The following is a 56,745-nucleotide window of genomic DNA, read 5'->3' on the forward strand; positions in this document are numbered from 1 at the left end:
ACCACGCTCGTGCCTGAACCACGAGCAGTGACCAGCAAAGCCCAGTTCGACGCGACGATGCTGGAGCAGGACCGGAACCGGCCACACGGCAGCTGCGGCAAGCGCCGCAAACCGCGGAAAGCGTAGGCACCAGCAGCCCAAAGAGCGATCTACAGCTGGAGTACTAGCCCTGAAGCGGCGCCGGCAGCAGGGCGACGAGTCGGAGTGGCATGACCCGTGGGCGAAAAGCATCACCGGTACCGAATTGAATGATTCTCTTGCAGGGCCCGCAGATCCTGACGAGGAGACGCGTCGGCTGACGGTCCGGGCTGTGGAATCGCTGGACTGTGCACGTCCCGTCGAGCGGTATCCGATGCTGACCGCGATCTCGTCGAGGCCGGCGGTCCGGAGGAACCGGCGTCGGTCGGCCGCCCCGTCGTCGTCACGACCCGCCAGCGCCTGGTGCAGTGGAATTCGGCGGTCATATGTCGCATCGCAGTCTCGCGAGGTGCGCTCGGGTGTCCGGCGAAGGTCTCCTGAACTCCCAGGCCGGCATCGGGTCCGCCCGCGCGTCGGCATCGGTGGTGGTCGGGCGAATCGTCCGTGGCCGAGCGGAACATGACGAGCGTTGAGACGCCCACCCGTTGTGCGAAGTGGCATTTCGTGGCCTGTTCCAGCGGTCGGTACGGTCGGATTCATGGAGCGAAACTTTCAGACGGCCGAAGAACTCGCGGCCGCCCTGCGTGCCGGTGCCGTGACCTCCGCGGAACTGACCGACGAGGCGATCGCCCGTATCGAACGGGACGACGGTGCGATCAACGCGATCTGTGTGCCGGACTTCGACCGTGCACGGGCCGCCGCGCGCGCTGCCGACCAGGCGCGCGCCCGCGGTGAGGACCGGCCGTTGCTGGGCATTCCGGTGACGGTCAAGGAGTCGTACGACATCGCGGGGCTGCCCACGAGCTGGGGTATGCCGCCGCACCGGAACTTCGTGCCGGCCGAGGACGCGGTGCAGGTGTCGCGGCTCAAGGCCGCGGGCGCGGTGGTGCTCGGCAAGACCAATGTGCCCCTGGGGCTGCAGGACGTGCAGACCTTCAACGAGATCTACGGCACCACCAACAACCCGTGGGACCACCGTCGTACCTCGGGCGGATCCTCCGGCGGATCGGCGGCGGCCCTGGCGTCCGGATTCGGCGCGCTGTCCATCGGCTCCGACCTCGCCGGTTCGCTGCGCACCCCCGCACATTTCTGCGGTGTCTACGCGCACAAGCCGACACTCGGGCTGGCGGCGGGCCGCGGCATGGTCCCGCCGCCCGGGCCGGTCCTGCCGGTCGAGCACGACCTCGCCGTCGTCGGTCCGATGGCGCGCACCGCCCGCGACCTCACGCTCCTGCTCGACGTCATGGCCGGACCGGACCCGCTGACGCACGGGGTGGCGTACCACCTGACGCTGCCGCCCGCGCGCCACGAACGGCTCCGCGACTTCCGGGTCCTGGTCCTCGACGAGCATCCGCTCATTCCGACCGGGTCCGCCGTGCGGGCGGGCGTGAACCGGGTGGCCGACGCGCTCGTCGAGGGCGGCGCCCGCGTCGAACGGCACAGTCCGCTGCTGCCCGACCTGACCGAAGCCGCGGTGCTCTACACGCAGTTCCTGTTTTCGGGCTCCGTCGCACGTTTTCCCGTCGAAGCGCACGAGCAGTTGCAGGCCCGCGCCGCCGGACTGAGCGCGGACGACCGGAGCCTCGATGCGGCGCGGCTGCGCGGCATGGTGCTCAGCCACCGCGACTGGATCGAGGCGAACAGCCGTCGCGAGCTCCACCGCCATGGCTGGCGGCAGTTCTTCGCCGCGTTCGACGTCGTGGTGTGTCCCATCACGCCCACTCCCGCGTTCCCGCACGACCACAACCCCGACCTGATGAAGCGTCGGATCGACATCGACGGCGTCGAGTACCCGTACTTCGACCAGCTCGTCTGGGCCGGTCTGGCCACCATGCCCGGTCTGCCTGCCACCGCCATACCAGCGGGCCGGTCGCCCGAGGGCCTGCCGGTGGGAGTGCAGCTCATCGGTCCGATGTTCGAGGACCGCACTCCGCTGCGGCTGGCCGAGCTGCTGGAGCAGAAGATCGGCGGTTTCCAGGCGCCGAAGTAGGGGGCGTACCGCGGGGGAGCCTCCGCATGTGCGGAGGCGCTGCCCGCTCGCCGGACCCGAACCCTCCGAGCCGCGGTGCCTTCGCCGGTCTGTCGTGGATCCACGACGGACCGGCGAAGGCCCGGGGGCTCAGCCGAACCAGCGGGCGAGGGCGGTGTCGAGCGGGGTGCCGTCGGTGTCGGTCCAGGCGAGGTAGCCGTCGGGGCGGATCAGGAGGGCGCCGGCGCCGTCGACGTCCTCGTCGGTCTTCGCCATGACGTGCTCGACCCGGTCGGACCGGTGGCCGACCGACCGTCGCCTGCCGTCGAGGGAGAGCAGCAGGCCCCGGCCGGTGTGCAGCAGTCGGCTCGCCCGGGTCGGACCGTCCTCGGTGGTCAGGTCCACGTCGATCAGCCGGGGGCCGACGCCGGGGTACCGGAGGTCCAGGCCGGACATCAGGCCCGAGACGTACCGGTTGGTGTCGGGCAGGCGCAGCAGCTCGGTCACCAGCTCGCGGACCGTGCCGAGCTCCTCGTCCCGGCCGGGATTCATGATCACGGCCTGGGCGCGGGTGTGGCGCAGCACGCGCGCGGCGACCGGGTGCCGCTCCTCGTGGTAGCTGTCGAGCAGGCCGGCGGGTGCCCAGCCGTGGATCGTGCCGGCGAGCTTCCAACCCAGGTTGACCGCGTCCTGGACGCCCAGATTGACGCCCTGGCCGCCGATCGGCATGTGGATGTGCGCCGCGTCCCCGGCGAAGAGCACCCGGCCCTCGCGGTAGCGCTCGACCTGGCGCACGGCGTCGCCGAACCGGGAGGCGGCGCGCAGTTCGCCCAGTTCCGTGTCGGGGCCGTACACGGCGCGCAGCGCCTCGCGGACCTCGTCGGGGGAGACCGGTGTCTCGCGGTCCGGGCCCTCCCCGGAGAGCTTGCCGAACAGCAGCCGGTACAGGTCCGGGCCGATGGGGTGCAGGATCGCGTGGAAGCCCCCGGCCGACCGGGTGTACTGGCTGAAGTGCTTGCGCTCGGTGGGGACCGTCTCGGACCGGGAGGCGAGGGTGAGGTCGGCCGCCACGGCGGACATCCGGCGTTCCCGGCCGGGGAAGGGGACGCCCAGCAGCCGGCGGACGGTGCTGTGCCCGCCGTCGCACGCGACGAGGTAGCGGCCCCGGACCTCACCGCCGTCGGAGGCGCCGTCCGCGTGCCACTGGGCCGTGACCCCCTCCGCGTCCTGCGCGACCGCCGTCACCTCGTGGCCGCGGAGCACGGGCACGCCCTGCTCGCCGAGGAGCCGTTCGAGGTGGGCCTCCAGCCGGACCTGCGCAACGTTGACCGGGTGGGGGTACCGGGTGCGCCAGGGCCGGCAGTCCAGCTCGACCGGCAGGGTGGCGAAGTGCCCGCCGGTGGTGTTCTCGGACGGTTCCTGCGCGAGCAGCGGCTCCAGCAGCCCGCGTAGGTCGAGCACTTCGGCGGTGCGCGGCTGGAGTCCGCCCGCCCTGGACTGGGTGCTGTGGGTGAGCTGCTTCTCCATGACGACGACCGGTATCCCGGCCAGCGTCAGCTCGTACGCCAGCATCAGCCCGGTCGGGCCCGCCCCCACCACGATGACCTCGGTCCGCACGATGACCTCCCGAAAGAAGAAACTGAGTGCAATTCTGCACTCAGTCTACCACGAGGTAGACTGAGTGCATGAATCAGCGGATGGGCCTGCGGGAACGCAAGAAGGAACGCACCCGGGAGACGATCGCGGCGACGGCGATCCGCCTCTTCCTCGACAGGGGCTTCGACCAGGTCTCGATCACCGAGATCGCGGAGGCGGCGGAGGTCTCCCGGCGGACCCTCTTCGCGTACTTCCCGACGAAGGAGGACCTCGTGCTGCAGCGGTTCGCCGACCACGAGAACGAGGCGGCCCGGATCGTGCGCGCCCGACCCGCCGGACAGCCGCCGCTGGAGGCGCTGCGGGCGGCCCTGCTCGACGCCCTGGCACACCGCGATCCGAACACCGGCCTGTGCGACGACCCCGAGGTCATGGCCTTCCTCCGCATGATCGTCGGCACCGAGAGCCTGGCGGCGCGGATAACCCGCTACACGGAGCGCGGAAGCGACGCGCTGGCCGAGGCGCTGCTGGAGGCGGGCGTCGACCCGCTCGCCGCGCGCCTCGTGGCCGCCCAGGTGATCGTGGTGCAGCGGGAACTGGCGGTCATGAACCAGGAGTGCCTGGCGGACGGCGCGTCCGCCGACGACCGGCACCCGGAGGCCGTCCGCGCCGTCGAGCGGGCGTTCGACCTGCTGCGCGACGGGCTGGGGCAGCACGGCTAGGCATGTTGGTCGGGGGTCGGTGGTCGGCGAACCGTCGGTCGGCGCCGTCCGGCCGTTCCCGCTGTTCCCTCCGTTCCTGCCGTTCGCGCCGCTCGTGCCGCGACCTCGGCCCCTGCCGTAGACACCAGAACGGAGCGATGAGCGGAGCTCCGCAAAAAAGTCTCGGGCCGATGTCGATGTGGCCGCGTCCGCTCCGACGTCATGATGTGCGGCGCCTCGCCGCACGGTGACGCGACGAGACCTGGTGAGGGAACACGTGGATCAACTGCTCAGAGTCATGAACTTCAACGTCTCGAGTGACGGCATCGGTGCCGGTGAGCACCAGAGCCTTGAGAGGCCGTTCGGCTGTGACCGTCCCGAGAGGCTGTTCGCCTGGGCCGGGGCCACGGCGAGCTGGCCGATGCGTACGGATCCCGGGGGGAGCCGGGGCCTCGACGACTACTTCACGCGGGACTTCGCCCGTGACATCGGTGCCGAGATCATGGGCCGCAACAAGTTCGGGCCGCAGCGCGGGCCCTGGCAGGACCACGAGTGGCGCGGCTGGTGGGGTGACGAGCCCCCGTTCCGTACCCCGGTGTTCGTGATGACTCACCACGAGCGCCCGTCGTTCACGCTCTCCGACACCACGTTCCACTTCGTCGACGGTGACCCGGCCACGGTCCTCGCACGGGCACGGGAAGCGGCGGAGGGCAAGGACGTCCGGCTCGGTGGCGGGGTCACCACCATCCGGCAGTTCCTTGCCGCCGACCTCGTCGACACCATGCACGTGGCGGTCTCGCCGGTGAAGCTCGGGTCCGGACTTCGACTCTGGGAGTCCCCCGACGAGCTGCTCGACCGGTTCCACCTGGAGGTCGTGCCCAGCCCGAGCGGTGTTTCGCACCACCTGTTCTGGCGAAGGTGACGCGAGGGAGAGGGAGGGGGCGAGGGAGAGGAAGGGGTGACGCGAGGGAGAGGGAGGGGGCGAGGGAGAGGAAGGGGTGACGCGAGGGGGAGGGCGGGGGCGAGGGAGAGGACTGAAGGAGGCGCCTACGGGTGGTGGAGGGCGCGGGCGCGCGTCAGGTCGGCGGGCCCGTTCCGGCCGAGGTGGAAGAAGTGGTTCACCTGCCAGGCCTGTGTGCTGCGGGCTTGCCGGCTGGTCGTGGTCACCCACGGCGGGTAGACGCGGAACCCTCGTTTCCCGCCGGAGCCGTTGCGGGAGACGATGTCGCGCTCGCACAGCACCTCGCGCGGGAAGACGAACTGCCCGAAGCCGTCGTCGTCGTGGCAGCTGATGACGAAGAGGTCCACCCCGTCGCCGGCGTCGAAGGGCCGGATCGGCCCTTCCTCGGACCGCAGCCACACGGTGACGAACTGGCCCACCTTCGTCGGGGTGGTTTTGGCCACGCGGAACCGGACCGAGCGGCCGTCGATCGTGAACCCGCAAGCCGCGTACTCGGCGCTCTCCGGTTCGGCCACCGGCGGCGAACAGGCGAAACCGCTCGGGTCGTACACCTGTGCCTTCGCCGCCAGCAGGTCGCCGTGGAGCCCCGTCCAGGGCTGATCCGTCACCATCCCGTCATCCTGCCATCGCGATCACCGCACCCTGCACCGGAGGTGCCCCCTGTGCGGTGTCGGCGTGCGGGCCTTCGGGGCCCGGCCCGTACCCCCCGCCGTCCGAGGGGCGGCAGGGGGTACGGGCCGGGCGCGCGGCCGTCCGGGGCGGAGGTCAGCTCGGGAAGGGCCAGGTCGGGCACCAGGGCCAGGTGACCTGGCCCGGGTAGGGCGGGCCCCACGGCGGGCACTTGGGCAGGGGCGTCGTGGACTGGGCGGTGCTCCACAGGATCGTGCCGTTCAGCTGGACCGCGATGGCGCCCTCGTTGTAGACGGCCAGTTCGGCGCCGGGGTGGCCGCCGGTGTTGCTGGCCCACAGCGGGGTGTTGTCGGCGGCGTACACGACGAGGTTGCCGTCGCCCTGCATGACCAGGATGTTGCCGTTGGGGACGGCGCCCTTGGCGACCCAGATCGGGGTGGTGTCGCGGTACAGGACGACGTTGCCGTCGCCCTGCATGGCCAGCATGATGTGGCCGTTCGGCGAGTACCAGGCCTGGTTGCGGTTCAGCAGGCTGTTCATCGGGATGTGGGTCGGTTCGGACACCGCGGCGGCCACGGCTGCCGGAGCCACGGTGGGAGCGGCGGCCCGGACGGCCGGTGCGGCGTCGGCGGTGCCCGTGGCGAGGGCGCCGAACCCTATCGTGGCGAGGGCCGCCAGGGCGGTGACGCGGGAGCGGAGTCTGGACATGGGTGGGTGTGAAGTCCTTCCGGACGAAGCGGAGTTGACGGTGTGGCGGGGTTTCCTGCGGCGCCCGGCCCGGTGCGTCCGGCGCCGCGCCTCACGCTAGGGCCGCGGCGCGGCGCCGAGCGGCAGGTCCACCGGCAGCTTCCCGCCCGCCGGGCGTGACTCGGCAGGGTGCCGCCGCTCAGCAGCAGCCCCACTGCGGGGTGGGCGCGGTGGCCGGGGTCGCGGAGGAGCGGCCGGCGGGTGCGGGCGGGTGGATGGTGGTTCCTGCCTTGATCGTCTCGACGACCTCGATGTCGCGGATCGCCTCCGGGTCGACCGTCAGCGGATTGGCGCTGAGGATCACCAGGTCCGCGAGCTTGCCGACCTCGATGCTGCCCTTGCGGTCCTGCTCGCCGTACTGGTGGGCGGCGTTGAGGGTGATCGCGCGGACCGCCTCCAGGGCCGACACCCGCTGCTCCGGCCCGAGGACGACCTCGTCGGTGCGGGTGCGCCGGGTCACCTGGCTGGACAGCACGGCGATCGAGTCGGGCAGTGCCACCGGTGCGTCGTGGTGCGAGGTGTAGCGCAGGCCGCGGTCGAGCGCCCAGCGGGCGGGGGAGATGACGGCCGCCCGCTGCTCGCCGAGGACGGTCCCGCGGTACCAGTCGCCCCAGTAGTAGGTGTGCATGGAGAAGAAGGACGGCACGATCCCCAGCCGGGCGAACGCCTCGACCTGGTCCTCGCGGGCGGTCTGCGCGTGGATCGCCACGGTCGGCCGCCGGCCCGGCCCGGCCGCCTCGACCGCCCGGAGGAACTGGTCGATCGCCGCGTCGCCGTTGACGTGCGCCAGGACCTGCCAGCCCCGCTCGACCGCCGTGCTGACCTGCTTGGCCACCACCGCGTCGTCCGGCTCCGCCGGGTACCCGCAGTAGTCCTCGGGCTGCCCGGCCGGCGGCGTCAGGTACGGCTCGGTGAGCCACGCCGTGCGCCCCTGCGGCGAGCCGTCCAGCACCAGCTTCACCCCGGCCGCGCGGACGCCGCCCACGTACTCGTCGCTCACCCCGATCGGGTCGTCCAGTGCGGAGGAGGTCGCCTCGCCGGCCTTCACGTACGCGACCACGTCGACGCCGAACGGCACGGCGGCGGCGGTGTCCCGCAGCGCCTTGAGGTTGGCGAGGGTGGTGCCGCCCTCCTGGACGGTGGTGAAGCCGAAGCTCGCCGCCGTGGCGGCGCCGGTGATGAACAGCATCAGCTGTTCCCGTTCCGGCAGCCCCGCGAGCGCAAGGTCCGAGGCCGGGGTGAACGCCTTCTCCTCCAGGACCCCGTCGGGCTCGCCGTACGCGGGCGGGACGGCGAGTTCGCGCCGCCGGATCACCCCGCCCTCGGGGTCGGGCGTGGCGGCCGAGTAGCCGAGCCGCTTCAGGCCGAGACTGTTCACCGCGCCGAGGTGGAAGGACTGGTGGACGGCGAGTACCGGGCGGTCCGTGGACACCTCGTCGAGGTCATCGCGGGTGGGGTGGCGGCCCTCGGTGAGCATCGCGTCGTCGTACCCGAACCCGACGATCCACTCGGAGTCCGCGCCCACCGGGCTCTCGGCCCAGGCGCGCAGTTTGTCCTTCAGCGAGCCGAGGTCGGTGACATCGCCGTCCGGCGCGGCCAGCAGGTTGGCGATGGTGGCCTGGAGGCCGATGCCGCCGAGGTGCCCGTGCGCGTCGACGAACCCGGGCAGGAGGGCGCGGCCCTCAAGGTCCCGGACGACGGTGTCCGGGCCGCTCCACTGGTTCAGCGCCTCCTGCCGGGGGCCGACGAAGACGATCGTGCCGTCCTTGACGGCCACGGCCTCGGGCCGGGCGTCGCCGTTGGCGCTCCCGGTGCTCCCGGTGCTCCCGGTGCCCCCGGCGCCGTCGGCGCCGTCGGTGCGCTCGGCGTTCTCGGTGCGCTCGGTGTTCTCGGCGACGGTGACGATCTCGCCGCCGTGGAGGATGAGGTCGGCCTGCTGGGCCATGCGGGCTCCCGTTGGTAGGGGGGTGGCGCCCCGCTCCTACCCACTGTGATCGCGGTATCACCTTCTGCGGCCGGCTCGTCGGCGTGGCGCTCCCGCCGGGTGCCGGGCGCCGGGCGCTCCGAACCGGGGTTGACCGGCCGGCGCGGGCCGCCCCCCCCCGGGCCGCCGCCCGGGCCTGCGTGAGATCGGTGAAAGGCCGTTGCCCGCAAGGTGGTTGCGGGTGTCTCAGCGCTGTTCCTCCGGGCGGCCCTCCAGCTCCCAGCGGGTGTGGAAGGTCCCGTCCCGGTCGACCCGGTGGTAGGTGTGCGCGCCGAAGAAGTCCCGCTGGCCCTGCACCAGTGCGGCCGGAAGGCGCTCCGCCCGGAGGCCGTCGTAGTAGGCGAGCGCGGTCGCGAAGCCGGGGGCGGGCACCCCGAGTTGGGCCGCCGTCGAGACGACCCGCCGCCACGCCGACTGCGCGGAGCCGAGCGCCTCCCGGAAGTGCGCGTCGGTCAGCAGCGTGGGGAGCTCCCGGTCCGCCTCGTACGCGGCCCTGATCCGGTCCAGGAACCGGGCCCTGATGATGCAGCCGCCGCGCCAGATCGCGGCCATCTCACCAGGGTCGATCTGCCAGGAGTACTCCGCGCTGCCGGCCTGGATCTGGTTGAAGCCCTGGGCGTAGGCCACCATCTTGGAGGCGTACAGCGCCTGCTCGACATCGTCCGCGAACCGGTCCGCCGCCGCGCTGTCGAGCCAGGTCTCGGTGGGGCCGGGCAGCCCCTGCCCGGCCTGCCGGAGCGGCACGCTGCCGGACAGCGCCCGGGCGAAGACGGCCTCGGCGATCCCGCTCACGGGCACGCCGAGCTCCAGCGCGCTCTGGACCGTCCAGCGGCCGGTGCCCTTCTGCTCGGCCTGGTCCAGCACGACGTCGACGAAGGGCTTCCCGGTCGCCGCGTCGGTGTGGGCGAGGATCTCGGCGGTGATCTCGATCAGGTAGGACTCCAGACGCCCGCCGTTCCAGGCCCGGAAGACCTCGGCGATCGCGTCGGGCTGCAGTCCGGCTCCGTGCCGCAGCAGGTCGTACGCCTCGGCGATGAGCTGCATGTCGGCGTACTCGATCCCGTTGTGGACCATCTTGACGAAGTGGCCGGCGCCGTCCGGTCCGACATGGGTGCAGCAGGGCTTGCCGTCGACCTTGGCCGCGATGTCCTCCAGTAGCGGTCCCAGGGCCCGGTAGGCCTCAGGGGTGCCGCCGGGCATGATGCTCGGCCCCTCCAGTGCGCCCTGCTCACCACCGGAGATCCCGCTGCCCACGAAGTGCAGTCCGCGTTCGCGCAGGGCCGCCTCCCGCCTCCTGGTGTCGAGGAAGTGCGCGTTCCCGCCGTCCACCACCACGTCGCCCTCGTCGAGCAGCGGCACCAGCTCGTCGATGACCGCGTCGGTCGGGGCCCCGGCCTTGACCATGATCACGATCAGGCGGGGGCGTTCCAGGGCCGCGACGAACTTCTCCGTGGTCTCGGCGGCCACGAAATCGCCCTCGTGCCCGAACTCCTCCAGCAGTGCCGTGGTCCGCGCCTGCGTGCGGTTGTGCACGGCCACCCGATAGCCGTGGCGGGCGAAGTTCCTGGCCAGGTTGCGGCCCATCACGGCCAATCCGGTGACGCCGATCCGGGCCGGTGACTGCTCGGTCATGGCGGGAGTCTCCAAGGGGTCTCAGGGGTCTCAGGGGTCGGGGGGCTCGGGGCTCGGGGCTATCGGGATCGAGGGACTGTCGGGATCGCGGAGGTCGGTGACGCGCGTCGGTGAGGCGCGTCGGTGAGGCCGCGGGAGGCGGGCGGCGGCCGAGCCGCCCTCGGCCCTGCGCCCGTTGTCCTCCGTCCTCCGCCCTCCGTCCTCCGCCCTGTTCCTACTCCGCGGAGAGCGCGAGGATCTCGTCCTCGGGAAGCTCGACGTACTCCTCCCCCTCCACCTGGATCTCCGATCCGGAGAGCCTGTTGAAGAGGACCTTCTCGCCGACCTTGACGTCCACCGGGTGCGGCTTGCCGCTCTCCAGTTGCCGGCCGGGTCCTACCGCTACCACCTCGCCCTTCCACCTCTCCGGGTCCTGCGGGGTCGACTCCCTGATCGGCTTGACGATCAGATGATCGTGCTTCGGGTGGAAGTCGGGCATGGCATGGTCCTCTCACGTAGGCGCGCCTGCGGCGCAGCCGGGGCCACCCCCACACATTGATTCTGCCGAGGTTCGCGGTTCCCGCACCCGAACGGAAACGGGGCGCGGGAGAACGGGACCCGCCCATGAGCCGCGGGCCGGGGCGAGCGGGTCCGGCGTGTCGATGCCGATCCGCGTCCTCGTCCGCTCGAAGTCCACGTACCCACGCGGCGGCTTCCCGCTGCCCGCCCGCCATCGGCCCCGCGCTCCCCGGTCGGCCACTGCCGGTGGCGGCGGCCGAGTTGCCGGGCCAGGCATGCTCCGTTCGGGTTGCGGGGCGGCTGGCGGCTCTCAGCCGCCGGGCGTTCAGGGCCGCGCTCGGTGTGTTCCAGCCGGAGCGCGGTGGCTCCGGTCGGCTACTGCATCCGTGCGGCGTGCGGGTGTTCCGGCGCCACCGGGCAGGCGAAGACCTGCTGGTTGTACCCGTCGCCGATGGTGATCATGGTCGGTGTCGCCGGGCCGGGGTGGACGGTGTCCCCGGACAAGGCGGCCCGGTCCTCGTACGGGGTCCAGCTGTGGATGTCCGCGCGCCGCTCCTTCGTGGCGACGGTCAGCATCGGTTCCATCCGGCTGCCGCAGACGCGGCAGTACTGGGGAGCGGGATCGGTGAAGCTCCAGGGCGCCCAGCCACCCCCTCTCTGTCAGCCTTTGGGTCAGACCCCGCCCGGAAGGCGCTCGTGAACATCATCACTGTCAGCCCTCGTGGACCGGCTGCCCGGCGGCGGGCAGGGCTTCGCCCGTCTCCAGCAGTGTCTTGAGGCTGGAGAGGATGGCCGGCCGGCCCTGGCTGCACATCGAGTGCAGGGTCCCGGAAGGGGCGAAAGCAGCGCCGGTCCCTGGGGTCGGTGGCACGTTGCTTGCCGTTCGACGGTCGACCGGCTGACGGGGACAGTCAGCCAGGTCTTCTCGTCCGGATCACGCCGCGCGCCCGGCGTGATCCGAAGGAGCACGCCGGGCCTCGGCCCGGCGTGCTCATCCTCGGCTGGAGGTTGGTGAGCACCCGGCGGCCGGTGGGCGGTGGGCGGCGTCCTGCGGAATGCTGTCCTGTCGCGCCCGAAGGCGGGCGGCAGGAGCAGGGGCTGCCGGTGGGTGGCGTGTTGAGCGTCGTCGGCGCGCGTGCGGGCGCGGCGCAGGTCCCGCAGGCTGCGGTTGCCCGCGATGTCGATGATGGTGTCGTAGCGTCGAGGGCCGGTGAGGAAGCCTCGCGGGTGTAGTCGATGACGTGGTCGGTGCCCAGTGCTCGTACGGCGTCGAGTTCGGGAGCTGACGAGCCGCCGGCGACCACGTCCTGCGCGCCCTCGCCGCCCGCGTCGTCGGCCGCATCACCGAACTGCGCACCAGCCGAAGTCAGCGCGGGTTGGCGGTGAGCAGCCCGGTCCCGAGGGAGGTGAGGGAGTGGACGACGCGTTGTCCGTCGCGGATTGATGTGATCATCCCGGCCGCGCGCAGGGTGGAGGCGTGCTGGGAGGCGGCCGGGGCGCTCACCCCGAGGCGGACGGCGAGTTCGGTGGTGGTGCATCCCGTGCCGATCGCCCGCAACGCGGCGGCCTTCCCTTTGCCGATGAGCGAGGTCAGGCCGTCGACGTCGGCGGGCGGCCTCAGGACGGTGTCGGAAGCGGTGTAGGCGAACAGGGGCTGCTGCCATGGGCTCGCGATCGCCAGGGAGAGCATGCCGCCGAGGAACAGGTTGGGGGACAGGACCAGCCCGGGGGCGGCGGTGCGTTCCAGCTGCTCCGGAACGGCCGGGGCGAGGCCGAAGAGGGTGAATTCGAAGCAGGTGGGGTCACTGAAGGCCGTGTGGATGCCGGCCAGCATCCTGCCCGTCCCCTGGTCCCCGATGATGCCTCGGCGCATGCCGATGTCGGCGTTGAGCAGCTTGGCCATGTCGGGCCAGTCGTCGGCCAGGCAGGTGCTGTAGAGGGCGTGGGCCGCGCGCAACAGGCGGTTCAGCTGCGAGGTGCCGCCGTCGAGCAGTTGTGCCACGGGCCTCGGCATGGGGCCCAGTTCGGCGTACCGGGCCAGTTCTCCGTGCACCTGCTCGGCGCTGACCGCGCTGATGACGTCGAGTTCGTCGGCGATCGACACGCCGCCCGGGACCAGCGGTATCGGGGGAGTGAGGAAGTCCGGGATGTAGAGCTGGTTGGCCGTGACCAGTTCGATCAGGGGCAGGGCACGGGCCGGTACGCGGGAGCGGACCGCGCGCCACCACCGGCGGGCCGGCAGTGGAGCTCCGCTGTTCTGCTGGAGTCCGATCAGCCACCGGCGGGCCGGCAGCGGAGCCCCGCCGTCCCGCTGGAGTCCGACCAGCAGGTGCTGTATCGGCGAGATCGCGAACCGTACGTTGGCCAAGTCCCGTGCCCCGAACGCCACAGCCACTCGCATGCTTCCCGTTCCCCCTCGGTCCGCTTAAGGCCAGAACTTCATAGCTGTCCGTCCACGCAAGCGTCAAGCAGCATCTCTCACAGACGCCACCGCGGGGGACGCCCGCAGGCCTCGCGGGCGAGCGGTGGTGCTCGCACGTTCGCACCGGCCCGAACTCCGGTGGCGCGGGCGCCGCTGCACGGACAGGCACGGGAGCCCATGCGCCCGGCCCGGAGAGGGAGAAGAAATGCGGAAGACGAATGCCAGGTCGAAGGCGGCCGCCGCCGTGCTCGCGATCGGATTCACGGTCGGAGGCGTCGCGATGGCCGCGCCGGCGAACGCGGTCACCAGCGGCACCTACTGCGGGGCCACGCAGCAGTACGCCGGGGACGTCTACGCCCAGGCGTGCCTCGTCGTGAGCGGGTACTCCGTGTACCCGTCGATCCATGTCACCAACCACGGCAACCACACGGTCACCGGGACGACCTGGATCAACCACCTCGGTGCCTACGAGGACTACGCCACCTGTAGTGGCATGACGGCGAGCGACCCCGGAGCCTGGTGCAACGCGGGCTGGGACTGGATCGGCAGCAACGGCTACGCCCAGGCCCAGGGCTCGCTCGTCATCGACGGCGTCTCGTACGGCAAGGTCTTCTCGCCGTCCGAGTACATCAACTAGTCCGAGGGGTGAGTGGGGCCGACGGCAGTGTCCTCGGCCCCACTCTCTGGCCTCGGCCGATCCGGTGGCGGCGCCCGGTGTACGCCCGTCACGTGCCACCTGTCACCCGCCACCCGTCGGCCTGACCGCCTGACCGCCTGACCGTCGGACCGTCGGACCGTCGGACCGACACGTCCAGGCCTCGACCGCGCTCCGACCGCGCTCCGACCGCAAGCGCGTCCGAGCCGGTGCCGTCAGCGTGATGGGTGGTCAATGGCCGGTTCTTAAGGACTTCTTAGGAGTACTCCGTATCACTGTGTCATGCACACCGGTACTCATACGTCATCCCTTGCGGGCCCCGCGCGCCGGTACGTTCCGCGCGCCGTTCTCGTCCTCGCCGTCGCCACCGCGCTGGTGTCCGGAACCGTGGCGAGCGCCACCGGCAGCTCCGCCGCCTCGCAGGTGCGGGTCCATGGCGGGCGCGTCGACGTGCCCGTACGCGGCGGCACCGCCAGCATCAATGCGGCCACGCTGCGGGCCGAGGTCCGGACCGAGGACGGGCGGGTGGTCCTGCTCTCCGCTCCGGCCGCCCAGGGGCTGGGCAGGGCGAGCGACCCGGTCAGGACGGCGGACGGCGCCGGCTGGTCGTATCCGGAGAAGGGCCTGCGGGCCGAAGTCCGCGCCGATCACGGCCGGTTGCTGGTCACCCTCACCGGCACCGGCGGCGACACTTCGGTGCGGTGGCCGGTGACCGCCACCGATCCGGCCGCCGCCGAGGTCCAGCTTCCGCGCGGCGAGGGGCTGTCCGTCCCCGTCGACGACCCGTTCTGGAACTCCGCCGACGGCGCGCTGGTCGGCGAGGAGCAGGAGCTGAGCTCGCAGCTGTCCATGCCGATGTGGGGCTACACGCTCCGCGCGGGCCGGGCCGGCGTCAGCTACATCGTCCCCACCGACATCGGCACGTCGCTGACGTTCGCCTCCCAGGACGGGCGGCTGCGGGCCACGGCCGAGCACGGGTTCGCCGCCGGGAACGGCACCGGCGCGTACACCGTGGCCTTCTCCCTCACCGACGGCTCCCCGGTGGCCCCGGCCGTGGACTACCGCAACTGGCTCGCGGAGCACGGGCAGCTCGGCAGCCTGAGCGAGAAGATCAAGCAGAACCCGCAGACCGCGAAGCTGCTCGGGGCCTTCCACGCCTACGCCTGGGGCGGCGCGCGCCGGGCCGCCTACCTCGACCGGCTCAAGGAGCTGGGCGTCTCCCGGCTCTGGCTCGGCTACGACTCGGACGACTCCCCGATGACGAGCGGGGACGTCAAGGCCGCCGAGGCCGCCGGCTATCTGGTCGGGCCGTACGACTCCTTCGCCAACGGCCAGGAGAAGACGGAGGATTCGTCCCCCAACACCGTCTGGCCGGACGACGTCTACCCCCGGTTCTGCGTCCTCAGGGCCGACGGAACGCCGCAACCCGGCTTCCGCGGGAAGGGCTGCTACCTCAGCTCGCAGGCCTTCGAGCAGGCCGAGCCGCAGCAGCACTACCTGGCGGACCGCACCCGCTCACTGGTCGCCAACGGTGCCGACAGCTACTTCCTCGACGTGGACGCGGCGGGCGAACTCTTCCGGGACTTCGACCCCGGCCACGCGATGACCACGGACGAGGACCGCACCAACCGGCTCGCCCGGATGCGGCGCCTGACGGACGGCTCGTACGACGCGTCTACGGGCCGGCAGGCCCCGCTGGTCCTGGGCTCGGAGTCCGCCGGCTCCTGGGCCAACGAGGTGCTGGCCTTCGACCACGGCTCGGGCACCCCGGTGGACGGGCGGCTGTGGGCGATGGAGACCGGACACTTCGACAACCGGCCGCAGGACCCCAAGGACGACGGCGCCTGGGGCGGCTACGCCCCGGACCAGGCCGCCGCCACCTTCTTCAAGCCGGTGCGGACCACCGACTTCAAGCCCGAGCACCAGGCCCGGGTGGCCGCCGCCCTGAAGGCGATGTACGACCCGCGGTACCGGGTGCCGCTGTACGAGACGGCGCTGCACGGTTCGCTGGTCAACGTCGAACGCTGGGAACTGCCCTTCGGCAAACTGCCGGAGCAGAAGACCACGCGTGCGCTGCTGGCGATGCTCTACAACACCCCGCTCAACTTCGTGCTCAGCGACAAGGACCCGCGCGACGGGCAGAACCTGCGGGAACTGGCCTCCCTGCAGCAGTACTTCGCGCCGCTGCACCAGGCGGCCGGCACCCGGCAACTGACCTCCTTCCGTTGGCTGACCGGCGACCACCTGGTGCAGCGGACCGTCTTCGGCGACGGCACGCTGACCGTCACCGCCAACTTCGGCACCACGGCCCACGACGGCCTCCCGGGCGGCTGCGTGGACGCCACCCTGCGCGGGCGCCCGGGCACGCAGCGGCTCTGCCCGGGTGACGTGGTCTCCTGAACCGTGCCTGACGGGTGCTCGGGCCGCTGGTCGCCGCCCGCACCGACCAGCGGCCCGCGAAAGCCGGTCCTCACCGGCCGTGTCTCGCCGGTCGGAGGGGAACGGACCGACTGTACGAGGCCTGAGATCAGGTCGTGACGGAGGCGCCATGACGACCGGGAGCCGCGAGTACCCGGTCGAGTGTCACAGTCCGGTCCTCGTCATGTCCTGACGATTGTGACGCTGTGGGTGCCACCGGATGGGGCTGGTGGATCGTCATGTGGTGTGTCCAGTAGGGCAGTACGTCAGTACGCATCGTCATCGGGGAGTCATCATGTCCGTTCGTCGCCGTCGTCCGCTGTTCGTCTGTGCTGTCCTCGTCGTGGGGGCGGGGCTCGCGTTGACCGCTTGCGGGCCTGACAATGCCGACTCGGCCGGTGCGTCGAAGGTCTCCTCGCCCGCCGCGGTGGCCGTCTCGTCGCCGCCGGCGGGTGCCCCGGTCACGGGTGCGCCGAGTGCGGGTGCGTCGAGTGCGGCGGGTGCCCCGGCTACGGGGGCGGCATCGCATGCCGCCACGGGTGCGGCGCGCACGCCGTCCGGTTCGGGTGCGTCAGGCAGCGCCCGGCCCGGTGGCGATGGCGCGGCCGCCTCCTCCGCGAGTCCGTGTGACATCCAGAACCTCTCGATCCATGTGACGGCGCGTGCCGGGGCGCCGAGCCAGCGGGTGATCGAGGTCCGTAACACCGGTGCGAGCGCGTGCAGTCTGAGTTCCTCCCCGAGTGTCGACCTGGGCAACTCCACCGCCCGTGACCGGAGCGGCAACATCAGGCCGGTGCTGGCCAGCGGCACGCTGCGGTTCCCGGTTCCGGCGGGTCGGAGCGCCTACGCCGTGATCGACCTCGACCCGAGCGGCGCCACCACCGGTACCGCTTCCGGCATCAACGAGCTCAACGTGCTGGCCGACGGCGACGACACCAACATGCCCCTCGCCAACACCCAGAACTTCCCGCTCACCGAGGGTGTGCGGGTCTTGAACCCCCACATGGGCATCTACCGCGCCACCGAGGCGGAAGCCGCCACCTCCATGACCAACGCCGGCAAGTAACCCCCACCACACTCCCAGCGGCCACTGGCCGGGCTGGGTGCACGGCTCCTACCAGCGCGGGCTGAATGAGCCGTTCACCCAGCTGACCGGCCCGTACCGGGCACGAGGATCAGCGCAGGGTCGCCACCGCCCCGCCTCCGGCGAGGGTTTTGCGCATGCCGTCGTCCGGATGATGAGGTGGTGCGGTGACCAACGGTGACCAACCATCATGATGCGGCTGCTGTGCGGCCGTTGACACTGGCTTGGGTGAGCCGACACCTGGAGGTCGGTGAACGGATCGTCGGAGCCGAGGCGCTGCACGGCGGCATCACCGCCGAAATGCGGAGGCTGACCATCGCCACGCGGGGCGGAGGCACCCGTGACCTGGTGCTGCGGACCTTCGTCGACCCGTTCTACGCGGGGCACGCCGAGGACTGGCTGACCAGGGAGGCCGGCGCCCTGGCGCTGCTCACGGGGAGCGGTGTGCCGGCTCCCGGACTGGTCGCGGTCGATCCGAGCGCCGCGCACTGCGAGTATCCGTCGCTCCTCATGACACATCTGGCGGGCCGGACGGTCCTCGACGACGAGGGAGTGGAGACGCGCGTTCCTCTCCTGGCCCGTCAACTCGTGGCGATCCACGCGGTGCGACCCGCCGAGCGGCCCCGGGAGTACGTGGCGTTGACGACCGCCGACAGCGTCGTGACGCCGAAGGGCGCCGACGCGGCGGCGTGGGCCGCGGCGATCGACGTGATCCGCAGGCCCGCGCCGCCCTACGAAGGACGCTTCCTGCACCGGGACTTCCAACCCGGCAACGTGCTGTTCGACGTGCCGCCCCCGAGCCCGGAAGATCCCCGGATCACGGGCGTCGTCGACTGGGCACAGACCTCCTGGGGCCCGGCGGACCTCGATGTCGCGCACTGCTCCACCAATCTCGCGCTGCTGCACGGCCCGGCGTGGGGTCTGCGGTTCGCCGAGGCGTACGAGGAGGCCGGCGGGGTGCTGGCCGCGGCCGCGAGCGAGCGGCTGTACTGGCGGGTGCGGGACGGGCTGGCGTGCTCGGAGGAAGTGCGGTCGGTGGCGCAGCCATGGCGGGAGGCGGGGAGGGCGGAGCTGACGAGGCGAGTCGTGGCGCAGCGCCTGGACGCCTACGTCACCGCCCTGATGGACGCGCTGGGCTGAGCGGAGGCGGTCCGGGGCGCGGGCACGGCGGCGAACCGCCGCCGCCGGCGCCCTACCTCGATGCGAACAGCGGCGTCGCCCGCCGTCACCACCACTCACCAGAACGACGCCCGCGCCAACGCCGGGAACCGGGGGAGCGGTTCGCCGACAGCCCCGGGGCGGACCGCTCCGACGCGGGGGCCTCGGGCGGTTCGCTCGTCCTCGATGAGTACATCGCAAACAGATCTCTAGACACAATTGGTTTGTCATGCAAACCTTGCCGATATGACGACTCCTCATCCTGTGCCGTCCCCAGGCGACCCCCGCCACCTCCTGGCCATGAAGCGGGCCCTGGTCCACCGCGTCCGTCGTGAGCAGCGCGGCGCCTGGTTCCCCCTCCTCGTCTTCGCCGCCGTGCGGTTCGGCGCGGCGCCGGTGGTCCGCTACGGCCAGGGCGACCACCCCGGCGACCTGCCGCCGGCGATGTGGTACTGGCCGGTGGCGCTGGTGCTCGCCTATGCCGCGATCAGCTGGTTCTACCTGCGTCGTTCCGACCGGCTCGGCCTGGGTACCCGGGTCGGACCGTACCTGGCGCTGGGAATCGTCCTGGTCGTGCTCATCACCGTCTACGTGGCGTGGAGGGCCACGCACCCGGGGTTCCTCGCCGATCTCCACGGACCGTCGCCCGTCGTCCTGTTCCTCGACAAGGTGGTGAGCCCGGCCGGCACCATCGGCCTGGCGCTGCTGCTGCTCGCCCGGATCGAGCGCAGCTGGCCGCTCCTCGCCGTCACCTGCGGGTACCTGGGCATCATGCTCGGTTCCGGCAGCCTTCCCGACCCGTCGCCGTGGGGCTTCCTCCCGGGCCTCCTGCTCGAGGGAGGTGTGCTGCTGCTCGGCGGAGTCGGCCTCGCCCTGCTGCAACGGGTCCAGGGGCGGTCGGCGGCATGACCGAACACCCCACCAGCAGCCTCGACGATGTCGTGCACCAACGCGTCCGCCTGGGCATCCTCTCGGTGTCCAAGGAGGCCCGGCGGGTGGAGTTCACGTTCCTCCGCAGCACGCTCGGTCTCACCGCCGGCAACCTCTCCCAGCACCTCGGGGTCCTGGAGAAGGCAGGTCTGGTCACGATCGACAAGGGTTACGAGGGCAAACGCGCCCGCACCTGGATCCAGCTCACCAAGGCCGGCAAGAAGGCCCTGCACGACGAGATCGCGACGCTCAAGACCCTGATCCACCAGCTCGAAGGACCCGGCGCGCCCGCAGGACCCGGGGCGTACGAAGGACCCGGGGCGTACGAAGGACGCGACGGGGAAGCCGACCCCGGTTCCGCAGCTGCTCCCGTACCGGGCTGAGCCCTTGGTCCAACCTCGCAGGTCACTCGCCCTGCGCGGTCTGCGGTTCCTTCCGGGACAGCGGAGGCGGCCGTTCTCCCCGCTTCGAGATGCCGAGCCACGAAGCGCCGGAGAATGGCCGTTGCGGGTGTGCGGCCCCTCGGCCCGGGGGTCGTTTCTGCGCGCGTCCCCCCCCACGGAAACGTCAGGCAAGCCGCAGTACGAGCCGACCGGTGGCGCGGTCAGCCGGCGGCGCGCTCCGGACAGGCGGCGGGGGCCGGGTCGTGGGGTAGGTCGCGGTTGCGGGGCTCGGGGAGGCAGGTGGCGGCGATGGCTGCCAGTGCGTAGGCGAGCCCTGCGAAGAGGGCGATGCTCGCCGCGAGTCCGAGGCGTCCGGAGAGGTGGCCGACGAGGGCGGGGAAAGCGGCGCTGACGATGCGGCCCAGGTTGTAGCAGAAGCCCTGCCCGGTGCCCCGGACGCGGGTGGGGTACAACTCCGCGAACAGTGCGCCCAGTCCGCCGGGGATGCCGGCCGAGAAGAAGCCGAGCGGCGCGCCCGCGATGAGGGTGCCGAGATCGTCAAGTGGCAGCAGCAGATAGGGAATGAGGGTCACGAGACAGCACAGGGCGAAGAAGACGACGTTCCGGCGGCGGCCGATCCGGTCGGAGAGCCACCCGGATGCGAGGTAGCCGAGGAACGAGCCGGCGATGAAGACCGCGAGGTGCCCGCCGCTGCTCATCACCGACAGGTGCCGGGTGGTGTGGAGGTAGGTGGGCAGGAAGGTGGTGAGGGCGTAGTAGCCGCCGTGGCTGCCGAGTCCCAGCAGGGCGCCGAACACGGTGACCCTCAGCAGGCCGGGGCGGAAGATCTCCGTCGGCGACGCCGCTTCCCGCCGCCGTTGGTCGCCCGTGGGGTCGGCGATCCCGCGGCGGAGGGCGAGCACCAGCAGGGCGGGCAGCACGCCGAGCCAGAACATCGCCCGCCACGCCCAGTCCTGCGGGAGGACGGCGACCAGCACCGAGTAGGCGGCGAGGGTGAAGGCCCAGCCGACGGCCCAACCGCTCTGCACCGCCCCGAGGGCCCTGCCCCGGTACCGCGTGGTCACGTACTCGCTGATCAGCACCGCGCCCGCGGCCCACTCACCGCCGAAGCCGATGCCTTGCAGGCAGCGGAAGGCCAGCAGGGACTCGAAGCCGTTGGCGAAGCCGACGAGCGCGGTCGCCACCGCGTACCAGGCGATGGTGAAGCGCAGGACGGTCACCCGGTCCCACCGGTCGGAGGCCATTCCGGCCAGCCAGCCACCGAGCGCGGTACTGATCAGGGTGACCGAGGAGGCCAACCCGCCCTGGCCGTTGGTGAGATGCCACAGCGCGGTGAGGGTCGGCAGCACCAGGCCGTAGATCTGCGCGTCGGCCCCTTCCAGCGCCCAGCCGCCGAAGGTGGCCCAGAACGCCCGCCGGCCCGCGGGCGACGTCGAGCGGTACCACTGACGCATGCTCGCTCCTTACCTGTTGCCGTTGCCGATGCGGTAGCGGTAGCGGTAGCGGTAGCGGAAGCCGGCGGCCGGCGCGGCACGGCAGCAGTGCCTGTGCGGCACCGGCCGTTCTGGCCGTGAGCACGTCAGTACGTCGTCGAACATGCAGGCCAATATGACAGTCAGTCAGGTGAAGGTCCAGAGGCCCCTGGACCTACCATCGGCGAGTGATCTGCGAACCGGCCGAGTCGGTGGACACCCACGCCTTCCCGCATCGTGGAAGTGCTCGGCTGACGTCTCCGCAGGCCGGGCCCCGTGTTGCACCCGGTCGAATGTCACAGTCCGGTCCTCGTCATGTCCTGACGATTGTGACGCTGCGGGTGCCACCGGATGGGGCTGGTGGATCGTCATGTGGTGTGTCCAGTAGGGCAGTACGTCAGTACGCATCGTCATCGGGGAGTCATCATGTCCGTTCGTCGCCGTCGTCCGCTGTTCGTCTGTGCTGTCCTCGTCGCGGGGGCGGGGCTCGCGTTGACCGCTTGCGGGCCTGACAATGCCGACTCGGCCGGTGCCTCGAAGGTCTCCTCGCCCGCCGCGGTGGCCGTCTCGTCGCCGCCGGCGGGTGCCCCGGTCACGGGTGCGCCGAGTGCGGGTGCGTCGAGTGCGGCGGGTGCCCCGGCCACGAGGGCGGCATCGCATGCCGCCACGGGTGCGGCGCGCACGCCGTCCGGTTCGGGTGCGTCAGGCAGCGCCCGGCCCGGTGGCGATGGCGCGGTCGCCTCCTCCGCGAGTCCGTGTGACATCCAGAACCTCTCGATCCATGTGACGGCGCGTGCCGGGGCGCTGAGCCAGCGGGTGATCGAGGTCCGTAACACAGGTGCGAGCGCGTGCAGTCTGAGTTCCTCCCCGAGTGTCGACCTGGGCAACTCCACCGCCCGTGACCGGAGCGGCAACATCAGGCCGGTGCTGGCCAGCGGCACGCTGCGGTTCCCGGTCCCGGCGGGCCGGAGCGCCTACGCCGTGATCGACCTCGACCCGAGCGGCGCCACCACCGGTACCGCTTCCGGCATCAACGAGCTCAACGTGCTGGCCGACGGCGACGACACCAACATGCCCCTCGCCAACACCCAGAACTTCCCGCTCAACGAGGGTGTGCGGGTCCTGAACCCCCACATGGGCATCTACCGCGCCACCGAGGCGGAAGCCGCCACCTCCATGACCAACGCCGGCAAGTAACCCCCACCACACTCCCAGCCCCCACACACCACCGGAACCCGCTGCGCCGCGCTCGATCCGGCGACAGCGCGGGGCGGGGCACCGGTAGCGCAACCACGGACTCGTCGAGAGGCACGCCATCCCCGCGTGCGAGGGGCCGGCCTGCCCGAGCGTTCAGCGGGCGTCGGCTTCCTCGATCAGGTACTGGAGCTCGTCGAAGACCTGGAGCACGACGACGACCAGGACGTGGTCGGCGACCATGAACTCCACCACGACACCGGGTGCGGCGTAGGCCTTGCGCAGGTGCTCGTCGGGCCCGATCGGTGCGGTCGCCGTCTTGTGGTACGGGTCACGGGCCAGGACGCCCAGTGCACGTTCCAGGAGTTCACGACGCTCGGCGGGCAGGGTGTCGATCGTCGCCTTCGCCTCGACGGTGTACTGCACGCGGTACGTCATGTCCGACACGATAGCCGGGACAGCGTCCGAACGGGGGACTCCGGTCCGCTACCGGGGAGGAGCAGGTGACCGCCCAGCCGCACCGGAGGTCGGCCACGGGGATCCGCGCAGGAGAGCAGCACGTGGGCACGGCGCAGGCCGGCCGTCGACGCGCTGCTCACCTGCGGTGCTCACCTGGTGATGTCGCCGTCCGGCACGTCCCGGACGGTGACCTCCTGGCCCTGTCGGCCCAGGAGCTCGGCCACCACGTCACCGATCCCCTTCGCGTCGCCCGTCGGTTCGGGGGCGGACCCGTCGGTGTACTGCTCGATGGCCTTCTCGAAGTACGAGGGGTTCCAGGCCCCGACGGCCCCGCTGACGTCGACGGCCTTCACCCGCCGGCCGCCGACGGCACGCCTGATGGCCGGAAGGATCTCGTCCGAGCGGTACTTCCCCGGGACCTGGAACAGGCTCGCATGGCCGCCGACCTTGCCGCCGTCCCGCAGGTAGACGGTGACGACCAGGCAACTGGTCACCGACGGGTAGGTGATCGTCCCGCGTGGACCCACCTCGCGGACCTCGCCCTCGGTGATCGAGGCGCTGGTCGCGGCCGACGCCCGCCGCACGGCCGCGGGCGCACCGGCCTGCCGCACCCCGGCCACCGGGCCGGACGCCCGGGCCTCCAGGTCCAACGCATGGCCGAACCCGGTGAGGTCCTCGGCCTCGGGGGCCCTGCCGAGCCCGGCCCCGACGGAGTTCACCGCCTCGGTGGAGGCCGGGCCGTGCGCCGCCTCGCCGGACCTCGGCCAACCGGTCGACGCCCCGTCGCCCCCGCCTGCCGCACAGGCCGCCAACACCAGCGCCGCGCCGACGGCCAGACCGGCCCTTCCCACGCACCGCTCGGACACCGCGAACTTCATGACCCCACACCCCAGCAAACCGGTCTGCGCACACCCGCGCACGCGCGCGGCGACACATCGTCCCGAGCACGAACGATCTCGTCAACTCGTACCTGGTGTTCACTCTCGGCAGGGTCGCCTCCGGTCGCGCGGCAGTGACCAGCCGAGTTGCCTCCGGAACGCCCGGGCAGACGCCCTCGGGACGTGGTCACGGAGTCCCGGGCCCGCCTTCCCGGTGGAGGTCGGCCTCGCCGACCAGGGCGAGGCCGCGTTCCTTTGACGCGCGCTCCGTCCGCCGGCAGTCGGCGGACAGGCTGCTGGCCGCCGCGGTGTCGCCCTCGATAGCCGCGTTGCGCGCGGCGAGCGCGGCATGTGGGTCGGGGCGAGACTCTTCGAGTGAAAAACCGGAGCAAGGCCGCCTGACTGGCGCTTCGCCAGCTACTGAAATGTCTTCAGACCATATGTTTAATTCTGGCGCTCACAGCGTCGGTGCTCGTGCCCGGAGCGCATTCACACGTGCCACAGACCGCGAAGCCAAGAGGAACAGTCATGCGCTTCACCCGCTGCGCTCTCGCCGCTTCAATCGTGGCGGCTTCCGCCTCAGCCTTCGGCCTGCCCCTCTTCCTCATGGGCGGGATGTCCCAGAGTTCCGATGCCATGCAGGTCCGCACGGTCAGCGCCCTCGGCACCTCGCGGAGCGACGCCGAATCACCCGGGTCACCCTCCACGGATCCGGACTCGGAGGACTCGGTCGCCCCTTGCTTCAGCTACGGCGGCCCCTACTGCGGCTGGGTGAGAACCTACTGGGGCGGCTGCGACAGGGGCTGGGGCCTGAGCTACGGATTCAAAGACCCTGACGTGCTCTGCCCCCACGACCCCCGCCCGAGCTCCTCGGCCACGTCCAGTCCCTCGGCCGCACCCAGCCCCTCGGCCACGTCCGGTTCTTCAGCCACGTCCAGTCCCTCGGCCGCACCCAGTCCCTCGAACCGGCCCAGCCCCTCCGCCGCACCCAGCGGCGCTCGGCCACAGCCGGCCCCTCGGCCATACCCGAGCCGCTCGGACGAGCCCAGCGCCTCCGCCACGCCCAGCCGCTCGGCCGAGCTCAGCCCCTTGGCCGCGCCCAGCTTCTCGGGTGCGCCCGGTTCGTCGGCCGTACCCAGCACTCCGGGCGAACTCAGCCCCTCGGCCATGCCCAGTCTCTCGGCCGCGCCCGGTTCGTCGGCCGCGCCCAGCGCTCCGGGCGAGCTCAGTTCCCCGGGGGATCCCGGCTTCTTCACTGCACCCAGCCACCCGGGCGAGCTCAGTCCCTCGGAGGAGCCCAGCCCCTTCGCCGGAAGCAGCAGCTCCTTCTGACCAGCTCTGCTGGGAGGGCTCAGCCGCTGCTGAGAGAAGAGAGCTCGTCTCGGCTCTGGCCTTCACGCCGGGGTCGGCCGGTCGTGCCCGACCGTGATCGCCGCATGGATGCGGCACCGCCCCGGCGTGGCCGGCCGGCCGCTTCCCGAAGGCGCTGCCGGCTCCTCTTCCGGCCGACTATCACGTGTCAGAACGACGTCGGAGCCACGCTGTGGCCAGCATTCCTAGAACCATCAGCAATCCGCCGACCGCGATCCCGATGTGCTTCGTGCTCAGAAGACGGTTGTTCCTGCCTTCGGCCGCAGCACCGGGCGGAAGAGGGAGGACGCTGCCCCCGGAGCTGGGCGTCTCCGGCCCAGGCCGGCCGTCTTGAGGATGGTCCCCTGCTTGGGGCGACGGGGAGCCGGACGCGCCACTTCCGTCGGCAGCTCCACCCCCGTACGGAAGAGCGCCGTCACCGCGGTCACCGTCGTCGTGCTTGTCGATGCAGTGGGCGGCCGGGAAGGGGAACGTCCGTTCGTGGCGGTCGAATGCCTTCACCACGAAGAGCGGGTGCTCCCTGAAGAAGTCACGAATCTTCCACTCGTACTGGTTGCTGGTCTGGGTGGGATAGTTCACGTCCAAATACGTTGAAACATTAAAGCTGTCCCATGGTGCTGCCGGCGACGAGGGTGAGGATGAGGTGTCCCCCTGGAGAACGAGAGCCTCCGGCCCATTCCGGCCGTTCTTCAGGATGACCCTGAAGTTTTGGTCGATGAGTACGACACGGCGGGAACTGCGGCAGTCACGCAGGGGATTGCGGTCATGGTGTCGCCCCTCCCCCTCCCCGTCCCCCTCCCCGTCCTGGATCCACAGGGAGCCGAACGCATGCCGTGCGGACGCCTGCGCGGCGATGTCTGCCGACGGAGCCGCAAGGGCGATGACCGCACCCGCCAGCGACACTGCGACCCGGGGGCGACGATTCATCCAACGACCTCCATGGGGGGGGGCGAACACGCGGGACCGCCTGCTGGGCGACGCATCCGAGTCTCGGAAGAAGTTAAGAGGAGATGACTCGTCACATCGTGAACCTTCCTGGGGAGCCCTCCTTTTGTCACTCAGCCGCAGCAGTTTCGGGAGAAAGAGGTCGTAGGTCGTGGGCGGCCGTCCCCACCGAGGTCACCGTGGGCCGTTGGGGCGAGCTCAACGTCTTCACCTGCCCCACCGATCCCGAGCGTCCGTACCGCTGGAGCATCCAGTAGCGTGCCGGGCCCCGGCATCTGCCCGGGTCCCTTGCTTCCGCCCCTGGCCGGCAGGGCCGGGCCGGGCCGCAGCGGACGGGCCCGCGCGGGACCTCGTCGATGGGGCAGCTCAACTCCACGTTCGGCCCCGCCCCTTGCCGCGGGTCAGGGTAGGCCTGCCCGACGGCGGCCGGTGGCGCTGCGGGCGGTGGGGTTCAGCTCTGCCGGCCGTTGCGGGGTGCGGGGACGCGGGGCAGGACGTCCCACAGGGGCTGGCCGTCGGCGGCCCAGCGGGCGAGGACGGCCCGGTCGACGAGGAGGACGCCCTGTTCGGCGCCCCACCGCAGGGCGTCGCGGGAGAAGCGGCCGTTGGTGACGACGACGGCGATGTGGGCGGCGTGGACGCGCTGGTAGGTGCCGGCGAGGGCGTACAGGACGCCGACGCCTACCGGCTTGCCGCCGGCGGGGTCCTGCTTGTGCTTGCACTGCACGGCCCAGCGCCGGCCCGTCGGGTCCTCGGCGAGCACGTCGACGCTCTGGTCGTTGGAGCGTCCGACCTTGCGCGCGCGGCAGCCGTCGCGCTGCAGCAGGTCGCGGACCGCGTACTCGAACGCGTCCGGCTTCATGTGGTCGATCCCGCCCGGGCCGCTCAAGGCCAGCCGCAGTTGGGCGGCGCGCAGCCGCTGCCGGCGGGCCGTGGCCGTCCGGGCGCGCACCAGGGCCGCGGCGGCGGTGCAGGCCGCGAGGGCGGCGGCCACGAGCACCCACCAGTTCGCGGCCAGCCACCGCACCGCGGCGGCCGCCGCGCTGAGCGCCACCAGGGCGGCGAGCCCGTGGACGAGCCAGGTGGCGTCATCGCGTTGCACGGGCCCGCGGCCGCGGCGGCGCCGTGCCGGAGGCCTGCGCCTAGCCACGTCGGGCTCCGTCCGCGTCCGCGTCCGCGTCCGTGTCCGCGTCCGTGTCCGTCCTGGTCAAACCGGTGTCCTTCCTCGGGGTGCTGCTGTGCAGGGCGACGGATTGACCGGTGGTGCGCCCGGGAGGCGTCCGGGTGCTCGCCGCCGCCCGGGGGTGTCAGTGGGTGGCTTGGACGGCGATGCCGACGAGTTGGAGGATGGCGTGGCCCCAGGCGGTGGCGGCGATCAGGACGCCGAACACGACAGCGGTGAAGACGGTGAACGCCTCGTCGGTGCGGCTGCGGGACTGGGTCCGGCGTCGGAGCCGGATGACGATGAGGATCGCGAGGAACGCCGTCGCGCTGATCGTGTACTGCACTGTTCACCCCGGCCCGGTAGTTGACCCTGCGTGAGGCTCCGGCTACCCGGAGTCTGCTGCCATTCGGGTGAGCATGCCAGAGTGGCTGGTGGCCTGGGGCCGGTTTGCGGGAAGTCGGCCGGACCCGAACCATCGCGCCGGCCCTGTCGTCCGGCACCTGGAGGTGCGCGGAGTCCTGCCGGAGCCTGGACGTCTGTGGACCCGCCGCCCGTTCCGCGATGTCGCGCGTACCCCGGCCCAGCCTGTTTGCCCAGGTCGCGACGTTCCGCAGCTGTCCGCAGCCGTCCGCAGCTGGACCTGGGACAGGGGTGGGACAGCCGGGGCTGCTCGCGCCCCCGGAGTGGATCGGTGCCAGCCGGATCGTCCTGCCGACACCGGTGACGGCTGTGCCTGCCACACTGTCGATCATGACCGCCGACCGGCGCCCGATGTGGCAGCCCTTCTCCGAACCCTCCGCAGACCAGCCCCCGAGCGAGGAGCGCGAGCGGCTGCTCCCGGTGGAACGCTCGCTGTTCCAGGAGCCGCCGACCCCGGACCCTGACCTTCCCCGACAGCCCGCCGCCGACGCACGCAGGCTGCTCGGGCCCGGAGGTCTCACCTTCACCGAGGCCGGTTAGCCCGGCGCCGGCGGGCCGGTTGGTTCCGCCCGCCGAACCCTTCCACCGCAGGTCACAGCAGTGGCCCGCCGTCCCCGGAAAGGAGCGGCGGGCCACCGGGCCGCCCGGCTACGCCTGGAACTCCTTGCTCTGCACCCCGAAGGACTCGGCGAAGCCGTGCGACCCCAAGGACCCGGGCCAGCACTGGGTGATCTTCAACGACCAGATCAGCCTCGCCAACGCCTGATCCCCCGCCCCGCCGCCGTGCCGGGACAAGGCCTCAACGGCCCCGGGCGCGGCGGCCCGCACGAGAACCCCTGCCGAGGCGCGCCTCGGAGTTCGGTGGCAGCGGTTCCTGAGCGGACGGCCCGGCGGGTGTCATACGCTCGCCACGGCCAGGGGCGGAGCCGGTGCGAGCCGGCGGCCGCCGCTGGCGCGGAGCCGGGATGGGCGCGCAGGGGAGGACGCTGATGTTGACCGATACTTCGACCAGTGCCGGCAGGGCGGTACTGCTTCATGACCGCTACCCCACACTGGAAGAGCTCTCCGACACGGCGTACCTGCTGGCCGCCAGGAATCCGGGACTCTGCCGCGTGCGCACCGTCGGGACCTCCCGCGCCGGCCGGCCGCTGGTGCTCCTGTCGATCGGCCGTGCCGCCGACAACGTGCTGATCGTGACGGGTGCGCACGCCGACGAGTTCTCCGGCCGCGCCGGCATCGTGGAACTGGCCCACCGGGTCCTGGCGCAGCCTTCTCTGCACGAGGCGGTGACCTGGAACTTCCTGCTCTGCCTCGATCCCGACGGGGCGCGCCTGGCAGAGGTCAGCGGCAGCACCCGAAGCCTGCCCGAGTACTTCGAGCACTACTTCCGCCCCGCCGCCGAGGAACAGCCCGAATGGGCCCCGGTGATCGGCGGGCACCTCCCCGAGAGCCGGGCCCTTCTCGACCTGATCGACGAACTCCGGCCGTCTCTCCAGTTCTCCCTCCACAGCGCCGACGTGGGCGGAACCTTCATCCAGGCGACCTGCGATCTGGCCGGCCTCGCCGAGCCGTTCGGAACGTCCGCCGCCGCACTCGGGATCCCGGTCGAGACCGGCCCCTACGACACCTTCTGGCTGGGCGAATCGGGCCCGGGCGTCTTCATGATGGCGCCGCACCACATAGACCAGCAGGAAAGCAGCACGGGAATGCTGGCACCACAGCACACGGACCAGCAGGAGGTGGGAGGTGTCCGCGCCACCACCTGGTTCGCCCCCCAGCGCTACGGCGGCGCGACGGTCATCGTCGAGACACCGGCCTGGGTCAGCGACCACCTCGGGGACACCCGCCCGGCCGCCGACCCCTGCGAGCGCCTGACCGCCTGTGCCGATCAGGTCCGGGACCGCGGTCGGCTGGTCACCGAACTGATGGACGCGGCCCTGCCCCACCTGGACGACACCGCCCTGCTCCGGGCCGCGCGCACACCGCTGACCGCGTCGCGGCAACTGGCTGACGAATGGGACCCGCAGGCCGGCGGACAGCGCCTCCTCCGGCCGACGCCCATGACCGAGGCGAGACTGGCGGGCATCGAACTGTGGGCCCACCGAATCCCGGTCCGCGCGGCCGCACTGCTCCGCCGCGCCATCGACCCGGCCGAGGCCCCCACCGCACCGGCCGTCGCCCGGCTCGACCACCTCCTGCGGGACTGGTGCGCCCAGTACCAGCAGCGCTTCCAGCCGGCCTGGCTGCCCGTCGCGCGCCAGGCGGAGCACCAGGCGAACACCGTCCAGGCCGCCGTGGAGCTCAGCCATGCGACGACGGCCGACGCCTGACGCTCGGCGTGACCGGTAGGGGGACGCCTTCTCTCGCCGATCGCGGGTGCGCCGAGACGGCCCGTCTCGGCGCACCCGTTCCCGTTCCCGTTCCCGTTCCCGTTTCCGGCGCCCGTTCCCGCACCCGTTCCCGCGCCCGTTCCCGGCGTCCGTCAGTTCAGCCGGTGGCCGGCCGTGTTGGCGGCGATGCCGATCCTGCGGGTAGGGAACTGAGCAGTGCCGCGGTGCACTCCTCGGCGAGGTCCTCGGCATGGGCGGGGAGGGGGTCGTCGGCCCGCAGGTGGCGGCGGACCAGGGAGAGGGGCAGGTCGACCACGGCGAGTGCGACGCGTTCGGTGGCCTGCGGGCCTTCGGCGCCCAGGGCGGTGGCGAGGGCGGCGAGGGCGGCGCGCACCTGCCGGTCGCCGTGCTCCGCGCGCTGGAGGTGTGCCTCGGACCAGTCGGCGCGCCCGAAGTCCTCGGCGCCGTAGAGGAGGAGGGCGGCCTCCAGCGGGTGCGCGCGGCTCCAGGCGACGACGTGGCGCGCCGCCGCACACCCGGCCCGCCGCGCGTCGGCGCCTGCTTCGACGGCCTCGAAGTAGCCCTCCTGGAAGCCCTCCACCGTCCGTAGCCACACCTCGGCGAGCAGCGCGGTCCGTCCGGGGAAGCGGTGGTAGACCGAACCGCTCGGGGCGCCCACCTCCGCGGCTACCGCGGACATCGTCACCGCGGCCGGGCCCGCCGCGGCGGCCAGTCGCACGGCGGCGTCGAGGAACTGCTGCGCATCGAAGCGAGGTGGTCTTGCCATGGATTGGAGAGTACTCTCCAGAATATTAGAGACTTTCCTCTAGAACGAGTCCGAGGAGGACGCATGGGCGTCTACAACGTGCACGAGCGCCTGCTGGCCGCGCAGCGAAGCGAGGTGGGAGCGCTGATAGACACCCTGGCGAGCAGCGACGACAGGCTGTGGCCGCAGGGCGGTTGGCCGCCGATGGAGTTCGACCGCCCCCTGGGGGTCGGGGCGAGCGGCGGACACGGCCCGGTCCGCTACACCGTCGCCGCGTACGTCCCCTCGCAATGGGTGCGCTTCGCCTTCAGCGGCCCGCGCGGCTTCCACGGGTTCCACGAATTCGCCGCCCTAGCCGTCGACCAGGACCGCACCCTGCTGCGCCACACCCTCGCCATGGCCGCCCGCGGCCCGGCCCGCCTCACGTGGCCGCTCGTCTTCCGCCCCCTCCATGACGCCTGCCTGGAGGACGGCCTGGACCGCGCCGAACTGGCCTGCACGGGCACGGTGGTCCGACCGGCGAACTGGAGCCCCTACGTACGGATGCTGCGCGGGCTCGCGCGCTGATCACCCGGCAGGCGGGTCCCGTCCGGGGCCGCACCAAGGGGGCCGACCCGCGTGTCGGCCCCCGGCTCCCACCTCAACTCGGTGAGCTCGTACGTGAAGACGAAGCAGACGCTCATCGAGATGATGGCCGACCACATCGTCGGCTCCGTCGACGTCACCCACCTGCCCGACGAACCGGTCGAACGGGCCCGCACGGTCGCCACCCGCTACCGGGACGCCCTGCTCGCCCACCGCGACGGCGGCCGCCTGGTCGCCGGGACCTTCACCGGAACGGGCAAGACCCTGCGCGTCGCCGACACCATCGCCGGCGCCCTGCTGGACGCCGGACACCCCGAACCGGACGCGGCCCGCCTGTGCTGGTCGATCGTCTACTTCACGCTCGGCCTGACCCAGGAGCAGCAGACCCCGTCCGACAACCCCCGCGGCTCGTTCCACGAACTCGTCGCCACCGGCAGCTACCCCTCCCTCGCCCGGATCGGCCAGGGTGTCGGCGGGTCGGCGTAGAGTCGGTCTCGCATTTCAAGTTAGATGAAGAGGCGTGGAGCTTGTGGGCGTGTTCGTGACGACCGGTCAAGCCGGGTCGGCACTGGAGTGCTCGATCCCGACGGTGCGGAAGCTGATGGCCACCGGCGTGGTCCCCGGCGTGCGCGCGGAGGGGCGGCAGGTGTTCCCGCTGGCCGCACTCCAGCAGCTCCAGGCCCGGCCCGGCGCAGATCTGCCCGCGCTCGGAACGGCCGAGGTCGCGGTGCTGCGCTCGGACGTCCCCGCGCGGGTCGAGGAGGCGGACCGGGAGTGGATCGGCTTCGGCACGGCGCTCGACGAGGCGCAGCTGCTGGCCGCGCTGTCCGGCTGGTGGCGCTGTGACCCGGCCCGTGTCGCGGCGGGCGGGGTGCTGCCGGTGACGGTGGCCGGCTACATCGTCGCGGTGCTGACGGGCCTCACCGAGTGGGAGGCCGACGGCACCGTCGGCACCGGGGCCCGCTACCGGTTCACCGAGGCCCGTCTGGCCGGCTACCTGACCGACCTCACGGCCCCCGCGAACGCCGCCGACCCGGCCGACCCGCAGGACGCCCGCCTGGCGGGCCTGCTGCTCGGCACCCGCCTGCCGTCGGTCTCCGGCGGCCCGATCGCCTATGTCACCGCCGCCACGACCGCCGCCACGACCGCCGCCACGACCGCCGCCACGGTCGCCGCCACGGTCGCCGCCGACCAGCCCGCCGCCGAGGGGGAGTAAGCCTGATGGACCGCAAGACGTACACCGCGAAGCTCGCCGAGCTGCGCCCGCTGCGCGCCGAGATCCAGACCGCCGAGAAGGCCGTCGCGGCCGCGCAGGCCGCGCTCGACAAGCTCAACGGCCAGCGTGCCCGCCGGGTCGCCGAACTCGCGGGGTACGAGGGCGCGCAGGCGGCGCCGATCGCCAAGGCCGCCGGCCTGTCCGTGGCGGCCGTGGTGCGGATCTCGCCGCTGCTGGACCCGACCCCGGTGGCCGTCCGTGCCGCCAAGGCGGAGGACCGGGCCGTCACCGCCGCGCCCGTCCAGGCGCCGCCGCCCGTGGCCGAGCCCGCGCCGCAGCCGGAGCCCGCAGGTGCGGCCGCTCCGGCGCTGACCCGCCCCGTCGTGGCCGGGCAGCCGGTTTCGCCCGCCGAGGTCTTGCAGGTGGCTCCGGAGGTGGCCGAGGGCGAGGCCGACGGCGAGGACCAGACCGACGGGGAGGACCAAGCCGAGGGCGAGGACCAGGCCGTGGTCGAGCAGCCCGCCGCCGCTCCCGAGACCGCAGCCGACGCGGAGGACCCGGGCCCGACTGGTCCGTTCGTGGAACCCGCAGCGTCGGTCGCTCCGGTCGCTCCGGTCGCTCCGGTCGCTGCCATGCCGGCGGGGATGGCAGCGGGGGTGGCAGCGGGGATGGCGGCCGGGCCGCGCGAGCTCCCCGGGCTCCCGGAGGGCCCGGCCGGTGCGCGGTTCGAGGCGGTGACCACCGGTCTGGTGTCCAAGCGCCCGAACTTCACCCAGCAGGCCCGCTCCACGGTGTTCCTGGACGCGGCGACCGGCGTTCTCGCGGTTCGCGACCAGACGGTGCGGCTCGACCTCGGCGCCCGGACCCCCGGGGAGATCCTGGACGCCGTCCTGGCCACCGCGCCCGGCACCGAGCGGGTCTACATCACCGCAGGTGCCCCGTGGCACGACGGCGCCGAACGGTACTCCACGCTCAAGGACGCGGTGGCGGCCTGGCTGAACACGCCGTCGGAGCGGTGGACGACCGCCGTCGGCTCGGGCCGGGACAAGCTGGCCGGGCACTTCGTCCACCAGCGTCAGCCGGTCGGCCGCTACGCCCCCGCGAGCGCGCCGGACAGCGGCAGCACCGAGATCCGCTCCATGGGGGAGTGGTTCGACCCGGACGGCGCCGACGTCCTCACCTGCCGGGACGCCTTCCGGCTGCTGTGGCAGGCGCTGCGCCGCCACTGGGACGACGCGGTCCTGATGGGCTCGCCGTCGCAGACGGGCCGGGACCTGTGGTCGCGGACCATCCCGACGACGGGCAAGTGGGCCGGGGGCTACCCGGTGCTGTCCGAGGAACTGCGGGGCCTGCTGCACGCCACGGGCGGGCAGGGCCGCACCGAGCTGATCCTGCCCCCGCGCGTCCCGGAGCAGCTCCCGGCGCTGGTGGAGTACGACCGCACCTTCGCCTACGCGAAGCACCTGTGGAAGTCCCCGGTCGGCACCCCGGTCCGGGTCACCGCGGCCCGCTTCGCCGCCATGTCGGAGCAGGAGCAGGCGAAGGCCTTGATGTCCTGCTCGCACTGGAACATCCGGGTGACCGTCCCGGCCGGCTGGAACCACGTCGGTCTGCTGCCCGCGCCCGTCACCGGTGACCGGGCCTGGGTCTACCCCTCGGAGCCCGGTGCCACCTTCACCACCTGGGCGGGCGGGGCCGAGGTCCACCTGGCGCTCTCGAACCACCTGATGCCGTGGCGGATCGAGATCCTGGGCGGCCTGCTGTGGGAGGACGGCAAGCCCCTGGACGAGTGGGGCAAGCGCCTCAAGGCCGCCTGGGCGGACCTGACCAATCTCTCCCGCCTGCACGCCGACGGGCGGCAGCGCACCGCCGCCTACCTCGCCAGCCGCGCGGTCCGCAGCGTCCTGCTGTTCGGCCTGGGCGGCTTCGCGCAGCGCCCGCGCCTGGTGTCGGGCACCACGCCGGTCGGTGAGGCGCTCCCGGCCGGGGTGGAGATCCTCGGCCAGGCGGGCGAGGTGGTGACGTGGCAGCGGCAGGCCGGCTTCTCCCGCGACCCGTACGCGCACCCGGAGTGGGCGGCGTACGTGTGGTCGGGGGCGCGGGCGGCGCTGCTGGACATGAAGTACCGGCAGGGCAAGGAGGTCATCGGGTACGCCGGGGCGCTGCACGCGAAGCCCGGCAGCGTCGTGTACTTCGGCACGGACGGCATCGCGCTGACCGAGCGCCAGCCGTGGCCGTACCGGGGCGAACCCGGCGACTACCTCCTCAAGGGCCACCTGAGCGGCCCCGTCGAGCACCCGGCCAGCCAGGAGCAGTACCTCAAGCTGCGCGCCCAGGGCCGCGCCGAACTCGCCGAGAAGGGGACTGACCAGTGAGCCCGGCCGACCCGAACCAGCCGAACGAGGCCGCGAGGCTGACCCAGCAGCTGATCGACCAGGGCTACACCAAGCGCCAGGTCGCCAGGATGCTCGGCCGCGACGCCAGTCTGGTCTCGCAGTTCTTCACCAAGGGCAAGGGCGCGAGCATGGTCAACGCGCTGCGTCAGATGGTCCGCGCGGTGCGCGGCGGCGAACGCGACGAAGAGGCGCTGTCAGGCATCGCCGAGGCGAACACCACCCGCCGCCGCACGAAGACGGGGCAGAAGGCGCGGGTGCGGGGCAAGGACACCGTCGGCGAGGCGGGCGGGTCGATGGCCGGCCGCGCGGGCAAGCAGGCCATCAGGTCCGGCGCCTCACACCTCGCCCCGGTGGTGCACGAGACCGGCCAGGCCGGCGGTCGCCTCGCGTTCACCGTGCGGATGAAGGCCGACCAGTACGTGTACTCGGCCGGGTCGGAGCAGGACTCCGGCGGCATCCGGCGCGGCTTCATCCCCCGCGTGGACGGCACCGAGGAGCGCACCTACGGCTCCGCCTCCACCGGCGGGTTCGACGCCGCCGAGTGGTCCCAGCGCGTCGCCGACCACCACGGCGACGTCACCGAGGCCATGAAGGCCTGGCTCGTGGAGACCGGTCGCGCCGTCGAGGACGCCGACATCGCCTACCTGGAAGTCCGCGGCTGGATCCCCGAGGAGTAGGCCCCGGTTGGCCTCTTGTGACTGAGCGCGACATTGTGACTCAGTGTGACGAGCGTCGTTAGCTGGCCCATCTGATCCACCGTTGGCCCGACACGGTCCTTCCAATGCGGCAGGATGTGTCGCACCCTGCTGCTCGACACCGGGCAGGTCGCCTTCGCGTTGGACGACGAGCTGCTGCTTTTCCAGACCCCGCTCGGCCCACTTGCCCCTGGCGCCTGGCCCTGTGGGGACGGAAATCTGCACGGCAACCCAGTCAGGTGGACCGACTGACCCCCTTCCCAAGGTGCCGAGCAGGGCGCGCCCCGCGCCGCCGGGTAGCGGGACGTGGTCAGCCGCGTCATCGCACGCGATAGACCCGGCGAGGTCGGCGGCCGTCCCCGGGATACTGGTCGCCCATGGATGAGGTCAAAGTCGTTGTCGCCCATTCCGAGCGCGCGACCCTGCGCGTCGGCGACGTGTTCCTGAAGGTGGACGCCGACCAGGCGCGCATCGACGTCGAGGTCGAGGCGATGGCTCTGGCGCCGGTTCCGACCCCGGAGGCCCTGTGGCGCAAGCCGCCCGTGCTCGCGATCGCCGCACTCCCGGGGACGACGCTTGGGCGCCTCGGCGGGCCGTCGACCGGGTCGTCGGCGGCGTGGGCCGCGGCGGGCGCCGCCATCCGGAAGCTGCACGACGCGCCGCTGCCGCCCCGCCCCGGCCCGGCCGGGCCGGGCCGGAGCATCGTCGCGCTGGCGGCGGAACTCGACGACGAGTGCGAGTTGCTCGTGACGAACGGCCTCCTGCCCGCTGACCTGGTCTCCCACAATCGCCATGAGTGGGCGGTGTGAGCGCGACGCCGCGTGAGTACTCCTGGACCCAACGGACCCCCTCGCGCCGCACGTCGGCCGTGAGCCGGTTCGACGGGGCGTTGGTGACGAAGGGCCCCAGGCCGAAGTAGCCGAGCGTCACGTCGTGGCGGCCGCCGGCTCCCGACCCGGCGTGCCTGCGGGTCAGCACGGTTTCGAGTCCGGGATCGCCGGTGTCCCCGGCGTCCTCGATGGTGTTCGGCGTCGACGTCTGAGGTGAGTTGGGCGGCGTACGCGTCAAGGAGCGGCTGGAGCCGGCGGTAATGGGGTTGTTGGTCGGTGCGCCGGAGCCTGCGCATGGTGGCGCGGCGTTGTCGCATCCACTTCTCGTGGGCTTCGGGGTCGGCGGCGATGTGTGGCGGGCAGGGCGAAAAGGAGTACTCGCCCTGGGTGACTTGGGCCCAGATGCAGGCGGAGATGGCGAGGCGTTTCCAGGACGAGCCGCAGCCACCGCTCGGCTAGACTCTCGAAGCCGTGCTGTCGGCCGGTGGAGACCAGGCACTCCTACTCCGGGCGGTGCCGCTGCCTCGTCTGCCAGGCGAAGTGCCGTATCGGTACCGTAGCCATCACCGGCACGTCAGCCAGGGATCTCACCGGGTTGACGACCTCAGCCTTCCCCGCCTTCCACGTTGCGGTCCACGACCTCGACCACCCCGGTCCGAGGTCCAGACGCTCAACCGCCCGGGCAGGGATCTCGTACGGCACCAGAAGAACATGCAGGTATGCCGACCAGGCTGGCCCCGCCTCAGCGCTCCCACCCTGCCCGCCCCGCCCGTCTCAGCATCCGAAGGAGAAGCACCACCGTGGAGACCACCGCCGCCGCCGGCGCCGAGCAGGACGTGCCGGTCGGGCTGCGCGCCCAGGCTGGGCGGCCGGTTCCGGTGCAGCCGTCCGGCACGGTCGTGAACCCGCTGCCGCTGCACTGGTTCCAGAAGGACGCCGTCGCGGCCGCGGTGCGTGAGGTGAAGGACGGCGGCCGGGCGACGGTGGTCGCCGCGACGGGCTCCGGGAAGACGCTGATCGCCGCGGGCTGCGCCCGGCGCCTGGCCGCGAAGGGCCGGGTGCTGGTGCTGGTGCCGACGATCGAGCTGCTGGAGCAGACCGCGGAGTCGTGGTCGCTGCGGGGCGGCCGTCGGGGCCTGGCGGTGGCGGCGTGTTCGCGGGAGGAGGCGCTGGAGAGCGCGGAGGCCGGCGGACGCGTCCACGCCCGGGTGACCACGCAGGCGGCCCGGATCGCCGACCTGGTCCGGGCGGAGAAGGCTGGCGAGCCGGTCACCGTGTACGCCACCTACGCCTCGCTGGAACGCATCGTCCAGGCCCACCAGTTGCACGGACTGCTCGCCTGGGACCTGGTCGTCATTGATGAGGCCCACCGCACCGCCGGCTCCGAGGGCAAGGCCTGGGCCGCCGTCCACAACGACACGGACGTCCCCGCGAAGCGCCGCCTCTACTTCACCGCGACCCCGCGGATCGCGGACGACCGCAAGGCCAAGGACGGCCTGGCCGACCTCGCCGACACCAACGACGCCGACGACGCCGACGACGCCGACCAACTGCCCGCCCTGTGCTCCATGGACGACACCCGCGTCTACGGCAGGACCTGTTTCACCTGGACGCTCGCCCAGGGGAACGAGCACGGCTACCTCGCCGACTACCGCGTCCTGGTCCCCGTCGTCACCGACGAGGACCTGCGCGAACTGCTCCGCCTCCCTGCCGTCGCCGACCTCCGCTCCCAGCGCAGCAACGAGGAACTGCTGCGCCTGGCCCTGCAGATCGCGGTGCTGCGCGCGGTCGCCGACCTCGGCCTGCGCCGGGTCATCACCTTCCACTCACGGGTGTCGGCTGCGCGGGAGTTCGCGAACACCCTGCTGGACGCCTCGGAACTGCTGCCCGACGCGGAGCGCCCGGAGCGGATCTGGGCGAAGGCGGTGGCCGGCACCGACCGCCTGCGCGACCGTCGGGCCGCGTTCGCCGAGTTCAAGAACCACACCGGCGAGGACGGCGAGGAGTGCGGCATCCTCGCCAACGCCCGCCTGCTCTCGGAGGGCATCGACGTCGCCGCCGTCGACGCCATCTGCTTCGCGGACCCCAAGTCGTCGGTCATCGACATCGTCCAGGCCGTCGGGAGGGCGCTGCGCCAGTCCTACCGGCAGGGCAAGGTCAGTTGGGTCATCATCCCGGTCTACCTGCCCACCCCCGAGGTCGGCGACGACACGGCCGCCGCCGACCCGTCCGAGGTCCACGACGCGGGCGAGGCCGTGAAGGCCGAGGCCGACGCCGAGATCGAGGCCTCCAGCTTCCGTACGATCTGGCGGGTCCTGCGCGCTCTGGCCGCGCACGACGCCCGGGTGGTCGGCCGGATCACCGAGCTGCGCGCCCACCGCTCCCAGAGCAGCGCGCACACCACCGTGGCCAAGACCACCGAGGGCGCGCAGCAGCAGCCGGCGGCGGTGGCGCCGCCGGTCGAGTGGCTGCGGATCAACGCCCGCCAGCACGCCGCGCAGATCCTCCAGACCGTCAAGCTCCGTGCGTTCAACCCGCGCGCCGTCGAGTGGCAGCGGATGCACGCCGTCGCCGCCGTGTTCCACCTCCAGCACGGCCACCTCGACCCCATCGACAGGACGGAGCACGCCGAGCTGATCTCCTGGCTCGCCCGCCAGCGGCACCTCAACGGTCAGGGCCTGCTGGACGCGGCCCGGGTCAGCGAGTTGGACGCGCTCGGCATGATCTGGTCGAAGAACGCCAACGCCTGGGAGCGCGGCTACGCCTACGCGAAGGCCTTCCGCCACCAGCACGGCCACCTGGCGATCCCGGCGACCGCGAAGCTGGACGACTACGCCGTGGGCGCGTGGATGCGCCGCCAGCGCAAGGCCGACAACCTCACCAAGGACCAGACCGCGAAGCTCGACGCGCTGGACGAGCTGTGGCACCTGGAGCCGGACTGGAACCGCTCCTACCGCCGCCTGCTCGCCTACCTCGCCGCCGGCGGCACCCTCACCGGCCCGGCCAACCGCACCGGCGGCGAGGCGGACCCGGCCTTCCGGCCCGGCACCTGGCTGCGCAAGCAGGCGGGGGCCCGCACCGACGGCAAGCTGACCGACCAGCAGACCGCCCTCCTGGACGCGCTCCACCGGCACGAGGCCGAGACCGTCGCCGGCTGACCCGCCCCGCACGCCCCGCCGCCCCGGCCCACCCCCGGATCGTGTCATCGTCGCTGCGCACTGCGCTGGTGGTGTGCCCTCACGGCCCCTCGCAGCAGTGCGTAGGACTTGCCCTCGGCTGTTCTGTCGACGCCGATCAGTCGGTTGTGGTGCAGGTGCAGCAGGGAGTGGACGATGTTGTCGAGGTCCGTGGGAAGGCTGCCGGACTCGGCCTGAGCACGTAGCAACTCGCCGTAGGAGCGCAGGGGTTCACTGCGACGCTGCCAGCTGGCCAGTGTGGTGGCCCCGTGGTCGAGTGCGCGCAGACCCGGCCAGCCGCCGGAGGGATTGATGAGCCTCAGTGCCGTGGCGCGATGCTTCGTGAAGACCGCGTGGTGTTCCGTCCTCCGGATGTTGTCGATGACCCAGGGGTCGCCTGCCTCCGCTCCGAGGAGTTGCCGGACGATGTCGGCGTAGTTGGCCGCTGCCAGCAGCATGAGATCGGTCGGTTCCGCCTGGCCGGATCTGGTGGCCAGCTGTTCCATCACGGCGCGGCTGTCCGCGCAGAAGGCGTGCTCGGCCTCGGCGAGGGCGCCGGGTCCGCCGTATCGCTGGATCTCGGGCTCGTAGGTGTCAAGGGCTAGCCTGCCGATCAGTCCCGCATCGCGCAGCGCCCTTGCCCAGCCGCTCACGGTGCCCAGCAAAGGCCCGGCCGCCTCGGGGTCCGACAGATGGAAACGCAGTCGCAGATGCGGGTCTGGATCCCGGTAGCGGATGAAGAACCAGCGGTCGGCTGTGGGCGGTAACGCCTCGATGAGGCGGGGCAGATGGTGGGCGATCAGTTCGTGGTGACGATCGGCCGATGAGTAGATCTTGGCGTAGAGCCATTCCTCGCCGGGGAGGAACTCGTTGCGTGAACGGGCCGCCGGGACGGGGCTTCGCCCGTGGTCCGTGGTGAGCGTGGTGAGCGTGGTGGTACGGGTTCTTGGACGGGAGGTGGTGGGGGCAGGTGCGGCCCGCCGCAGCAGCGTGAACGCGATCTCGTTGGTGTGCCCGGTGCGGGGCTCGTGCCCCGCGTGGTCGGCCAGCCAGCCGGTGCCGAACGCGCCACCCGCGGGTGTCTCTTCCAGTGTGGTGTCGGGGTGGCGGCGCAGCTGCCGGTGGAGGAGTACCTGGTGCGACGGCTCGGCGAGGTCCAGTTCGAGGCGGTTGTCCGCGACCCCGGCCCGGACCCGGTTCGGCACCCGCCACTTCCGCAGCCACGCGAGCAGCCCGGTCCGCCACGCGGCGAAGTCGTCCGTCTGCGTCAACGCGGTGCCCTGGAGGAGCCAGCGCGCCGGCGACAGAACCGTACGGCCGTGGCGTACGCGCGGGAGGTACGGCAGTGCCGTGGCCTTGCCCCAGTTCCAGAACAGTGCCCCGGAGCCGGCGCTGCCCAGCTCGTGCAGCAGCCGGGCGGCGTTGGGGGAGTTCCGTTTCGGATCCAGCATGCACGGCATGCCCGGTGCGATCCGGCGCCCGTCCTTGGACGAGACCACCGTCAGGCGCTCGGGGTCGGCCATCAGGGAGAGGTCGTCGAGCCGGTGGGTGTTCGGTGCGGTGGGGTCCGCGTACGTCCCGATGCCGATGGCGTGTTCCAGCCACTGCGGGACCTGCGCGACATTGGCACCACGGGAGTGGAATGTGGGGAACCGCAGTTGTCCGTGGACCGCGTCCCCGTCGGGGGCGGGCAGGGCGCGAAGGATCTCGGCGAACCGCTCGTCCGCACGCGGGAGCAGCGACGCGAAGCGCCCGGCGAAGGAGCCCGCCAGGGTGGACGCTCCCACCACGACGAGGCGGAAGTCTCCACCCTCCAGCCCTGGAAGGGAATCGGCCATGAGCTGGGTCAGCAGCTCGCCGGACGGTGGCGCAGCGGCCCCGCTGCCCGGGGAGAGGGCCTCGATCAGCGATTCGTCGAGCATCACTTCGCGGGTACCGTCCTGCGAGGCCTCCTGCGCGAGGCGCACGAGCAGGAGATCCCGGTCCGTCGCGGTGTGGTCGGTGGGGGGAGCCCGCCTGTCGCTTGGCGGGACGAGGTATCCGGCGGGCGCGCCGAGACCGGTGTCCGGATCGAGGGCTTCCTTGACGGGGACCGGCCGCCCGGTGCCGTAGCGTTCCACGAAGTCGGCGTGGAACTGGCGCAGGTGCGCGGGCAGGGACACCGGTGGGGCGCAGCGCCACAGGACGTCCGCCGCACGTTCCACTTCGCCGGCCACCGCGTGGGGCAGTACCACCCGGGCGCTGAGGCCGAGATCGACCTGGATGACCTGGTCGGTCCGGTGCACCTTCCGCATCTGCCGGGCCACATCGTTCCACTGCCCACGGCCCTCGCCCAGGGGCGCCTTCGCGAAGCCGGCCAGACCCCGTTCGATGGACGTGAGCCGAGTGATCGCGGGCGAGCCGTGGGCATCGGGGCCGCCGGCCGGGGCGTGCTGGGTCAGCCGTGCCAGCACATGGCCGAGTGGATCGCCGCCGCCCAGGGGCGGGCGAAGGTCGGTGAGGACGATCTCGCGGGCGACGAGCGTGCGCAGCAAGTCCGCCACGGCCGCGGGCGCCACGTTCGCGCACTCCGCCGAGATCCTCGCTCGCACCTCGTGGCAGGGCACCGGCACCCGGGTCAGTTCCCAGGCCATCCGTACCGGGGCGGTGAAGCGCACCGACACCTCCTTCGCGCTGCCGGCCCCTCCCGCCATCGTGTCTGCGCCGGAGGGGACGAAGGGCAGCACGAGGCGGTCCCCGCGCACGAAGCACAGGTCGTTGCGTACGATCCGTGCACGTTCCAACACGCCCGGCCGCCGTTCGAGGTCCTTGACCACTCCCAACAGCCACTCCATGTCCGGCTTCACCGACTTCACGTGGTCGGTTCCCCACCGCACGCTCGCCGTCCCGCCGAACCCGGCCTCGGCCACGCCCGCCATCAGCCCGAACGGAGTGGCCCGGCCCGCCATGCGCAGGCGATAGCGCAGCACCGCCTCCACCGCGCCCCGTACGTCCTTGGGCTTCATCCGCTCCCTGAGCCGGACCCTGTCCAGGGTGCCGGCGAGGGACGGGCTGGACACGGCGAGGGCCTCGCACAGCACCGCGTCCTCGGCGGCTTCCCGCAGATACCCCAGTTGCGCGACGAGTGCCGTCTCACCGTTCCGCGGGGACAGCGGGCCCACCTGGAGGGTTCGGCCGGAAGGCCGTACGGCGGCCCGCAGGAGGGCGATGTCCGCACATGCGAAGGACGAGGGGCCGCGAGGTGCTGGATGTTGCATGGACTGTCTCCGGAGAACACGGGCGGACAGGCGGGTGGCCGGTCGGCACGGGCACGTGGCAGCGGCCTGTGGATGAGGATCGGGTTCTCTCCACCGTCTTCTCTCCACCGTCCACAGCACGGACTTCGCGCCGACGACCACAGACTCCCCGGGGTCGGTAGACGTCCGATCAACGTCCTTCTCCTCAGCCGACGTTGATCCGAGCTGGGCAGGAAGAACCCGACCTCGAGCCGCGCTTCCTGACCAGCCCGGAGTGTGTTCCGGGCGCCGCTCACCCGGGCCGGGGTCGCCTGGCTCTGTTCACGACTCGTGGCGACCCTCGCCCCGGCCCGGGAGCGGCCCCGCCCCGTCGGTCCGGGGCGTGGACGCCTGTTCGAAGACGGCAGGGCCGGGTATGGGGCCGACCGTGACCGCTACCGTGACCGCTTCGGCGCACCCGGGAGATCTCACCTGACGAACAGCGAACTGCCGCTGACGATGCGGGTGGTGCCGTCGGCGAGGGTGACGGTGACCGTGTCGGGGACGCCGCCGTGTGACGTGGAGCCGGGCCACCAGGCCGTCCAGCGGCCGTCCGCCACGGTGACCTGGAAGGTCCGTCCGGCGCTCTGCATGGTGATCGCCTTGACGTCGGCCCCGACGGAGCCCTGCGCGTAGTTGAACGTGGCGTCCCCGTCACCGTGGGAGCCGCCCGTGTCGTACGTCACCGCACCGGCCGCCACGGTCTTCACCGGGTCGATCGTCTCCCACAGACCGCTGGTCTTCGAGGCGACGTAGCAGAGCATGGCGCTGCCACCGCGGTTGACGACCATGGAGGCGACCTTGCCCCGCAGGTCCGCGTTGGTGATCGTGACGGGTGCCCCGGCGCCCGGGCCGGCGGTCATCCGGTCCAGACACCACTTCTCGGCGGTGGCCCCCGGGCCCGTCGAAGCGGCCAGCGGTGTCGGGACGCCGGTCCAGCTGGCCAGTTCCGCAGAGCTCAGCGGCCCGCTGCCGCCGCCCCGCGAGGACTGCGTCACGGCCACGGCCACGGCCGTACCCACGACGAGCGCACCGGCGAGGGTGACCGCCAGCCGCCGCCGAAAACGCGGCCTGGCGGGGGCTGGGGCTGGGGTGGGGGAGGGGGTGGGGGTGTCGAGGTCGATCCGGCGCATCAGGCGCTCCCGGTGTAGGGCGTGGCGTCCTGCGGGGAGATCACGTTCGGCCGGCACGGGCACCTGCCCGAGCAGTTCCGCGCGCTCGACCGGCTCCGGCCGCTGTCCGGCGTTCACTGGTGTACCTCCTTCGGGGACGGGGCCGCGCTCGCGGACCCACCCTGGATCTGGTTCCGGCCACGGCCGGGTTCCACTTTTTCCCGCTGCGCCCGGTGCTGGGCCGTCTCGGCGAGACGGCCCAGCCGGACCCGGGCCCGGGACAGGCGTGAACGCACGGTGCCCACCGGTACACCCAGGGCCTCGGCGGCCTCCTGGTAGTCCAGGCCCGCCCACACGCACAGGGCCAGCACCTCACGGTCCGGGCGGCGCAACCGCGCCAGCGCCTGGTGCAGGACCGCGATCCGCGCCGCGTCGTCGATCCGCCCGGCCACCTCCTGCGCGAAGTCGGGAACGTCCTCGCGCGCCCGCGGGAGCTGCGCCAGTACCTGCCAGTGCCGCCGGGCGGCCCGGCGCTGGTTGCTGACCAGCTTCGTGGCGATGCCCAGCAGCCAGGGCCGCAGGGACCCGCCCTCCGCCTCGACCCGGTCGTGCCGGCGCCAGGCCTCCAGGAACGTCAACGACATCACGTCCTCCGCCGTCGACCAGTTCCCGGTGAGCCGGAACACGTGGTTGTACACCGCGCGCGCATGCGTGTCGAAGAGCCGGCCGAACGCGTCCCGGTCACCGGCCCGCACCCGCGCCCGCACATCTCGATCTGAAGAGTCCACGCCCCTATCTGGTACCCCGCCCGCTCCGGTTCCTATGACCTGCGTCACCGGCGACCGGACGGGCCGCCGGTGGCTGTGCGCAGTCGTGGCTGAAGTCGGGGACGGCGGCGCGCAGGCGGCGACGGCGGTCTTGCTGTCGAAGTGCGGGGCGGGGTGGCCGGTCAGGGACATCGTGCTGTCCAACGAGGACCAGATGAATCGCTCCACGCCGGCCCGCTCCGCGGCGGCCAGCAAGTGCAGCCCTTGCCGATGCTCACCCACCGCGCTGCCCGTCGCGAAGGAGTCGGTGTTGGCGAACACGCGGTCGGCCCGCCCGATCAGGACTTCGAGGGCCGCCGAGTCGGAGCGGACCAGTCGCACGCGGTCGCGCGTGGTCGCGCGTGGTCGCGCGTGGTCGGGCGCGGTGGCGGCGAGTTCGGTGGCGTGGGCGGACTCCGACTGGCGGGGCCGTAGTTCACCCACTCGCGCGTCAGCAGCGGTCCCCGATCGGCGTGCGAGGACCAGTGCGCGCCGGTGGAGTGCCGCATGCGCGGGGTGTACGGCACCAGCTGCGTCCGTGGATACTGCTGGTCATGAACAGGCCAACATCTGCACGGCTCCTCGCCGCACTCGCCGCATGTGCGGTCGGCGCCTCCCTGCTGGTGGGCGTCCAGGCCGCCCCCGCGTCCGCGGAAACCTTCTGCGACTCCCACTCGGTCGATGGCGCCATCTGGACCGAGTACACCCAGACGCCCGGTGTGAAGCAGTCTCTCGGCTGTCCCACCAGCGATGAACTCGGCCTTCCCGACGGGGTCGGCCGCCGACAGGTCTTCGACAACGGCTCGATCTACTGGAGCCCGACCACCGGGGCGCACGCCGTGTGGGGTCTCATCGGCCAGGAGTGGGGTCAGCACGGCTGGGAGGGCGGCTACATGGGGTACCCGCTCACCGACGAGCTGAAGAACCCCGACGGGATCGGCGTCCGCCAGCAGTTCCAGAACGCCACGGTCTACTGGTCCCCCAGCACCGGAGCGCACGCGGTACACGGCAACATCGGATGGTGGTGGGGACAGTACGGGTACGAAAGGGGATCGTACGGCTACCCCACGAGCGACGAGTACAACGCCGGACACGTCGGCGGCAACGTCGATGACAACAACGGCGTACGCCAGGACTTCCAGTCCGGCAAGTACATCCTGTGGAGCGGTGGTCAGGCCGACGCCTTCGAGGCCTGCCAGACCGCGTGCATCGGCTACGGCGGCATCACCAACACGAAGTGGGTGAACAAGACCGAGGTCTACGTCAATTGGACCAACAGCCGCTTGACGTCCGTCCACGTCACCCCGACGGCCGCCGCGTTCAAGACCGTCACGGGGAGCGACGACGCCGCCAGCGACGTGAATGAGGACTGGAGGCAGGTGTGGTCCAACACGCGCATGTTCCCCGGCGCCACGCAGACCGAGGAGAACTCGACCTACCAACAGCTGTTGTGCCATGCGGAGTTCTCCTACCCCAACACCAGCGGTGGGCACTTCGGCGGTCCGACGTGGGATCTGGAAACCTGGCGCCCTGAACTCACCGGGGACAGTGACACGAAGCTCAAGAAGATGCTCGCCTCCAAGTGCAACTGGGACACGGACTCGTAGCACCTGCCTGCCAAAGCCCCTCGTCAGCCTTCGGGCCGGCGGGGGGCTTCTTGTGTTTCCGGACCGGAAATCCCAGGATCGCGGCGTGCTGCCGTTCCTCTGCCGCCACGAACCCGTCTCCGCCTCACCGCCCAGGACATCGCCCAGTACTCCGAAAACCCGTGGGTGGCGTACGCGGTTCTCCCCGGTCTCGGCCATCCTGGCGCGGACCTGGGTTCTCCGGGTACGGCGAGGATCGGCCCCGTGTGGGCCGCAACATCCCGAGTGCGGTTCCGGCTCGAACTCCCCGTGATCTGGTGACGGCGAGTCGCTCCGAGCAGAGCGGCGGCAGCACGGTGACCAGCCTGGGCCCCGCCGGTCCGGGGTGCGGAAGATCCGGCTGGTCGCTTCGACAGGCGCCGCCGGGGGCCCGAGGTCCCATGCGGGCCGAACCAGCGGGAGCAAGAGGCGGTGCAGGCGGTAGCCGCACGTGTGACGCGCGATCCCCGCCCTGAGCAGACCCCGCTGGACCCCGGTATCGACCGGCGGGCACCGTATGGAAGCCCGCGATGCTCACCGGATTCCTCACCGCTGGTGGCCCGTGCGGTCACGATCCGCCGACGGGTGCGGGCCGGCTGAGAAGCCGGCCCGCACCCGTCGTCGTGGTCACTTCCCGGTCTCGGGCCGTCCGTCCGTCACGGTGTAGAGGCCGCGCCCGGGTCGCTGCGTGCGGCCGTCCCTGGCCAGGCGCTCCAGCCTGGTGCGGAGCGCGTTGATGTTCCCCTCGGAGGCGTCCAGCCCCAGCAGGTCGAGCACCTCGCGGGCGCGCAGCGGCTTCCCCGCCTTCGACAGGACCTCCAGGACGCTGTCCGCGTCCGTCACCTGCCGTCGGCGGCCCGCCGCCGGCGCAGCCGCCTTGACGGGGGGCTTGCCACCGGCGGGTGCCGCCTTCGCCCGTGCCGTCTCCTTGACGATGGTCGTCCGCTGCGCCGCGGCCTTGGGCCGGGTGCTGTCCTTCGCTGTCGTCTTCCGGGCGGTCTTCCGCGCGGCGGGTGCCGAGGCCTGTTCCTTCCGTTCGGGTGCGGGGGCGGCCGTCTTCGCCGCGTCTGCCCTCGTGGCGGCGGCCTTCTTCTTCGCGTTCTTCGCGGTCGTTGTCTTTCCGGCGCGGACCGCCGCAGCGGCAGGCCCGCTGGGTGAGGGCGCCACTCGCCGGTCGGCCGGCTCGGCCGCCGCAGCGGCCTCCCGCACGGCCCCGGCGGCCGGTGCCGCAGGCAGCCCGCCGGCGTGCGGCTCACCAGCGCCGTCCAGGGGCGTGCCGGACGCGAGGAGCCGCAGCCCTTCGAGCGCCTTGGCGATGGCCTCCTGCTCCGCCGTCGCGGCAGCCAGTTCCGCCTCCGCCCGACGGATTCGTTCCTGCACGGCGGGCTGCCGCACCTCCAACAGGGCGATCGTCGATGCCACACCGCTGTCCGTACCGAAGGCGTTTCCGCTTCCCACAACCACTCCCATGCCTCATCAATCACCGGTCGTCACAGTGAATCTACGGCCCACCGGCGGGCCGTGCGGGTATTGCGGGGATACCTCACCACAAGGAGTGCATCTTCCCACGTGTCGGCGTGGGCTCGTCCCGGTGGCCAGCCGGCGCTGTACGGCGCGGTGCACCCCTGCCCGGAAGCCGTGCACGCGGCCTGCGGGCAGGGGCCGTAGGGACTGCGGTCCCTGCCCTTCCCTCTCCTTGGCGTTGGCCTGCCCGAACAGCTTCCCGGCCGGTACGCCCGTCCTCATGGGGGACGGTTCCACCCGAGCCATCGAGGCCGTCCGGACCGGCGACTCGGTCCTGTTCACCGATCCCTCGGCGTCCCTGACGGGACCACGACGGGTCGATGCCACCATCTACACAGCCGACGACCGGCAGTTCACGGACGTGACCCTCGCCGGTGGCGGCCCACTCACCGCCACCAATGGCCACCGGCTTGACGACCTGGTCGCCGCTGTTGTCGCCCTGCGGACCGTCCTCTGAGCGGCGTTGTAACGAGGGTCAGCACCACGCGGCGGGGGAGCAGGCACGGGCGGGGGCCGGGACCCAGCGCAGAGCGCGCGGCCCGGTCGGGCGACCAGCCGCCGTCGGCCCGGCTGGGGCGTGGGTGCGGGTGTGGGGGCAACGCTCCGCCGGCCGGCGTGAGTTGCGGGCCGGCCGGCGGAGGAGGGTGATCAGGCCTGCGAGCGGCGGCGCGAGGCGACGACCGCGCCGGCGCCCAGCGCGACGGCCGCGCCGGCGGCGGCGCCGAGCTGCCCGAGCGGGGCGGTCGAGCCGGTGGCGGCCAGCGAGCCACCGGCGGCGCCCCGGTCGTCCGTGGTGGTGGCGGCGGCGGTGGTCGTCGTGCCGGTGGTGACCGAGACGGGGGCGACAGTGGCGTCGGGGGTCACGGTGGTGACCGCCCGGGTGGTGCCGGAGCCGCTCCGCGTGGTCTCCGTAGCGGTCTCGGCCATGGTCTTCGCGGCGGCCTCGTCCTTGGCCCGGGCGGTGAACTGGCCCTCCTTCAGGAAGGCCCGGACGTCCGCGATGCCGCCGTCGAGCGCGGCGAGGCCGGCCTTCCGGACCTCGGGCCCCCCGGCCTCGATGAGCTGCGAGACCCGGATCCGGTCGTCGCTCGCCCGCAGCGGCTCCAACTGCGCCTTCAGGAAGTGCTCGACGTCCGCCGCGCTGCCGGCGAGCGCCTTCTTGGCGGCCTCCCGGACGTGCCGACCGGTGCCCGCGTCGGCGAGGATGCCCTGTACCTTGGCGCGGTTCTCGTCCTCGGCCCGGGCCGTGTACTGGCCGACGTTCAGGTAGGCGCGGAACACGTCGAGGTCGTTCGAGCCGAACGCGGCGTTGGCGGCCTTCTTGACGGCCGGGCCAGCGGTGTTCATGGTCCGCAGGATCGCGATCCGCGCGTCGTCCCGGCGAATCCTGTCCGCCTCCACCGCGAGGAAGTGCGCCCGGCCCGCGCGGCTACGTCGTCCCGCCGCGCCCCGAGGGACGCTCACGCGTCACCACCACCTCCGTAGGGCCGCGCGGAAGCCCGTGGTGACCCCGGGATCCGCGCCCGGCATTGTTCGGTACCAATCCAACAGCGGGTCGACGGACTACCGGGCGCCGCACCCCGTGCGTCGTCTAGCCTGAGCGCCGGATGGATCACGCGTCTGGCGTGCCGGAGGGGGCTGAGGGAATGCCAGGGACAACGGGGTTCGGAGTGAACCCGCAGGATCTACGCGACGCGGACACTGCCGCGCGTGTGGTGGCGGCGGGAATGCGGCAGGACGTGAGGCAGGACTTCGGCCAGATGCCGGACCCGGCCATGCCGTACTGGCTGTTCGTGGGCCCGGCCAAGGCCGCGGTCAAGGACCTGGGCGTGCACGTCGAGCACGTCACCACCAACATGCTGGAACACGCCGCCGGCATCCTGGGCATGATCGCGAGCTCCTACGAGACCGCGGACGCGAACGCGGCCTCGTCGCTCGGCGGGCCGGGGGGCCAGGGCTGATGGCGTACTACTGGGGGATGCTCAAGGCGGCCGATCTCGACGGCCTCCGGGCGATGACGAACGCCGTGTCCACGTTCGAGGGCCACTTCAAGACACGGATCACGCAGTGGCAGAAGGTGCAGCGGGACCTGGCCTCGTCCAGCTGGCACGGGCACGCCTCGGATTCGACCGACGGAGCCCTGCAGGAGCGCACCAGCCAGCTCTTCCTGGTCGACCAGGTGATCGAGGACCTGCGCATGGTCCTGACGGACGCGGTGGACACCCTCCTCCTCCTGCAGGCCCGACAGAAGGCGCTCGTCGAGGACGCGGCCGCCGACGGCCTGCAGATCGTCGACGGCGACGAGAACACCGCGCCCGTGGTGCGGATCCTGCCGCCCGGCAAGGGTGATGAGGCCGCGCGGCACGACCCCGAGTGGGCCAAGGCGATGGGGGCCGCCCGGGACCGGCTCGCGAAGTCGGTCGACGACCTGTCCGGGGAGGTGAAGGCCATGGACGACGCCGTGACCCAGGCACTGGGGCGGCTCGACACCACGTTCCGGAGCGACGGGGACTTCACCCCGGACCGGGTCGCCGGCGTCCGGAAGGACGTCACCGACCTCGACAGGGCGACGAACCTGAAGATCGGGGGAGTCCCGGCGGCCGGAGGCCCCGGCGGCAACCGGAAGTGGTGGGACTCGCTGCCCGAGTCCACGCGCCAGCAACTCCTCCAGGACCACCCCGGCCAGATCGGTGCCCTGCAGGGGCTGCCCGCCCAGACACTGGACCAGGCCAACCGGCTCTACCTGCCCAGGCTGCGCGCCCAGATCACTCAAGGCCTCGCCGACCCGGACACCTCTCTGCACGCGACCCAGACCGACCTGGACGGCCTGGACGCCCTGCAGAAGCAGATCGACACCGCCACGAACCCGCCGCAGTTCCTGCTCCGGGTCGACACTCCGATGAACCAGCCCGGTCCGCCGGCCGCCGTCATCGCCTACGGCAACCCGGACACCGCCACGAACATCGCCGCCTACGTCCCGCCCAACCCGGCAGCGGGCACCATGGCCACCGACGCCGCCACCGCACGCGCCCTGGCCGTGGCTGCGGGGAAGGCCGACCCCACGAAGACCACGGCGAGCCTGGTCTTCACGAGCCTGGGCCCGCCCGGGGACCCGGGCCTGACTCCCCGCTCGGTGCCGGGGCGCCCGCTGCGCGAGTCCTCCACAGCCTCGGGCACGTACTACGGCCTGGCTGTCTCCCATCAGGGCAAGGGCGCCACCGTGAGCGAGATCTCCGCCACCCCGGATGGGTCGGGCCCCGGATACGCCGTCGCCCGTAGTCCCCTGGACAGCTACGGGACGGGCCTCCCGGACCCGTGCACGCCCGACGCCGTCGTGGCCGGGACCTCGGGCGGCCTCGACGATCCGTCCGCCCGTCACACCGTCGTCGACGCGATCGTCGGCCGCCGGTAGGAGGATGTGCTGCTTCCCGGGGAGGCCGGGAAGCAGCACGCCTGGCCGGCATGGCGTGCGAGCGGGATGCCACGCGGGGGCCTGTCTGCCCGCGCCGGAGCTTCCCGGCAGGGTGCCCCTGACCCGCGGTGGCCGAGCGGGCTGGCCGCTGATGGATGTGATGGGCCTGCTCGGCCTAGCGGCGCGGTGCTGCTGCCCACCTCGGCCCTCGCAGCGGAACCGGACTCCGTCACCTCGCACTCCGGCGCCACGACCGCCCAGGAGCGCAGCCGGATCGACGCCTACTGGACCGCCTCGCGGATGAAGCTGGCGGGCGCCATGGCCCCCGAGATCACCCCCGTGCCCGAGGACGGCACCACGCCCGACGATCCGCGTCCGCTCCCCCCGAACACGCCGGACCGGCCCGCCTCCGAGGCGCCCCTGCTGCGGGGCGAGTCCTGCGACATGGGCCACGGGGCGAGCGGCGGTCCGCACTACGGGCTCCAACGGGCTCCAACGGGCCCCACCGGGAGAACGCCGGTACCGGGGGCGCGAGCCGACTGGCCTCCCCGCCCCCGGTACCGGCGTTCGAGGCATTCCCCGGGGAGGCCGTCCGAAGCCGCTGTGGCGTCCGTCAGGCCCGGGACCACGGGGAGCCGGTGGCTGCCCCGCCGCGGGCGGCGGCGTCATGCCGGGTGGACGAGGCGGCTTTCGTAGGCGAAGACCACGGCCTGGATCCGGTCGCGGAGTCCGAGCTTCTGCAGGATCCGCCCCAGATGGGACTTCACGGTCGCTTCCGCGAGGTACAGGGCGGCCGCGATCTCGGCGTTGGACAGGCCGCAGCCCACTTTGACGAGCACGTCGCGCTCACGGGCGCTGAGCCGGCTCAGCCGCTCGTTGTGGTCGGTGCCGTTGCCGCCGGGCAGGTGCGGGCGGAGGTTCTCCAGCAGGCGGCGGGTGATCCGCGGTGAGAGCACCGAGTCGCCCGCGGCGACGCTGCGTATCGCGGAGAGGAGTTCCTCGGGCCGGGTGTTCTTCAGCAGGAAGCCCGAGGCTCCGGCGCCGAGTCCGGCGAAGGCGTATTCGTCCAGGTCGAAGGTGGTGAGGATCAGCACCCTGCTCCGCGGGGAGGCCTGGGTGATCTGCCGGGTCGCCTCGATCCCGTCGGTCCCGGGCATCCGGACGTCCATGAGGACGACGTCGGGGCGCAGTTCCCGGGCGAGGCGTACGGCTTGGGCGCCGTCGGCGGCTTCACCGACCGGTGCCATGTCGGGCTGGGCCTCCAGGATCGTTTCGAAGGCCATCCGGAGCAGCGCTTCGTCGTCGGCGATCAGGATGCGGATCGTCATGCGGACGCCGCTCCACCGCTGTCGAGGAGGAGGCGGGTGTGGACTCCCCAGCCGCCGCCCGGGAGCGGTCCGGCCCGCAGCGTTCCCCCGTAGGCGGCCGAGCGCTCGCGCATGCCGGGGATGCCCTGGCCGGACGGGGCGGCGCCGGGAGGGGGCGGGCAGGGGCCGCTGTCGGTGACGTCCACGGTGACGGTTCCGGTCGAGCACCGTATCCGGACCTCGGCGCGGGTGCCGGCGGGGGTGTGTTTGAAGGTGTTGGTCAAGGCTTCCTGCACCAGGCGGTAGACGGTCAGTTGGGCGGTGGCGGGCACGTGGGTGTGGCCGCCCCGGACTTCGACGCGGGTCGGCAGCCCGGCGGCGCGCATCCGGTCGGCCAAGGCCTCCAGTTGGGCGATGCCGGGCAGCGGGTGGCGCTCCGCGTCCGGTTCGTCGGTCCGCAGGATCCCGAGCGAGCGCCGCATGTCGGTCAGGGCCTGCCGACCGGTCTCGGAGATCCGGAGCATCGCGGTGGTGGCCTTGTCCGGCGACCGGTGCTGCGCGTGGACGGCGGCGTCGGTGAGCGCGACCATGACGGACAGGTTGTGGGTGACGATGTCGTGCATCTCCCGGGCGATGCGGGTCCGCTCCTCGGCGACGGCCAGCCGCGACTGCTGGTCCTGCTGCTGTTCCAGGTGCGCGGCCCGTTCCTCCAGTGCCGCGAGGTAGGCGCGCGTGGTCCGGGCGTTCGCGCCCAGGGCGGCGGTGGCGGCGACCGTCGCGGTCAGTGCGACGAAGGGGGCCAGGAACGCGCCTTCCGTCGTCCAGCGCAGGCAGGCCAGCAGGGCCCCGCCCTCCAGGACGGCGCCGGCGACGAGCGTGTCGCGTCGGCCCGAGTGCGCGGCCACCGTGTGGAGGGCCACCAACAGGGAGACGTCCGCCGGCAGTTGGACGCCCGCCAGCCACTGGACGAAGGCCGCGGCGGCCACCGCGCCGAACACCGTGCGCGGGGCCCGGTGCCGCCGCACCAGGGGCAGCGTGAGGGCGGCCGTGAGGACCGCGGCCACCGGGAGTTCCTGCGGCGCGCGCGTGGCCGCGACGTGGAGCAGGAGCAGGAGCAGGAGCAGGAGCAGTGCGAGCGGCAGCGGGTCCCGTACGGCGGGCGGCAGCCGGAGGCCGCGGGGCCAGGCGGCTCCCGCCGGTCGCGCCGCCCGCCCGGCGGCGGGGTCGGCGTCCCTCGTCGGCCACCCGGCTGTCGTCGTCCGCCGCACGCGGCCCCGGTGGCGTACCGGGTCGGCCTTGCCGGGCCCCGCGGCCGCCTCGGTCATCATCACGTCCCTGTCGATGCGCCACCGTGGCGGCCCCGGGCCGGGGCCGCCACCGCGGACGGCCGGCGCCGGGCCGGGGGCAGGGGCCCGCGCCCCGTGCTGGCCCGGCGTGCACCGCGGTCCTGCCACGGTAGGCCGCAGGGGCGGTGACGCACATGAGTCCGCCGTCGGACGGCACCGCACCGGTGTACGACCACAGGAGGAGCACAGGTACCTCCTGCGGTCGCAGAGCGGCCGTCGGTTTGGCGTGTCCGACTGCGACTGCGGTGGCATGCGGAGGCGACCGGGGATAGATGTGGCACCGGGTGCCCCGCCCCGAGGATGGCGGGGTGACCGAGATCATCGCGGGACTTTCCATGTCCCCTCCCGAGTTCCTTTCCGTACTGGGTGCCGTGGCGCTGGTGGTGGCGCGCTGGCTTCCCCCCGCCGCCCGCCCGCGCGTCACGATCGCGGCGGTGGCGGTCTTCGCGCTGTCCGCGACCGTGCTGGGTGTGGTGGGGATCCGCTGGCAGCTGCTGCCGGTGCTGGCAGGCGCCGCCGTCGCGCTGCCGTTCGCCCTCTCCCCCCTGCTCCGACCGCTTCGTCGCCGTCCCGGCCGGCCCGCGTGGCGGGCCCGGTGGTGGCTGGCGTTGCCGGGGTCGGCGGCCTGCGTCGGCCTGATCGCCACGGGGCCGGTGGCCGCCTGGGCCTTTCCGGTGCCCGTGTTCCCCGAGCCGTCGGGTTCCTTCGCGGTCGGCACCCGGGTGGTGCAGTGGACCGACCCGCACCGCCCCGAGACCTTCACCGCCGATCCGGACGACCGGCGCACGGTCGTGGTCCAGCTCTGGTACCCCGCGCAGAAGGGCCCCGCGGGCGCGCGGCGGGCCCAGTACCTCGGACGCACGGAGCAGGAGGCACGCACCGTCTCCGACGCCCTCGCCCGCGGAGTCGGCCTGCCCGGCTTCCTGGTCGACGGCGTCCCGCAGGCCCGCACCCACGCGGTCTTCAACGCCCCGGTGTCCGGTGGGGACGAACGGTTCCCGGTCGTGCTGTTCTCTCCCGGGTCGGGAGGGGTACGCACCCAGAACACCGCCTGGGCGGAGGAACTGGCCAGCCACGGCTACGTGGTGGCCGCCCTCGACCATCCGTACGACTCCGCCGCCGTCGTCCTCGACGACGGCGGGACGATCCGCACCGCGACCGCCTCCACCGGCGACCGGGACGCGGACGAGGAGCTCGCGGCCGGCTGGACGGCCGTCCGGGCCGCCGACCTCGGCTTCGTCCTCACCCAACTGGAGAGCCTGGACCGGGCCGGGAACACCGACCCACTGACCGGACGCCTGGACACCGGCCGGGTCGCGGTGACCGGCCACTCCATGGGCGGTGCCGCCGCCCTGCAGGCAGCGCGGCAGGACCCCCGGTTCGACGCCGTCATCGACCTGGACGGCTACCCCCACGGCCCCGCCACCCCTGCCCTCCACCAGCCGGTGCTCGCGCTCACCCAGGCGATCACCCCGAGCACCGACCCGCGTTTCCTGCCCCGCCTCACCGAGGCCCTCGCACTCGACACCGCGACGAGCTACCGGCTCACCGTCCCCGGCGCCGCCCACCTCACCTTCATGGACGGCCCCCTGTACCTTCCGCCGGTGCCCCCGATCGTCGGCTCCCTGGGCCGCGCCGGGGGCCCGCACATCGTCGCCGCGACCACCCTCGCCTTCCTGGCCGCCACCCTGCGGCACGCGCCCGGCGACCTGGCCGGCGCCCTGTCGGCCTACGGCAACCTCAGCGTTCACCACCCGGACGGCCGCCCCTGATCGGCCGCGCCACCCCCGGCCCACCACGGCCGGTCCGACTCGTTCCTGATGGCCCCCAGCACCTTTGCCGCTGGCGGATCCTGAACGCTCAACGCGAACACCCCCGTGGACACGAGGCCCCGGATCCACGCCAACGCGGCCCTCACACCGACATGCCCCGCCCGGCTGGTTCAGGTCGTCCCGTCCGGGTGCGGCGGGTATACCGCGTTCAGCAGTCCGCTGACGAATCGGTGCAGGTCGTCCAAGCCGGCGGCGGCCAGGGTGGCGGGGCCGGCGTCGAGCAGATGCGGGATGGCGGAGTGCAGGGCGAGGGTGACGGTGGCGGCGCGCTGCGGGGTGACAGGTAGGCCGGCGGTGCGCTGTGCCTGCTCGAATCCGGCGAAGTCGGCGGCGGTGATCGGGTCGAGGATGGCCGACAGCCAGGGCTTGCGGGTTGCCTCCGCCCGCAGTTCGAGGTAGGCGAGCATCCGTGGGCGGCCCGGCCCGGCCACGTTTTCCAGCAGTCCAGTGAGGATGGCCACCAGGCGCTCGCGGTCGCGGGGTTCTGTGCCACTGCCCAGCTGCGCGGCGATCCCGCGGTACAGCTCGGCGCACCGCCCGGCTACCGCGCCCAAGAGGGCGTCACGGCTCGGAAAGTAGTTCTTCGTGGTGCCCTGCGGCACCCCGGCGGCCGTGTCGACGGCCCGGTGCGTCAGGCCGCGCCCGCCCAGTTCGGCCAGTACCGCGATGGCCGAGTCGCGCAGT

49 protein-coding genes and 2 pseudogenes (1 of these 51 only partly in view) are annotated in these 56,745 nt (G+C 72.5%); 25 read left to right on the plus strand and 26 right to left on the minus strand.

Annotated features, from left to right (window positions below):
* The first annotated feature begins 676 nt into the window (after positions 1-676).
* Entirely contained in the window at positions 677-2,128 is a 1,452-nt protein-coding gene (locus tag ACIPLC_RS26505) for an amidase (protein WP_400475594.1), read from the plus strand.
* Positions 2,129-2,257: 129 nt separating this feature from the next.
* Here the strand turns inward: ACIPLC_RS26505 and ACIPLC_RS26510 are convergent, their stop codons facing one another.
* On the minus strand, positions 2,258-3,724 hold the full coding sequence (locus ACIPLC_RS26510) for an FAD-dependent oxidoreductase (RefSeq protein ID WP_400475515.1): 1,467 nt from the start codon (positions 3,722-3,724) through the stop codon (positions 2,258-2,260).
* A gap of 68 nt (positions 3,725-3,792) precedes the next feature.
* Here ACIPLC_RS26510 and ACIPLC_RS26515 point away from each other — a divergent pair, with 68 nt between their 5' ends.
* A complete protein-coding gene (locus ACIPLC_RS26515; protein ID WP_400475516.1) occupies positions 3,793-4,422 on the plus strand; it encodes a TetR/AcrR family transcriptional regulator in 630 nt (209 codons plus the stop codon).
* A 256-nt stretch (positions 4,423-4,678) separates the two neighbouring features.
* Positions 4,679-5,323 (plus strand): dihydrofolate reductase family protein, encoded by a 645-nt coding sequence (locus tag ACIPLC_RS26520; RefSeq protein ID WP_400475595.1) that lies wholly within the window; start codon positions 4,679-4,681, stop codon positions 5,321-5,323.
* A gap of 125 nt (positions 5,324-5,448) precedes the next feature.
* On the opposite strand, the gene ACIPLC_RS26525 is transcribed toward ACIPLC_RS26520, so the two are convergent.
* From ACIPLC_RS26525 to ACIPLC_RS26555, 7 genes are all read right to left on the minus strand, one after another.
* A complete protein-coding gene (locus ACIPLC_RS26525; protein ID WP_400475517.1) occupies positions 5,449-5,973 on the minus strand; it encodes a MepB family protein in 525 nt (174 codons plus the stop codon).
* Positions 5,974-6,127: 154 nt separating this feature from the next.
* Complete coding sequence (locus tag ACIPLC_RS26530; RefSeq protein ID WP_400475518.1) at positions 6,128-6,700, minus strand: hypothetical protein; 573 nt, start codon at positions 6,698-6,700, stop codon at positions 6,128-6,130.
* Between the two features lie 178 nt (positions 6,701-6,878).
* Positions 6,879-8,684, minus strand: a complete 1,806-nt coding sequence (locus ACIPLC_RS26535; RefSeq protein WP_400475519.1) for an amidohydrolase — start codon at positions 8,682-8,684, stop codon at positions 6,879-6,881.
* 225 nt (positions 8,685-8,909) lie between these two features.
* Entirely contained in the window at positions 8,910-10,355 is a 1,446-nt protein-coding gene (gndA, locus tag ACIPLC_RS26540) for an NADP-dependent phosphogluconate dehydrogenase (protein WP_400475520.1), read from the minus strand.
* 214 nt (positions 10,356-10,569) lie between these two features.
* Positions 10,570-10,833 carry a co-chaperone GroES gene (locus tag ACIPLC_RS26545; RefSeq protein WP_400475521.1) on the minus strand — a complete coding sequence of 88 codons (264 nt, stop codon included), beginning with the start codon at positions 10,831-10,833 and terminating at the stop codon, positions 10,570-10,572.
* Between the two features lie 395 nt (positions 10,834-11,228).
* Complete coding sequence (locus tag ACIPLC_RS26550) at positions 11,229-11,429, minus strand: hypothetical protein (protein WP_400475522.1); 201 nt, start codon at positions 11,427-11,429, stop codon at positions 11,229-11,231.
* A gap of 790 nt (positions 11,430-12,219) precedes the next feature.
* Entirely contained in the window at positions 12,220-13,254 is a 1,035-nt protein-coding gene (locus ACIPLC_RS26555) for an ArsR/SmtB family transcription factor (protein ID WP_400475523.1), read from the minus strand.
* Positions 13,255-13,480: 226 nt separating this feature from the next.
* Here ACIPLC_RS26555 and ACIPLC_RS26560 point away from each other — a divergent pair, with 226 nt between their 5' ends.
* The 6 genes from ACIPLC_RS26560 (at position 13,481) to ACIPLC_RS26585 (ending at position 19,903) form a co-directional block, all read left to right on the plus strand.
* On the plus strand, positions 13,481-13,912 hold the full coding sequence (locus ACIPLC_RS26560) for a hypothetical protein (protein ID WP_400475524.1): 432 nt from the start codon (positions 13,481-13,483) through the stop codon (positions 13,910-13,912).
* 300 nt (positions 13,913-14,212) lie between these two features.
* On the plus strand, positions 14,213-16,330 hold the full coding sequence (locus ACIPLC_RS26565) for a glycoside hydrolase (protein WP_400475525.1): 2,118 nt from the start codon (positions 14,213-14,215) through the stop codon (positions 16,328-16,330).
* A gap of 670 nt (positions 16,331-17,000) precedes the next feature.
* The gene (locus ACIPLC_RS26570) at positions 17,001-17,414 is read left to right on the plus strand and encodes a hypothetical protein (RefSeq protein ID WP_400475526.1); all 414 of its coding nucleotides are present in this window, start codon (positions 17,001-17,003) and stop codon (positions 17,412-17,414) included.
* Between the two features lie 246 nt (positions 17,415-17,660).
* The gene (locus tag ACIPLC_RS26575; RefSeq protein ID WP_400475527.1) at positions 17,661-18,572 is read left to right on the plus strand and encodes a phosphotransferase family protein; all 912 of its coding nucleotides are present in this window, start codon (positions 17,661-17,663) and stop codon (positions 18,570-18,572) included.
* Positions 18,573-18,890: 318 nt separating this feature from the next.
* On the plus strand, positions 18,891-19,499 hold the full coding sequence (locus tag ACIPLC_RS26580) for a hypothetical protein (RefSeq protein WP_400475528.1): 609 nt from the start codon (positions 18,891-18,893) through the stop codon (positions 19,497-19,499).
* A complete protein-coding gene (locus ACIPLC_RS26585; RefSeq protein WP_400475529.1) occupies positions 19,496-19,903 on the plus strand; it encodes a winged helix-turn-helix domain-containing protein in 408 nt (135 codons plus the stop codon). The genes ACIPLC_RS26580 and ACIPLC_RS26585 overlap by 4 nt, the downstream gene beginning before the upstream one ends.
* 221 nt (positions 19,904-20,124) lie before the next feature.
* On the opposite strand, the gene ACIPLC_RS26590 is transcribed toward ACIPLC_RS26585, so the two are convergent.
* Positions 20,125-21,378 (minus strand): MFS transporter, encoded by a 1,254-nt coding sequence (locus tag ACIPLC_RS26590; protein WP_400475530.1) that lies wholly within the window; start codon positions 21,376-21,378, stop codon positions 20,125-20,127.
* Positions 21,379-21,387: 9 nt separating this feature from the next.
* The gene (locus ACIPLC_RS26595) at positions 21,388-21,522 is read right to left on the minus strand and encodes a hypothetical protein (RefSeq protein WP_400475531.1); all 135 of its coding nucleotides are present in this window, start codon (positions 21,520-21,522) and stop codon (positions 21,388-21,390) included.
* A gap of 657 nt (positions 21,523-22,179) precedes the next feature.
* Here ACIPLC_RS26595 and ACIPLC_RS26600 point away from each other — a divergent pair.
* Positions 22,180-22,593 (plus strand): hypothetical protein, encoded by a 414-nt coding sequence (locus ACIPLC_RS26600; protein WP_400475532.1) that lies wholly within the window; start codon positions 22,180-22,182, stop codon positions 22,591-22,593.
* Between the two features lie 153 nt (positions 22,594-22,746).
* Here the strand turns inward: ACIPLC_RS26600 and ACIPLC_RS26605 are convergent, their stop codons facing one another.
* From ACIPLC_RS26605 to ACIPLC_RS26630, 6 genes are all read right to left on the minus strand, one after another.
* Complete coding sequence (locus ACIPLC_RS26605; RefSeq protein WP_400475533.1) at positions 22,747-23,028, minus strand: hypothetical protein; 282 nt, start codon at positions 23,026-23,028, stop codon at positions 22,747-22,749.
* Positions 23,029-23,198: 170 nt separating this feature from the next.
* The gene (locus ACIPLC_RS26610; protein ID WP_400475534.1) at positions 23,199-23,927 is read right to left on the minus strand and encodes a hypothetical protein; all 729 of its coding nucleotides are present in this window, start codon (positions 23,925-23,927) and stop codon (positions 23,199-23,201) included.
* A gap of 815 nt (positions 23,928-24,742) precedes the next feature.
* Complete coding sequence (locus tag ACIPLC_RS26615) at positions 24,743-25,183, minus strand: hypothetical protein (protein WP_400475535.1); 441 nt, start codon at positions 25,181-25,183, stop codon at positions 24,743-24,745.
* Positions 25,184-25,439: 256 nt separating this feature from the next.
* Positions 25,440-25,877, minus strand: a complete 438-nt coding sequence (locus tag ACIPLC_RS26620) for a hypothetical protein (RefSeq protein WP_400475536.1) — start codon at positions 25,875-25,877, stop codon at positions 25,440-25,442.
* Positions 25,878-26,694: 817 nt separating this feature from the next.
* A complete protein-coding gene (locus tag ACIPLC_RS26625; protein ID WP_400475537.1) occupies positions 26,695-27,345 on the minus strand; it encodes a restriction endonuclease in 651 nt (216 codons plus the stop codon).
* 205 nt (positions 27,346-27,550) lie between these two features.
* Positions 27,551-27,751: a hypothetical protein gene (locus ACIPLC_RS26630; protein WP_400475538.1), complete on the minus strand. Its 201-nt coding sequence runs from the start codon at positions 27,749-27,751 to the stop codon at positions 27,551-27,553.
* 407 nt (positions 27,752-28,158) lie between these two features.
* On the opposite strand from ACIPLC_RS26630, the gene ACIPLC_RS26635 reads away from it, so the two are divergent.
* The 3 genes from ACIPLC_RS26635 (at position 28,159) to ACIPLC_RS26645 (ending at position 30,158) form a co-directional block, all read left to right on the plus strand.
* The gene (locus ACIPLC_RS26635) at positions 28,159-28,368 is read left to right on the plus strand and encodes a hypothetical protein (RefSeq protein ID WP_400475539.1); all 210 of its coding nucleotides are present in this window, start codon (positions 28,159-28,161) and stop codon (positions 28,366-28,368) included.
* A 19-nt stretch (positions 28,369-28,387) separates the two neighbouring features.
* On the plus strand, positions 28,388-28,594 hold the full coding sequence (locus tag ACIPLC_RS26640) for a hypothetical protein (protein WP_400475540.1): 207 nt from the start codon (positions 28,388-28,390) through the stop codon (positions 28,592-28,594).
* Between the two features lie 223 nt (positions 28,595-28,817).
* The gene (locus ACIPLC_RS26645) at positions 28,818-30,158 is read left to right on the plus strand and encodes a M14 family zinc carboxypeptidase (RefSeq protein WP_400475541.1); all 1,341 of its coding nucleotides are present in this window, start codon (positions 28,818-28,820) and stop codon (positions 30,156-30,158) included.
* Positions 30,159-30,315: 157 nt separating this feature from the next.
* Here ACIPLC_RS26645 and ACIPLC_RS26650 read toward each other — a convergent pair whose 3' ends face one another.
* The gene (locus ACIPLC_RS26650) at positions 30,316-30,945 is read right to left on the minus strand and encodes a TetR/AcrR family transcriptional regulator (protein WP_400475542.1); all 630 of its coding nucleotides are present in this window, start codon (positions 30,943-30,945) and stop codon (positions 30,316-30,318) included.
* A gap of 63 nt (positions 30,946-31,008) precedes the next feature.
* Between ACIPLC_RS26650 and ACIPLC_RS26655 the strand changes: the two genes are divergently transcribed.
* The 7 genes and pseudogenes from ACIPLC_RS26655 to ACIPLC_RS26685 all read left to right on the plus strand — a co-directional run bounded on the left by ACIPLC_RS26655 (position 31,009) and on the right by ACIPLC_RS26685 (position 39,804).
* The gene (locus tag ACIPLC_RS26655) at positions 31,009-31,491 is read left to right on the plus strand and encodes an SRPBCC family protein (RefSeq protein ID WP_400475543.1); all 483 of its coding nucleotides are present in this window, start codon (positions 31,009-31,011) and stop codon (positions 31,489-31,491) included.
* Positions 31,492-31,542: 51 nt separating this feature from the next.
* Complete coding sequence (locus ACIPLC_RS26660; RefSeq protein WP_400475544.1) at positions 31,543-31,995, plus strand: TetR/AcrR family transcriptional regulator C-terminal domain-containing protein; 453 nt, start codon at positions 31,543-31,545, stop codon at positions 31,993-31,995.
* A 55-nt stretch (positions 31,996-32,050) separates the two neighbouring features.
* Positions 32,051-32,725 (plus strand): DNA-binding protein, encoded by a 675-nt coding sequence (locus ACIPLC_RS26665; protein ID WP_400475545.1) that lies wholly within the window; start codon positions 32,051-32,053, stop codon positions 32,723-32,725.
* Positions 32,726-32,730: 5 nt separating this feature from the next.
* Positions 32,731-35,100, plus strand: a complete 2,370-nt coding sequence (locus tag ACIPLC_RS26670; RefSeq protein WP_400475546.1) for a hypothetical protein — start codon at positions 32,731-32,733, stop codon at positions 35,098-35,100.
* Positions 35,097-35,798: a helix-turn-helix domain containing protein gene (locus tag ACIPLC_RS26675; RefSeq protein WP_400475547.1), complete on the plus strand. Its 702-nt coding sequence runs from the start codon at positions 35,097-35,099 to the stop codon at positions 35,796-35,798. The genes ACIPLC_RS26670 and ACIPLC_RS26675 overlap by 4 nt, the downstream gene beginning before the upstream one ends.
* 395 nt (positions 35,799-36,193) lie before the next feature.
* Positions 36,194-36,607, plus strand: a pseudogene (locus tag ACIPLC_RS26680) (aminoglycoside phosphotransferase family protein); the annotation flags it as partial.
* An 839-nt stretch (positions 36,608-37,446) separates the two neighbouring features.
* The gene (locus ACIPLC_RS26685; RefSeq protein ID WP_400475548.1) at positions 37,447-39,804 is read left to right on the plus strand and encodes a Helicase associated domain protein; all 2,358 of its coding nucleotides are present in this window, start codon (positions 37,447-37,449) and stop codon (positions 39,802-39,804) included.
* Positions 39,805-39,848: 44 nt separating this feature from the next.
* Here ACIPLC_RS26685 and ACIPLC_RS26690 read toward each other — a convergent pair whose 3' ends face one another.
* The 4 genes and pseudogenes from ACIPLC_RS26690 to ACIPLC_RS26705 form a co-directional block, all read right to left on the minus strand.
* Positions 39,849-43,220, minus strand: a complete 3,372-nt coding sequence (locus tag ACIPLC_RS26690) for a lantibiotic dehydratase (RefSeq protein WP_400475549.1) — start codon at positions 43,218-43,220, stop codon at positions 39,849-39,851.
* Positions 43,221-43,525: 305 nt separating this feature from the next.
* On the minus strand, positions 43,526-44,347 hold the full coding sequence (locus ACIPLC_RS26695) for a hypothetical protein (RefSeq protein ID WP_400475550.1): 822 nt from the start codon (positions 44,345-44,347) through the stop codon (positions 43,526-43,528).
* A complete protein-coding gene (locus tag ACIPLC_RS26700; RefSeq protein WP_400475596.1) occupies positions 44,344-44,976 on the minus strand; it encodes an RNA polymerase sigma factor in 633 nt (210 codons plus the stop codon). The genes ACIPLC_RS26695 and ACIPLC_RS26700 overlap by 4 nt, the downstream gene beginning before the upstream one ends.
* A gap of 153 nt (positions 44,977-45,129) precedes the next feature.
* Positions 45,130-45,459: pseudogene (locus tag ACIPLC_RS26705) on the minus strand (NmrA family NAD(P)-binding protein); the annotation flags it as partial.
* A 110-nt stretch (positions 45,460-45,569) separates the two neighbouring features.
* On the opposite strand from ACIPLC_RS26705, the gene ACIPLC_RS26710 reads away from it, so the two are divergent.
* Entirely contained in the window at positions 45,570-46,622 is a 1,053-nt protein-coding gene (locus tag ACIPLC_RS26710) for a DUF2599 domain-containing protein (RefSeq protein ID WP_400475551.1), read from the plus strand.
* Between the two features lie 645 nt (positions 46,623-47,267).
* On the opposite strand, the gene ACIPLC_RS26715 is transcribed toward ACIPLC_RS26710, so the two are convergent.
* Positions 47,268-48,062 (minus strand): hypothetical protein, encoded by a 795-nt coding sequence (locus ACIPLC_RS26715; RefSeq protein WP_400475552.1) that lies wholly within the window; start codon positions 48,060-48,062, stop codon positions 47,268-47,270.
* A gap of 322 nt (positions 48,063-48,384) precedes the next feature.
* On the opposite strand from ACIPLC_RS26715, the gene ACIPLC_RS26720 reads away from it, so the two are divergent.
* Positions 48,385-48,621: a hypothetical protein gene (locus ACIPLC_RS26720; RefSeq protein ID WP_400475553.1), complete on the plus strand. Its 237-nt coding sequence runs from the start codon at positions 48,385-48,387 to the stop codon at positions 48,619-48,621.
* Positions 48,622-48,812: 191 nt separating this feature from the next.
* On the opposite strand, the gene ACIPLC_RS26725 is transcribed toward ACIPLC_RS26720, so the two are convergent.
* Complete coding sequence (locus tag ACIPLC_RS26725; RefSeq protein WP_400475554.1) at positions 48,813-49,628, minus strand: ALF repeat-containing protein; 816 nt, start codon at positions 49,626-49,628, stop codon at positions 48,813-48,815.
* A gap of 263 nt (positions 49,629-49,891) precedes the next feature.
* On the opposite strand from ACIPLC_RS26725, the gene ACIPLC_RS26730 reads away from it, so the two are divergent.
* Together ACIPLC_RS26730 and ACIPLC_RS26735 are read left to right on the plus strand one after the other, a co-directional pair.
* Complete coding sequence (locus ACIPLC_RS26730; RefSeq protein WP_400475555.1) at positions 49,892-50,125, plus strand: hypothetical protein; 234 nt, start codon at positions 49,892-49,894, stop codon at positions 50,123-50,125.
* A complete protein-coding gene (locus ACIPLC_RS26735) occupies positions 50,125-51,576 on the plus strand; it encodes a hypothetical protein (protein ID WP_400475556.1) in 1,452 nt (483 codons plus the stop codon). Before ACIPLC_RS26730 ends, ACIPLC_RS26735 begins: the two co-directional genes overlap by 1 nt.
* Positions 51,577-52,241: 665 nt before the next feature.
* Here ACIPLC_RS26735 and ACIPLC_RS26740 read toward each other — a convergent pair.
* Both ACIPLC_RS26740 and ACIPLC_RS26745 read right to left on the minus strand, forming a co-directional pair.
* Entirely contained in the window at positions 52,242-52,904 is a 663-nt protein-coding gene (locus ACIPLC_RS26740; protein WP_400475557.1) for a response regulator, read from the minus strand.
* A complete protein-coding gene (locus ACIPLC_RS26745) occupies positions 52,901-54,208 on the minus strand; it encodes a sensor histidine kinase (protein WP_400475597.1) in 1,308 nt (435 codons plus the stop codon). Before ACIPLC_RS26745 ends, ACIPLC_RS26740 begins: the two co-directional genes overlap by 4 nt.
* Positions 54,209-54,501: 293 nt before the next feature.
* Between ACIPLC_RS26745 and ACIPLC_RS26750 the strand changes: the two genes are divergently transcribed.
* On the plus strand, positions 54,502-56,001 hold the full coding sequence (locus ACIPLC_RS26750; protein ID WP_400475558.1) for an alpha/beta hydrolase family protein: 1,500 nt from the start codon (positions 54,502-54,504) through the stop codon (positions 55,999-56,001).
* A gap of 170 nt (positions 56,002-56,171) precedes the next feature.
* On the opposite strand, the gene ACIPLC_RS26755 is transcribed toward ACIPLC_RS26750, so the two are convergent.
* Positions 56,172-56,745, minus strand: the 3' portion of a protein-coding gene (locus ACIPLC_RS26755) for a TetR/AcrR family transcriptional regulator (protein WP_400475559.1). Its footprint extends 23 nt past the window's final position; only the last 574 of its 597 coding nucleotides appear in the window; its start codon lies off the right edge, out of view — the gene reads right to left on this strand; its stop codon occupies positions 56,172-56,174.

This window comes from Kitasatospora sp. NPDC086801 (assembly GCF_044745805.1).
Lineage (GTDB): Bacteria > Actinomycetota > Actinomycetes > Streptomycetales > Streptomycetaceae > Kitasatospora.

What these genes read in the sequence shown, in the direction of transcription:
- ACIPLC_RS26505 (WP_400475594.1), top strand. Translation starts at nt 677, where the DNA reads ATGGAGCGAAACTTTCAGACGGCCGAAGAACTCGCGGCCGCCCTGCGT.
- ACIPLC_RS26515 (WP_400475516.1), top strand. Translation starts at nt 3,793, where the DNA reads ATGAATCAGCGGATGGGCCTGCGGGAACGCAAGAAGGAACGCACCCGG.
- ACIPLC_RS26525 (WP_400475517.1), bottom strand. Translation starts at nt 5,973, where the DNA reads ATGGTGACGGATCAGCCCTGGACGGGGCTCCACGGCGACCTGCTGGCG.
- ACIPLC_RS26530 (WP_400475518.1), bottom strand. Translation starts at nt 6,700, where the DNA reads ATGTCCAGACTCCGCTCCCGCGTCACCGCCCTGGCGGCCCTCGCCACG.
- ACIPLC_RS26535 (WP_400475519.1), bottom strand. Translation starts at nt 8,684, where the DNA reads ATGGCCCAGCAGGCCGACCTCATCCTCCACGGCGGCGAGATCGTCACC.
- gndA (WP_400475520.1), bottom strand. Translation starts at nt 10,355, where the DNA reads ATGACCGAGCAGTCACCGGCCCGGATCGGCGTCACCGGATTGGCCGTG.
- ACIPLC_RS26545 (WP_400475521.1), bottom strand. Translation starts at nt 10,833, where the DNA reads ATGCCCGACTTCCACCCGAAGCACGATCATCTGATCGTCAAGCCGATC.
- ACIPLC_RS26550 (WP_400475522.1), bottom strand. Translation starts at nt 11,429, where the DNA reads ATGCTGACCGTCGCCACGAAGGAGCGGCGCGCGGACATCCACAGCTGG.
- ACIPLC_RS26555 (WP_400475523.1), bottom strand. Translation starts at nt 13,254, where the DNA reads ATGCGAGTGGCTGTGGCGTTCGGGGCACGGGACTTGGCCAACGTACGG.
- ACIPLC_RS26560 (WP_400475524.1), top strand. Translation starts at nt 13,481, where the DNA reads ATGCGGAAGACGAATGCCAGGTCGAAGGCGGCCGCCGCCGTGCTCGCG.
- ACIPLC_RS26565 (WP_400475525.1), top strand. Translation starts at nt 14,213, where the DNA reads ATGCACACCGGTACTCATACGTCATCCCTTGCGGGCCCCGCGCGCCGG.
- ACIPLC_RS26580 (WP_400475528.1), top strand. Translation starts at nt 18,891, where the DNA reads ATGAAGCGGGCCCTGGTCCACCGCGTCCGTCGTGAGCAGCGCGGCGCC.
- ACIPLC_RS26585 (WP_400475529.1), top strand. Translation starts at nt 19,496, where the DNA reads ATGACCGAACACCCCACCAGCAGCCTCGACGATGTCGTGCACCAACGC.
- ACIPLC_RS26590 (WP_400475530.1), bottom strand. Translation starts at nt 21,378, where the DNA reads ATGCGTCAGTGGTACCGCTCGACGTCGCCCGCGGGCCGGCGGGCGTTC.
- ACIPLC_RS26595 (WP_400475531.1), bottom strand. Translation starts at nt 21,522, where the DNA reads ATGTTCGACGACGTACTGACGTGCTCACGGCCAGAACGGCCGGTGCCG.
- ACIPLC_RS26605 (WP_400475533.1), bottom strand. Translation starts at nt 23,028, where the DNA reads ATGACGTACCGCGTGCAGTACACCGTCGAGGCGAAGGCGACGATCGAC.
- ACIPLC_RS26610 (WP_400475534.1), bottom strand. Translation starts at nt 23,927, where the DNA reads ATGAAGTTCGCGGTGTCCGAGCGGTGCGTGGGAAGGGCCGGTCTGGCC.
- ACIPLC_RS26635 (WP_400475539.1), top strand. Translation starts at nt 28,159, where the DNA reads ATGACCGCCGACCGGCGCCCGATGTGGCAGCCCTTCTCCGAACCCTCC.
- ACIPLC_RS26645 (WP_400475541.1), top strand. Translation starts at nt 28,818, where the DNA reads ATGTTGACCGATACTTCGACCAGTGCCGGCAGGGCGGTACTGCTTCAT.
- ACIPLC_RS26650 (WP_400475542.1), bottom strand. Translation starts at nt 30,945, where the DNA reads ATGGCAAGACCACCTCGCTTCGATGCGCAGCAGTTCCTCGACGCCGCC.
- ACIPLC_RS26655 (WP_400475543.1), top strand. Translation starts at nt 31,009, where the DNA reads ATGGGCGTCTACAACGTGCACGAGCGCCTGCTGGCCGCGCAGCGAAGC.
- ACIPLC_RS26670 (WP_400475546.1), top strand. Translation starts at nt 32,731, where the DNA reads ATGGACCGCAAGACGTACACCGCGAAGCTCGCCGAGCTGCGCCCGCTG.
- ACIPLC_RS26710 (WP_400475551.1), top strand. Translation starts at nt 45,570, where the DNA reads ATGAACAGGCCAACATCTGCACGGCTCCTCGCCGCACTCGCCGCATGT.
- ACIPLC_RS26720 (WP_400475553.1), top strand. Translation starts at nt 48,385, where the DNA reads ATGGGGGACGGTTCCACCCGAGCCATCGAGGCCGTCCGGACCGGCGAC.
- ACIPLC_RS26730 (WP_400475555.1), top strand. Translation starts at nt 49,892, where the DNA reads ATGCGGCAGGACGTGAGGCAGGACTTCGGCCAGATGCCGGACCCGGCC.
- ACIPLC_RS26735 (WP_400475556.1), top strand. Translation starts at nt 50,125, where the DNA reads ATGGCGTACTACTGGGGGATGCTCAAGGCGGCCGATCTCGACGGCCTC.
- ACIPLC_RS26740 (WP_400475557.1), bottom strand. Translation starts at nt 52,904, where the DNA reads ATGACGATCCGCATCCTGATCGCCGACGACGAAGCGCTGCTCCGGATG.
- ACIPLC_RS26745 (WP_400475597.1), bottom strand. Translation starts at nt 54,208, where the DNA reads ATGACCGAGGCGGCCGCGGGGCCCGGCAAGGCCGACCCGGTACGCCAC.
- ACIPLC_RS26750 (WP_400475558.1), top strand. Translation starts at nt 54,502, where the DNA reads ATGTGGCACCGGGTGCCCCGCCCCGAGGATGGCGGGGTGACCGAGATC.